This is a genomic window from Paenibacillus sp. TY11, from assembly GCF_059772165.1.
Genome location: NZ_JCBAIQ010000002.1, coordinates 343,983 through 401,653, shown reverse-complemented (window position 1 = coordinate 401,653; position 57,671 = coordinate 343,983). Strand labels below are relative to the sequence as shown.

51 protein-coding genes, 1 tRNA gene, 1 pseudogene and 1 other annotated feature (2 of these 54 cut by a window edge) are annotated in these 57,671 nt (G+C 46.0%); of the genes and pseudogenes, 47 read left to right on the top strand and 6 right to left on the bottom strand.

The window, feature by feature from the left end:
• The 17 genes from murB to AC6EJC_RS04000 form a co-directional block, all read left to right on the top strand.
• Nucleotides 1–66: the end of a UDP-N-acetylmuramate dehydrogenase gene (murB, locus tag AC6EJC_RS04080; RefSeq protein WP_444952847.1), read on the top strand. Its footprint begins 840 nt before the window's first position; only the last 66 of its 906 coding nucleotides appear in the window; its start codon lies off the left edge, out of view; it ends in the stop codon at nucleotides 64–66.
• 16 nt (nucleotides 67–82) lie between these two features.
• A complete protein-coding gene (gene murA / locus AC6EJC_RS04075; protein ID WP_498474145.1) occupies nucleotides 83–1,366 on the top strand; it encodes a UDP-N-acetylglucosamine 1-carboxyvinyltransferase in 1,284 nt (427 codons plus the stop codon).
• 55 nt (nucleotides 1,367–1,421) lie between these two features.
• A complete protein-coding gene (locus tag AC6EJC_RS04070) occupies nucleotides 1,422–2,186 on the top strand; it encodes a cell division protein FtsQ/DivIB (RefSeq protein ID WP_444952845.1) in 765 nt (254 codons plus the stop codon).
• 199 nt (nucleotides 2,187–2,385) lie between these two features.
• Nucleotides 2,386–3,657: a cell division protein FtsA gene (ftsA, locus tag AC6EJC_RS04065; RefSeq protein ID WP_444952844.1), complete on the top strand. Its 1,272-nt coding sequence runs from the start codon at nucleotides 2,386–2,388 to the stop codon at nucleotides 3,655–3,657.
• 67 nt (nucleotides 3,658–3,724) lie between these two features.
• Nucleotides 3,725–4,849 carry a cell division protein FtsZ gene (ftsZ, locus tag AC6EJC_RS04060; protein WP_444952843.1) on the top strand — a complete coding sequence of 375 codons (1,125 nt, stop codon included), beginning with the start codon at nucleotides 3,725–3,727 and terminating at the stop codon, nucleotides 4,847–4,849.
• 188 nt (nucleotides 4,850–5,037) lie between these two features.
• Nucleotides 5,038–6,024, top strand: a complete 987-nt coding sequence (spoIIGA, locus tag AC6EJC_RS04055) for a sigma-E processing peptidase SpoIIGA (RefSeq protein WP_444952842.1) — start codon at nucleotides 5,038–5,040, stop codon at nucleotides 6,022–6,024.
• 106 nt (nucleotides 6,025–6,130) lie between these two features.
• Nucleotides 6,131–6,871, top strand: a complete 741-nt coding sequence (gene sigE / locus AC6EJC_RS04050; RefSeq protein WP_013311082.1) for an RNA polymerase sporulation sigma factor SigE — start codon at nucleotides 6,131–6,133, stop codon at nucleotides 6,869–6,871.
• Between the two features lie 96 nt (nucleotides 6,872–6,967).
• Nucleotides 6,968–7,750: an RNA polymerase sporulation sigma factor SigG gene (gene sigG, locus AC6EJC_RS04045; RefSeq protein ID WP_007431182.1), complete on the top strand. Its 783-nt coding sequence runs from the start codon at nucleotides 6,968–6,970 to the stop codon at nucleotides 7,748–7,750.
• 112 nt (nucleotides 7,751–7,862) lie between these two features.
• A complete protein-coding gene (locus tag AC6EJC_RS04040) occupies nucleotides 7,863–8,207 on the top strand; it encodes a YlmC/YmxH family sporulation protein (RefSeq protein ID WP_023989440.1) in 345 nt (114 codons plus the stop codon).
• An 80-nt stretch (nucleotides 8,208–8,287) separates the two neighbouring features.
• Nucleotides 8,288–9,172 carry a peptidoglycan editing factor PgeF gene (gene pgeF, locus AC6EJC_RS04035; RefSeq protein ID WP_444952841.1) on the top strand — a complete coding sequence of 295 codons (885 nt, stop codon included), beginning with the start codon at nucleotides 8,288–8,290 and terminating at the stop codon, nucleotides 9,170–9,172.
• Between the two features lie 8 nt (nucleotides 9,173–9,180).
• Nucleotides 9,181–9,882 carry a YggS family pyridoxal phosphate-dependent enzyme gene (locus AC6EJC_RS04030; protein WP_444952840.1) on the top strand — a complete coding sequence of 234 codons (702 nt, stop codon included), beginning with the start codon at nucleotides 9,181–9,183 and terminating at the stop codon, nucleotides 9,880–9,882.
• On the top strand, nucleotides 9,873–10,325 hold the full coding sequence (locus tag AC6EJC_RS04025; RefSeq protein WP_444952839.1) for a cell division protein SepF: 453 nt from the start codon (nucleotides 9,873–9,875) through the stop codon (nucleotides 10,323–10,325). The genes AC6EJC_RS04030 and AC6EJC_RS04025 overlap by 10 nt, the downstream gene beginning before the upstream one ends.
• Before the next feature lie 7 nt (nucleotides 10,326–10,332).
• The gene (locus AC6EJC_RS04020; protein ID WP_023989436.1) at nucleotides 10,333–10,590 is read left to right on the top strand and encodes a YggT family protein; all 258 of its coding nucleotides are present in this window, start codon (nucleotides 10,333–10,335) and stop codon (nucleotides 10,588–10,590) included.
• 8 nt (nucleotides 10,591–10,598) lie between these two features.
• On the top strand, nucleotides 10,599–11,381 hold the full coding sequence (locus AC6EJC_RS04015; protein WP_444952838.1) for a YlmH family RNA-binding protein: 783 nt from the start codon (nucleotides 10,599–10,601) through the stop codon (nucleotides 11,379–11,381).
• Nucleotides 11,382–11,552: 171 nt separating this feature from the next.
• Nucleotides 11,553–12,062, top strand: a complete 510-nt coding sequence (locus AC6EJC_RS04010) for a DivIVA domain-containing protein (protein ID WP_013311075.1) — start codon at nucleotides 11,553–11,555, stop codon at nucleotides 12,060–12,062.
• Nucleotides 12,063–12,230: 168 nt separating this feature from the next.
• Nucleotides 12,231–12,510 (top strand) — a binding site (T-box leader).
• 79 nt (nucleotides 12,511–12,589) lie between these two features.
• A complete protein-coding gene (gene ileS / locus AC6EJC_RS04005; RefSeq protein WP_444952837.1) occupies nucleotides 12,590–15,679 on the top strand; it encodes an isoleucine--tRNA ligase in 3,090 nt (1,029 codons plus the stop codon).
• A gap of 140 nt (nucleotides 15,680–15,819) precedes the next feature.
• Nucleotides 15,820–16,212, top strand: a complete 393-nt coding sequence (locus tag AC6EJC_RS04000) for a DUF5665 domain-containing protein (RefSeq protein ID WP_444952836.1) — start codon at nucleotides 15,820–15,822, stop codon at nucleotides 16,210–16,212.
• Nucleotides 16,213–16,241: 29 nt separating this feature from the next.
• Here AC6EJC_RS04000 and AC6EJC_RS03995 read toward each other — a convergent pair whose 3' ends face one another.
• Nucleotides 16,242–16,976 (bottom strand): TraR/DksA C4-type zinc finger protein, encoded by a 735-nt coding sequence (locus AC6EJC_RS03995; RefSeq protein ID WP_444952835.1) that lies wholly within the window; start codon nucleotides 16,974–16,976, stop codon nucleotides 16,242–16,244.
• A gap of 237 nt (nucleotides 16,977–17,213) precedes the next feature.
• Here AC6EJC_RS03995 and lspA point away from each other — a divergent pair, with 237 nt between their 5' ends.
• From lspA to AC6EJC_RS03905, 18 genes are all read left to right on the top strand, one after another.
• Nucleotides 17,214–17,705: a signal peptidase II gene (gene lspA, locus AC6EJC_RS03990; protein ID WP_023989430.1), complete on the top strand. Its 492-nt coding sequence runs from the start codon at nucleotides 17,214–17,216 to the stop codon at nucleotides 17,703–17,705.
• A 1-nt stretch (nucleotide 17,706) separates the two neighbouring features.
• Nucleotides 17,707–18,678 carry an RluA family pseudouridine synthase gene (locus AC6EJC_RS03985; protein WP_444952834.1) on the top strand — a complete coding sequence of 324 codons (972 nt, stop codon included), beginning with the start codon at nucleotides 17,707–17,709 and terminating at the stop codon, nucleotides 18,676–18,678.
• Between the two features lie 504 nt (nucleotides 18,679–19,182).
• On the top strand, nucleotides 19,183–19,749 hold the full coding sequence (gene pyrR / locus AC6EJC_RS03980) for a bifunctional pyr operon transcriptional regulator/uracil phosphoribosyltransferase PyrR (protein ID WP_444952833.1): 567 nt from the start codon (nucleotides 19,183–19,185) through the stop codon (nucleotides 19,747–19,749).
• A complete protein-coding gene (locus AC6EJC_RS03975) occupies nucleotides 19,746–20,660 on the top strand; it encodes an aspartate carbamoyltransferase catalytic subunit (protein WP_444952832.1) in 915 nt (304 codons plus the stop codon). Before pyrR ends, AC6EJC_RS03975 begins: the two co-directional genes overlap by 4 nt.
• Before the next feature lie 58 nt (nucleotides 20,661–20,718).
• Nucleotides 20,719–22,041, top strand: coding sequence for a dihydroorotase (pyrC, locus tag AC6EJC_RS03970; protein ID WP_444952831.1), 1,323 nt, complete (start codon nucleotides 20,719–20,721; stop codon nucleotides 22,039–22,041).
• Between the two features lie 61 nt (nucleotides 22,042–22,102).
• Entirely contained in the window at nucleotides 22,103–23,239 is a 1,137-nt protein-coding gene (gene carA / locus AC6EJC_RS03965) for a glutamine-hydrolyzing carbamoyl-phosphate synthase small subunit (protein ID WP_444952830.1), read from the top strand.
• A gap of 1 nt (nucleotide 23,240) precedes the next feature.
• Nucleotides 23,241–26,456, top strand: coding sequence for a carbamoyl-phosphate synthase large subunit (carB, locus tag AC6EJC_RS03960; protein WP_444952829.1), 3,216 nt, complete (start codon nucleotides 23,241–23,243; stop codon nucleotides 26,454–26,456).
• Between the two features lie 67 nt (nucleotides 26,457–26,523).
• Nucleotides 26,524–27,318 (top strand): orotidine-5'-phosphate decarboxylase, encoded by a 795-nt coding sequence (gene pyrF / locus AC6EJC_RS03955; RefSeq protein ID WP_444952828.1) that lies wholly within the window; start codon nucleotides 26,524–26,526, stop codon nucleotides 27,316–27,318.
• Nucleotides 27,315–27,956 (top strand): orotate phosphoribosyltransferase, encoded by a 642-nt coding sequence (pyrE, locus tag AC6EJC_RS03950; protein ID WP_444952827.1) that lies wholly within the window; start codon nucleotides 27,315–27,317, stop codon nucleotides 27,954–27,956. Before pyrF ends, pyrE begins: the two co-directional genes overlap by 4 nt.
• 147 nt (nucleotides 27,957–28,103) lie before the next feature.
• Entirely contained in the window at nucleotides 28,104–28,268 is a 165-nt protein-coding gene (locus AC6EJC_RS03945) for a hypothetical protein (protein WP_014282411.1), read from the top strand.
• Nucleotides 28,269–28,392: 124 nt separating this feature from the next.
• Nucleotides 28,393–28,466, top strand: a tRNA-Ile gene (locus AC6EJC_RS03940).
• Between the two features lie 628 nt (nucleotides 28,467–29,094).
• A complete protein-coding gene (locus AC6EJC_RS03935) occupies nucleotides 29,095–29,595 on the top strand; it encodes a GNAT family N-acetyltransferase (protein ID WP_444952826.1) in 501 nt (166 codons plus the stop codon).
• Between the two features lie 46 nt (nucleotides 29,596–29,641).
• On the top strand, nucleotides 29,642–30,352 hold the full coding sequence (locus tag AC6EJC_RS03930) for an SAM-dependent methyltransferase (protein ID WP_444952825.1): 711 nt from the start codon (nucleotides 29,642–29,644) through the stop codon (nucleotides 30,350–30,352).
• A 289-nt stretch (nucleotides 30,353–30,641) separates the two neighbouring features.
• On the top strand, nucleotides 30,642–31,646 hold the full coding sequence (locus tag AC6EJC_RS03925) for a LacI family DNA-binding transcriptional regulator (protein WP_444952824.1): 1,005 nt from the start codon (nucleotides 30,642–30,644) through the stop codon (nucleotides 31,644–31,646).
• A gap of 163 nt (nucleotides 31,647–31,809) precedes the next feature.
• On the top strand, nucleotides 31,810–33,135 hold the full coding sequence (locus AC6EJC_RS03920) for an ABC transporter substrate-binding protein (RefSeq protein WP_444952823.1): 1,326 nt from the start codon (nucleotides 31,810–31,812) through the stop codon (nucleotides 33,133–33,135).
• Between the two features lie 59 nt (nucleotides 33,136–33,194).
• Nucleotides 33,195–34,079, top strand: a complete 885-nt coding sequence (locus AC6EJC_RS03915) for a carbohydrate ABC transporter permease (protein WP_444952822.1) — start codon at nucleotides 33,195–33,197, stop codon at nucleotides 34,077–34,079.
• The gene (locus AC6EJC_RS03910; RefSeq protein WP_444952821.1) at nucleotides 34,079–34,906 is read left to right on the top strand and encodes a carbohydrate ABC transporter permease; all 828 of its coding nucleotides are present in this window, start codon (nucleotides 34,079–34,081) and stop codon (nucleotides 34,904–34,906) included. Before AC6EJC_RS03915 ends, AC6EJC_RS03910 begins: the two co-directional genes overlap by 1 nt.
• An 83-nt stretch (nucleotides 34,907–34,989) precedes the next feature.
• A complete protein-coding gene (locus AC6EJC_RS03905; protein ID WP_444952820.1) occupies nucleotides 34,990–36,405 on the top strand; it encodes a glycoside hydrolase family 32 protein in 1,416 nt (471 codons plus the stop codon).
• Between the two features lie 680 nt (nucleotides 36,406–37,085).
• Here the strand turns inward: AC6EJC_RS03905 and AC6EJC_RS03900 are convergent.
• Nucleotides 37,086–37,952, bottom strand: coding sequence for a DMT family transporter (locus tag AC6EJC_RS03900; protein ID WP_444952819.1), 867 nt, complete (start codon nucleotides 37,950–37,952; stop codon nucleotides 37,086–37,088).
• 196 nt (nucleotides 37,953–38,148) lie between these two features.
• On the opposite strand from AC6EJC_RS03900, the gene AC6EJC_RS03895 reads away from it, so the two are divergent.
• Nucleotides 38,149–39,525, top strand: a complete 1,377-nt coding sequence (locus AC6EJC_RS03895; RefSeq protein ID WP_444952818.1) for an aminotransferase-like domain-containing protein — start codon at nucleotides 38,149–38,151, stop codon at nucleotides 39,523–39,525.
• Nucleotides 39,526–40,175: 650 nt separating this feature from the next.
• Nucleotides 40,176–40,810, top strand: a pseudogene (locus AC6EJC_RS03890) (transposase); the annotation flags it as partial.
• A gap of 217 nt (nucleotides 40,811–41,027) precedes the next feature.
• Here the strand turns inward: AC6EJC_RS03890 and AC6EJC_RS03885 are convergent.
• Complete coding sequence (locus AC6EJC_RS03885; RefSeq protein WP_444952817.1) at nucleotides 41,028–41,318, bottom strand: hypothetical protein; 291 nt, start codon at nucleotides 41,316–41,318, stop codon at nucleotides 41,028–41,030.
• Nucleotides 41,308–42,798, bottom strand: a complete 1,491-nt coding sequence (locus tag AC6EJC_RS03880; RefSeq protein WP_444952816.1) for a GDSL-type esterase/lipase family protein — start codon at nucleotides 42,796–42,798, stop codon at nucleotides 41,308–41,310. Before AC6EJC_RS03880 ends, AC6EJC_RS03885 begins: the two co-directional genes overlap by 11 nt.
• A 172-nt stretch (nucleotides 42,799–42,970) precedes the next feature.
• Here AC6EJC_RS03880 and AC6EJC_RS03875 point away from each other — a divergent pair, with 172 nt between their 5' ends.
• Nucleotides 42,971–45,232 (top strand): helix-turn-helix domain-containing protein, encoded by a 2,262-nt coding sequence (locus tag AC6EJC_RS03875; protein WP_444952815.1) that lies wholly within the window; start codon nucleotides 42,971–42,973, stop codon nucleotides 45,230–45,232.
• Here AC6EJC_RS03875 and AC6EJC_RS03870 read toward each other — a convergent pair.
• On the bottom strand, nucleotides 45,229–46,128 hold the full coding sequence (locus AC6EJC_RS03870) for a carbohydrate ABC transporter permease (protein WP_444952814.1): 900 nt from the start codon (nucleotides 46,126–46,128) through the stop codon (nucleotides 45,229–45,231). The genes AC6EJC_RS03875 and AC6EJC_RS03870 overlap by 4 nt on opposite strands.
• A 268-nt stretch (nucleotides 46,129–46,396) precedes the next feature.
• Here AC6EJC_RS03870 and AC6EJC_RS03865 point away from each other — a divergent pair, with 268 nt between their 5' ends.
• The 7 genes from AC6EJC_RS03865 (at nucleotide 46,397) to AC6EJC_RS03835 (ending at nucleotide 54,530) form a co-directional block, all read left to right on the top strand.
• Nucleotides 46,397–47,362, top strand: coding sequence for an ABC transporter permease (locus AC6EJC_RS03865; protein ID WP_444952813.1), 966 nt, complete (start codon nucleotides 46,397–46,399; stop codon nucleotides 47,360–47,362).
• Between the two features lie 21 nt (nucleotides 47,363–47,383).
• Complete coding sequence (locus AC6EJC_RS03860; RefSeq protein ID WP_444952812.1) at nucleotides 47,384–48,007, top strand: YesL family protein; 624 nt, start codon at nucleotides 47,384–47,386, stop codon at nucleotides 48,005–48,007.
• Nucleotides 48,008–48,035: 28 nt separating this feature from the next.
• Complete coding sequence (locus tag AC6EJC_RS03855; RefSeq protein ID WP_444952811.1) at nucleotides 48,036–49,556, top strand: extracellular solute-binding protein; 1,521 nt, start codon at nucleotides 48,036–48,038, stop codon at nucleotides 49,554–49,556.
• A gap of 132 nt (nucleotides 49,557–49,688) precedes the next feature.
• Entirely contained in the window at nucleotides 49,689–51,050 is a 1,362-nt protein-coding gene (locus tag AC6EJC_RS03850) for a glycoside hydrolase family 28 protein (protein WP_444952810.1), read from the top strand.
• A 24-nt stretch (nucleotides 51,051–51,074) separates the two neighbouring features.
• Nucleotides 51,075–51,959, top strand: coding sequence for a dienelactone hydrolase family protein (locus AC6EJC_RS03845; protein ID WP_444952809.1), 885 nt, complete (start codon nucleotides 51,075–51,077; stop codon nucleotides 51,957–51,959).
• A 25-nt stretch (nucleotides 51,960–51,984) separates the two neighbouring features.
• Entirely contained in the window at nucleotides 51,985–52,941 is a 957-nt protein-coding gene (locus tag AC6EJC_RS03840) for a pectinesterase family protein (protein ID WP_444952808.1), read from the top strand.
• A 14-nt stretch (nucleotides 52,942–52,955) separates the two neighbouring features.
• Nucleotides 52,956–54,530 (top strand): glycoside hydrolase family 43 protein, encoded by a 1,575-nt coding sequence (locus AC6EJC_RS03835; protein ID WP_444952807.1) that lies wholly within the window; start codon nucleotides 52,956–52,958, stop codon nucleotides 54,528–54,530.
• A 63-nt stretch (nucleotides 54,531–54,593) separates the two neighbouring features.
• On the opposite strand, the gene AC6EJC_RS03830 is transcribed toward AC6EJC_RS03835, so the two are convergent.
• Nucleotides 54,594–55,481 carry a LysR family transcriptional regulator gene (locus AC6EJC_RS03830; RefSeq protein WP_444952806.1) on the bottom strand — a complete coding sequence of 296 codons (888 nt, stop codon included), beginning with the start codon at nucleotides 55,479–55,481 and terminating at the stop codon, nucleotides 54,594–54,596.
• A 118-nt stretch (nucleotides 55,482–55,599) separates the two neighbouring features.
• Here AC6EJC_RS03830 and AC6EJC_RS03825 point away from each other — a divergent pair, with 118 nt between their 5' ends.
• Both AC6EJC_RS03825 and AC6EJC_RS03820 read left to right on the top strand, forming a co-directional pair.
• Complete coding sequence (locus AC6EJC_RS03825; protein ID WP_444952805.1) at nucleotides 55,600–56,625, top strand: YeiH family protein; 1,026 nt, start codon at nucleotides 55,600–55,602, stop codon at nucleotides 56,623–56,625.
• 241 nt (nucleotides 56,626–56,866) lie between these two features.
• On the top strand, nucleotides 56,867–57,671 hold the 5' portion of the coding sequence (locus AC6EJC_RS03820; protein ID WP_444952804.1) for a GH25 family lysozyme. 740 nt of this gene lie beyond the right edge of the window; only the first 805 of its 1,545 coding nucleotides appear in the window; its start codon is at nucleotides 56,867–56,869; its stop codon lies beyond the right edge, outside the window.

Genomic DNA, 57,671 nt, shown 5'->3' with positions numbered 1-57,671 from the left:
AGTACAATATCATCTCAAACCGGCATCAAGCTAGTTCCGGAGGTTTTCGTAGTGGGTGAGCGGTAAACTCGGAGGTGATACATTGGACAAATTGGTGATTGAGGGAGGCCGTCCCCTGTCAGGCACCATACGTATCCATGGGGCAAAAAATGCGGCACTACCTATTCTTGCAGCAAGCTTGCTTGCACAAGGAAAGGTAGAAATTCGGAATGTGCCTCATCTTTTAGACATTAAGGTCATGCTGCACATCCTTGAAAGACTCGGCTGTACATGCCGACATGAAGAGGAAACGGTATACGTGGATACGTCGTCCGTCCGAACGTTCCAAATTCCGGAGGATTTGATGAAGCAAATGCGCTCATCTATCTTTCTGATGGGACCGCTGCTCGCCAGATATGGAGAAGTTTCCATTTACCAGCCCGGAGGCTGCGCCATAGGCGAGCGCAAAATTGATCTTCACCTGGAGGGCTTAAAAGCTCTTGGCGCAGAGATCGAGGAGAAAGACGAGCAAATTACGTTTCGAGCCCGCAAGCTGATCGGCTCGGACATCCACATGGATTTCCCAAGCGTAGGAGCAACGGAAAATATTATGATGGCCGCCGCGTTGGCTGAAGGACGAACAACGATTACCAATGCAGCGAGGGAACCGGAGATTCAGGATCTTCAAAACTTCCTGAATGCCATGGGAGCCCGCATTATCGGTGCTGGAACGGACACGATTACAATCATGGGGGTCAGTCGCCTCAATCCGTGTACGTATGAGGTCATTCCTGACCGTATAGTAGCTGGAACGGTTATGATCGCAGCTGCAGCTACACAAGGAAGTGTGTCGCTGACACACTGCAATCCTTCCCACTTGTCTGCTCTGATTCACGTCCTCAGGCGGGCTGGTGTTCAAATTGGCATCTTGAATGATATAATGACCGTAAGTTGTATGAGCCGTCCCAAAGCGGTGGAGAGGATAGTTACCTCCCCTTACCCGTCTTTTCCGACGGATTTGCAATCTCAGGTCATGGTTCTGCTTTCTTTGGCGGACGGCTTCAGTGTCATGAAAGAGACCGTCTTCGAAAGCCGATTCAAACATGTGGATGAACTAAATGTAATGGGTGCTGATATTACGGTCGATGCGAATGCTGCTTTTATAAGAGGAGTTTCTCGTCTGTATGGGGCTACGGTAGAGGCTACCGATCTGCGGGCAGGGGCTGCGCTGGTCATAGCGGGTCTAGCCGCTCAAGGACGTACCATTGTCGAGCAGGTTCATCACATTGACAGAGGGTATGACCAGATCGAACGTCTTTTCCAAGGACTGGGTGCCCGAATGAGCCGTCAGTCTCCGGTGCCGGAGCAGCTGGATTTCGTAAATTAATGCCTTAATGTCCCTCCGTTAACGGGGGGACGAGAGGCTTTTGTGGAGAGAAGCTATGCCAAATGCTCAAATACCTGTTCTTAAAAAGAACAGAACGAAAAAAAGAACAAGCCGGAAGATTACCATTCTTCTCATTTTGTTGTTTATTGTACTGCTCGCTGTTCTCTTTTTCCGTTCTTCGTTGAGTCGGGTTTCTGAAATTCGTTTTGATGGTAATGTATTTTCGACCCGAGATCAGCTTCTTAATCGAAGCGGTCTGGCTGTCGGAGATCAGTATTTCGGAGTCAGTTCATCCGACATCTCTGAGAAGCTGCGGGAAATTCAGTCGATTCAGCAAGTCATAGTGGACAAGCAGTTTCCAGGTATTATTACTATTCATATTAAAGAGTTTGCTACGGTCGCTTACGAGTTGCAGAGTGACGGGAGCCTGCGTGCTATTCTGGCGAACGGGACAAGCGTAGGCGTGGGGAACAGCGGAATAGCCGTTGAGAAGCCTATTTTGACCAAATGGAAATCAGATGATCCGTACAAAGCGAAGCTGTGTGATGCTTTATCACGCATTCCTGGGGAATGGACAGCCGATATTTCGGAAATTATTCCCGCGCCGATTCCTTCTTTTCCGGACCGCATAAAAATGTACACACGTTCCCAGTTTGAGGTCATTACAACCGTTTCTCTGTTGGACTCTAAAATCAGCTATTTGAATCAGGTGCTAGAAACAGAAGATCCAGGTTTGATCACAATGCTGGAGGCGGATTCCTACGTTCCATTTAAACCGGATACGAGTGAAGAGAGCCAAGAAAAAGATACTACTCAGTGATCTGAAAAAATGCTAGAATTGATTTTATGGGTAATAGACTTGCCTCCTTCTTTTTTCTTCAAATTTTTATGTGACTGCAACCATAAATTGGCTTCTAAAAAATTTGTAGAAAAAAGAGGGAAAGCATGGAGTATGTTGAATATGTACAGAGTGTGTTTAAAGAACGAAATTCATTTTGGAGTCAGGAGGTGCCACAGACTTGAGCAACAATGACATCATTGTTAGTTTGGACATCGGTACATCCAAAGTTCGGGCTATTATTGGGGAAATGAATAATGGAACCTTTAATATTATTGGAGTTGGATCTGCCGACTCGGAAGGGATTCGCAAAGGTGCAATTGTAGACATTGATCAAACCGTGCAATCAATCCGTAACGCCGTGGATCACGCAGAACGCATGGTTGGTATTCAAATAACAGAAGTGTATGTGGGGATTTCAGGCAACCATATTGGCCTGCAAAATAGTCATGGCGTAGTAGCCGTGTCCAACGAGGACCGAGAAATCGGTGAGGAGGACATTGAGCGTGTACTGAAGGCGGCTGAAGTTATTGCCGTACCACCGGAAAGAGAAATTATTGACGTGGTAGCCAAGCAGTATGTCGTGGATGGCCTTGAAGGGATTCAGGATCCTCGCGGTATGATCGGAGTTCGTCTCGAAGTAGAGGCTACGATTGTTACTGGAGGCAAGACCCCGATACATAATCTGTTGCGCTGCGTTGAGAAAGCCGGCTTGAGGATTAAAGATCTGGTCTTGCTGCCTCTTGGAGCCGGACAATTGTCTCTTTCGAAGGATGAAAAGGTGATGGGTTCGGTGTTGGTGGATATTGGTGCAGGTTCTACCAATGTTGCCATTTTCCAGGAGGGAACGATTGTTGCCACATCAACACTTCCGATTGGTGGAGAATTTGTAACCAATGATATTGCCTACGGACTGAGAACCCTTACCGATCAAGCCGAAAAAGTAAAGCTTAAATACGGCTGCGCATGGTATGATGATGCGGCAGCCGATGTCGTCTTTAAAGTGACCCGTATCGGCAGTAATGTGGATAAGGAGTTTAATCAGCAGGATTTGGCTGCTATTATTGAGCCGAGAGTGCAGGAAATTTTTCAACTTATTCAGGCGGAAGTTAAACGCTTGGGTTACACAGAGCTTCCGGGAGGTTATATACTTACCGGAGGCACCGTCTCCATGCCTGGTGTACTTCAGGTGGCACAAAGCGAACTGGCCGCTTCCGTAAGGATCGCCGTACCTGATTTTATCGGTGTTAGGGATCCGGGTTACACGAGTGGAGTTGGCATCTTGCATAATGCTATTCGTTACTATCGCGGAAGATCGACTAGCGTTAGCAACAGTGGCGGAAGTACCAAGAAGCCGACTAACCGAACCAAAAGCAGCAGTCCCGTTGCGGAAGGCGAGCAAAAGCAGGGGTTGATTGAACGCTTAAAAAGTATGTTCAGTGAATTTATATAACGTTCATTGCTAATTATGCCAATCATGGACGGGCCATCCATGCACATTGAGGGGGAGATGGAATAGTATGTTGGAATTTGATTTTGAAATGGAGAGCTTGGCTCAAATTAAAGTGATCGGCGTCGGAGGCGGCGGCAGCAATGCGGTTAACCGAATGATCGAAAATGGTGTTCAGGGTGTGGAGTTCATTACTGTCAATACAGATGCCCAGGCACTTCATTTAGCGAAGTCTGAGCATAAGCTTCAAATTGGCGATAAGCTGACCCGCGGTCTGGGTGCCGGGGCTAACCCGGATGTGGGTAAAAAAGCGGCTGAGGAGTCGCGTGAGCTCATTATGAATACGCTCAAAGGTGCGGATATGGTATTCGTAACGGCGGGAATGGGTGGCGGTACAGGAACCGGGGCGGCCCCTGTCATTGCTGAAATTGCCAAGGAATGCGGCGCGCTGACTGTAGGCGTGGTAACACGACCATTCACGTTTGAAGGGCGTAAGCGCTCCAATCAAGCAGAACTTGGCATTGAGGGATTAAAAGAAAAGGTAGACACCTTGATTGTAATCCCGAATGACCGCTTGCTTGAAATTGTGGACAAGAAAACCCCGATGTTGGAAGCGTTCCGCGAAGCGGATAATGTTCTGCGCCAGGCGGTACAAGGTATTTCAGATTTGATCGCTGTACCGGGTCTGATCAACCTTGACTTTGCTGACGTAAAGACGATCATGACGGAGCGTGGCTCCGCTTTGATGGGAATTGGCGAAGCAACTGGTGAAAATCGTGCGGCTGAAGCAGCACGCAAGGCTATCATGAGCCCATTGTTGGAGACATCCATAGAAGGTGCTCGTGGTGTGATTATGAACATCACTGGCGGCAACAATCTGTCTCTGTACGAGGTTAATGAGGCGGCTGAAATTGTAACATCGGCTTCCGATCCGGAAGTTAACATGATTTTTGGTGCTATCATTGACGAAGATTTGAAAGAAGAGATCAAGGTTACCGTCATTGCGACTGGCTTTGAAGGCAAGCCAAGTCAACCGGCACCGGGACGTAAACCGGCAGCCAACCCGACGGCTTCCGAATCGGCGGAAAAAGGCTCTCCTAACTTGCGTCCATTTGGTAATACTCAAAGCAGTGATCAATTGGATATTCCTACATTCTTACGTAACCGTTCGCGCAATAATAATAACGATAACTAGTTTCAATTCAGATAGCCCGCATTCTCCCTGGAGATGCGGGCTTCTTTCTGTTTTCTGCATCCCGCACTTTCGGCACTCTTCCTCTTTCCGACAAAATTAGTCGGTCACCGTCCCCACCGTTAGACAGACTTTGAACAGCATGACTACTATACTTAAGCTTATCCTGCAAACGCTGGGCGGGTGAATCCTTGGTTGTTTATATCGACTTGATTTTTTTGGCCAATTTGTTCATTGATGCTGTGCTGCTGATGGTCACCGCCTGGATGAGAAAAATCCGTCCAGTGTGGTGGCGGTTGATGACCTCAGCCGGGATCGGGGCAATGTACGTGGTCATGATGTTTGTGCCGGAGCTGTCCTTTTTATTTACGTTTCTGATCAAACTGGCATTATCGGTCATTATGCTGCTGGTGGCTTTTGGTTTTGGCAGCATGCAAAAGTATCTTCGTACAATGGGTGCTTTTTACATGATCAATTTTGTAGCTGCAGGTGGAATTTTGGGGATGCATTATTTTCTCCAAAATACGGGGGAATTGTTTAATGGCATCTGGTATACCGCTTCAGGTGGAATGTCCTTTGAATTGAAAATCGCATTCTGGTTTATTTTATGCGCATTTGGCGGAGTGATGCTTTTCTTTCGTATTGTGCAGTCCTCAAAGCAGCGCACAGAAAGGATGAGTGGGTTTCTAGGGCAAGTGCAGGTGTGGATTGGGCAGGATCATATTGAGTGTACAGGCTTGTTGGATACGGGCAACCAACTACATGATCCTTTGACCAGAACCCCGGTGATGGTCATGGAGGCGGCCTTGTGGGAATCGTATTTGCCCGCCTCTTGGCTCCAAAAATGTTCTGAGGGTAATGCTGATCAACTGGTGATGGAGCTGGGGGATGAGTCGTTCAGCTGGCAGGATCGGGTTCGTCTCGTCCCCTATCGTGGAATTAACCGTAGTCATTCTTTTATGCTCGCCCTTAAACCAGACCGGGTAGAGGTGGTGATGAATGGGGTTCATTTTGTACATCATCGAGTGCTGATTGGCTTGGACGGGGGGACATTGTCGGCAGAGGGCAAATACCGCGCCATCATCCACCCGGATGTGACGGCACACGAAGAGGACAGTGCTGATACCAACCAGAAGCGAGAGGCACATTTTACTGAGCATTTTACAGAATCAGGATAATGGAGCAAGAACACAGAATGACGTTTGAAGGCGACGAAAAACATCCATTGGTGAAATGGACGGAGCACAGCAAGATTTGCACTATTTTCAAAAGGGGGAGAATGATATGCGGGAACAGATGAAATTAAAGATGAAAATTAGGCTAGCGTTACAATTGCAATATTATCGTATTTTATTTTTATTCGGGCTGAAAAGTGAAGAAATTTATTACATTGGCGGCAGCGAGGCGCTCCCCCCACCGCTGACGAGAGACGAAGAAGAGTATTTGCTTGGAAAACTTTCTTCTGGAGATGCAGCAGTACGGTCGATGCTAATCGAAAGAAATTTGCGGTTGGTCGTATATATTGCCCGTAAATTTGAGAATACGGGAATCAACATTGAGGATCTTGTATCGATTGGTGCTATTGGACTAATCAAAGCGGTTAACACTTTTGATCCGGAGAAGAAAATCAAACTTGCCACATATGCTTCTCGATGCATTGAAAATGAGATTTTGATGTATTTGCGTCGCAATAGCAAAACGAGAACAGAAGTTTCTTTTGATGAGCCTCTGAATATTGATTGGGATGGTAACGAGTTGCTACTTTCCGATGTGATGGGGACGGAAAATGATACCATTTACCGTAATATTGAGGAGCAGGTAGACCGTAAATTATTGCATAAAGCGCTGGATAAGTTGACGGATCGAGAGCGTTTGATTATGGAGCTGCGCTTCGGCTTACAAGACGGAGAAGAGAAGACACAGAAGGATGTTGCTGACCTGTTGGGTATCTCGCAATCGTATATTTCGCGTCTGGAAAAACGAATTATAAAGCGCTTACGAAAAGAATTCAACAAAATGGTATAATGCATGGGGATATCCGGAAGCGATGGAAACGGCGAATAAAAAAATGCCCTCAGGAGATAATGTACATTAATGTTGCTCCTTGGGAGGTAAGACACGATGACCCGAAATAAAGTGGAAATTTGCGGTGTGGATACCGCCAAACTGCCGGTATTAACCAATGCAGAAATGCGCGAGCTGTTCACATCACTTCAGCAAAATAATGAACGATCAGCCAGAGAAAAATTGGTCAACGGCAATCTCCGGCTCGTCCTGAGTGTGATTCAGCGTTTTAACAATCGGGGAGAGTTTGTGGACGATTTGTTTCAGGTAGGATGCATCGGCCTGATGAAGGCGATTGATAATTTTGACCTTTCGCAAAACGTAAAGTTCTCCACTTATGCGGTGCCAATGATTATCGGAGAGATCCGCCGTTATTTGCGGGATAACAATCCGATCCGTGTGTCCCGTTCGTTGCGGGATATTGCATATAAGGCGCTTCAGGTGCGGGACAGTCTGACGAATCTGAACTCGCGGGAACCAACGATTTTTGAAATTTCAGAGGCGCTGAATGTGCCTAAAGAAGATGTTGTGTTCGCATTGGATGCGATTCAGGATCCGGTTTCGCTGTTCGAGCCGATATATCACGACGGGGGCGACCCAATCTATGTGATGGATCAGATCAGTGATGACAGAAATAAAGACGTCTCATGGATTGAGGAAATCGCTCTGCGGGAAGCGATGCATCGCCTGGGCCAGCGTGAAAAGATGATATTGTCTATGCGTTTTTATGAAGGAAAGACGCAAATGGAGGTTGCCGACGAAATCGGTATCTCTCAAGCCCAGGTTTCGAGATTAGAGAAGTCGGCTATACAGCAAATGCAAAAACATGTAAAATCCTAATGAAATGAATGCTTGAATGATTCAGCGATAAAAACGATCCTGTACGGATCGTTTTTGCGTTTACAGGGCATTTTTTGGGCTCTTCCGCTCATATAGTAAAATAAAGGATGTGATGCGTGTGAGTGCACCGGAAACGTCAGTAAGAGCAATGAAAATTTCCGAGTTTCAAACAAAGGATGTCATTAACATTGTAGATGGGCGACGTCTGGGACAAATCAGTGATTTGGAGATTGACGTACGGCAGGGGAAAATTGAAGCCATTGTGGTTCCAGGCAGCAGCCGTTTTATGGGCTGGTTTGGAGGGGGAAGCGAGTTGGTTATTCCTTGGCGCAACATTGTGAAAATTGGTTCGGATGTTGTGCTTGTACGACTGGAAGGGTTGCATGAGCCGCCGGGTGAAGGGGAGGAAAAGTTGTATATCGAACGTCAGGAGCGGAGTGACCGACGGGGTTTCTGAGTCTGCAGTTACGTATTTTAACGTGTTGTGAAGACACGGCGGCGGCTTTTTGGTACACTGGGCAGTAGAGGTGAGAACTAATGGAACCGTTTGTGGTAAATACCGGGGCTACGGGTACTACGTCAATGGAAAATGGCGAACGTCCCGTACCGGAGTTGTTATATATTCAATCTTGGGAGCGGCAGGTTCAGGGCTTGACAGCGGGTTTTACAGGGCGTCATGGCGGTGTTAGCGAAGTGCCATACGATAGTCTGAACTGTGCGTTTCATGTAGGGGATGACCCAGAGAAAGTCATTCGCAACCGTCAGCTTATTGCTGAGCAGCTTGGTTTTGCCGCTGAAGCATGGACGTGCGGTGAGCAGGTTCATGGTAATCATGTTGCTGTCGTGAAAGCTGCTGATCGCGGGCGAGGCTTTATGGATCGTGCATCTGCTTTTCAGGACACAGATGGACTATTGACGAATATACCTGGCATTTTGCTGACATCCTTTTACGCGGACTGCGTACCATTATATTTTTGTGATCCAGTGCGCCATGTGATTGGGTTGGCGCATGCAGGCTGGAAGGGTACGGTTGCGGAGATCGCATTGAAAATGGTGCAGACCATGCAGAACGAATATGGATCTCAGCCGTCTGATTTGCTAGCAGCTATCGGTCCTTCCATTGGTTCTGAATCATATGAGGTAGATGAGCATGTGATGAGTCAAATTCGGGTTTTGGAGCATGATTGCCCGGGTAATGATAAATGGGAAGGTTCTGTTTATTTCCCTTTAACCGATGGAAAAACACTACTTGACTTGAAACAATGCAATCGACACATTATGATGAAAGCAGGAATATTGCCGAGCCATATCGAACTTACTACCTTATGCACGAGTAGCCGTAGCGATTTATTTTTTTCATATCGCAAGGAAGGCGGCGTTACAGGAAGAATGGCGAGCTGGATTGGTCTGGAAGAGAGGTGAGTCCTCCCGTGTCTTTGGAGGAACGAATTAAAGGAGTGAACGCCCGTGTAGAAGCGGCCTGTGCCCGTAGCGGACGTTCACGTGATGAAGTAAATGTGATCGCTGTCACGAAATATGTTTCGGCGGCGACAATGACATCGGTATTGGACAGTGGTTTGGAGCATGTGGGCGAAAATCGCTGGCAGGATGCTGCAGATAAATGGAGCAAGTTGGGTGACCGGGGAACGTGGCATTTTATTGGTCATCTCCAAACGAATAAGGTTAAAGATGTGATTGGAAAATTTAAATTTATACATTCGCTTGACCGCTTATCGCTCGCTCAGGAATTGGACAAGAAGGCAGCCGCTCTGGGACTGCGAGTCAAAGCTTTTGTGCAAGTCAATATTTCTGGGGAAATCTCGAAATATGGCTTATCCTCTGAGGCGGTTGCCCCCTTCTTGGAGCAAATTCGCGAGTTGGAACATGTGGACGTGATCGGCTTGATGACGATGGCTCCTCATGAGGAAGACCCGGAAAAAACCCGACCTGTGTTTTGGGGATTGCGTGAATTGCGTGATACGTTAAATGGACAAGCCTTGACCAGAGAACCCATCGTTCACTTGTCTATGGGGATGTCCAATGATTTTGAAGTGGCGGTTGAAGAAGGAGCGACCTGGCTGCGGCTTGGTTCCGTACTGGTCGGACGAGAGGAGGATTTCCATTGGGCGTAATGAATAAGTTCATGAACTTTCTGGGGCTTCAGGAAGAAGAGGAAGTTATAGAGCGAGAGGTTATGAATACGCCGGAAGATCAAGAAATTGAAACCCCAAGCTTTGATAAACGTAAGAACCAGAAGGGCACTAATGTTGTCAGCATCCATTCACAGAAAAATGTGAAAGTTGTCCTATTTGAGCCGCGTTCTTACGATGAAGCGCAGGAAATTGCCGACCACATTCGTTCCCATCGCACCGTCGTAGTCAATTTGCAACGAATTCGCAAGGATCAGGCGCTACGCATTATTGATTTTTTGAGTGGTACTGTGTATGCACTGGGTGGTGGTATTTCCAAGGTCGGTAACAATATTTTTCTGTGTACACCGGATACGGTTGAAATTCAAGGCTCCATTACGGAAATACTGGCTGACACTGAACAAGAACTTAACAGAATGAGGTGAGCTTTTCTTGATCGAGGTAATTTACTGGCTATTTCAGATTTATTCGTACATGATCATTGCATATGTTCTGCTGTCATGGCTTCCTAATGCCAGAGAGAGTGTGATCGGTGATTTACTTGCCAAGTTTGTGGAGCCGTATTTGTCTCCTTTTCGCAGGTTTATACCGCCAATCTTCGGGATGATTGATATTTCACCCATCGTTGCGCTGATTGCTCTGCGTTTTGCGTCGTACGGTTTGATTTCTTTAATCGGTAATTTCGTCTAGGAGGAGTTATGCGAACTGAGATTTATGAGCATTTTCACCCGGATGAACGGGATTATGTGGATCGCGCTTCCGAATGGATCAGTCATGCGGGAGCTTATCATGAGCAGAAGCTGACTGATTTTTTAGACCCGCGCCAACAGTACATATTGGAGACACTTGCTTCGAAGGAAGACAAGGTCACGATTAGAGTAGATGGCGGATATACGGCTTCGGAACGAAAGCGGGCGCTGATTGCGCCCGATTATTCGTATTTGGACGGTGAGGAGATGGGGATTCAGGTCCTTTCCATCACTTCTGACGATCAAAAAATAGATACCCTTGAGCACGGCGATTATTTGGGTGCCCTATTGGGGCTTGGAATCAAGCGTGGAAAAATCGGGGACATTCACGTGCTGGATGACGGGTGCCATGTATTGGTAGCTTCAGAGATCGGTGATTTTATGACGATGCATTTGCAGCAGGTACATCGTGTTCATGTATGGACAGAACTGTTGCCTGTAGCGAGTCTGCGAACGAAGGAAGTTGCATTAGAGGCGTTGGACCTAACGGTGGCTTCTTTGCGTCTGGACGGTATTGCCAGCGACGTGTACAAGCTGAGCCGCAGTAAAATATTAACACCGATTCGGGCGGGACGGTGTCGGGTAAATTGGAAGGTGGAGGAGAATCCATCCACTCCACTTAAGGCTGGGGACGTTATTTCCATGCAGGGATTTGGGCGTTTCAAAGTGCTTGAAACAGACGGAATGACAAAAAAGGGAAGATTCCGTGTCAAAATTGGTAAGTTTGTATAGCAGTAGGCAGGATTCACGAGCTTTCTGTCGAAAGAATTAAGCTAAAGCGAAGAACTGGAACGATTTTGCTCTGTACAGTATTCACAAAACGGGGTATGATGACCGATAGATGATAGTGAGCGTCGTGACGCGGAAATGTATTTTTTGTCAATCTTATAGGAGGTGGACGGCATGCCATTAACGCCATTGGATATACATAACAAGGAATTTGCCCGCCGGCTTCGCGGTTATGATGAAGATCAGGTTAATGAATTTTTGGATCAGGTGATCAAGGATTACGAGGGCGTTATTCGTGAAAATAAAGAACTGAGCACCCAGTTGTTGAACGTACAGGAGAAGCTCGATCATTTCGCGACGATTGAGGATACGTTGAGTAAGACAATTATCGTGGCGCAGGAAGCGGCTGATGAAGTTCGTAACAATGCCAAGAAAGAATCTCAACTGATCGTGAAGGAAGCGGAAAAAAATGCGGATCGTATTGTGAATGAAGCATTATCCAAATCCCGCAAAATCGCGTTGGAGGTTGAAGAACTGAAGAAGCAGGCTTCAATCTACCGAGCACGGTTTCGTACACTGGTGGAAGCACAGCTTGACTTGTTAAGCCAAGATGGCTGGGAAGCACTTGAAAACCGGGAACGTGAAGTGCTGGAGCGCGAGCGTGAAATGAAAGAAATTTACTAATTGTCATTTCTGACAAGCGTTATTAGGCGCTGTTAGGGTTGACTTTTATCTTTAAACAGGCTATAACTGTAAATAATATACTGAATTCAACGATTATCCGTCCGTCGGCTAATGGTTGTGATTCAAGGCGCGATATTGCTGATTTAATATCTCGATGAATTTAACATGTTTAATTCGTTGATGGGAACGAGTACGTCATGATTTGTCCCTCAGAGAGTTGGCCTTCCGGTGCAAGCCAACGTTCAGAACATGACCGAAGATCCTCCCGGAGAAGTGAGCTGAAGCGCTTGATTTTACGGCGTGTGTAAGCAATCACCGTTTGCCATGCGTTATAATGGCGCCCTGCTGTAGTTGAGTGGGGCTCAGAGTGCCGTGACGAGACCGTTTTTTTTAGAATGGTCTGTTTACGGAATCAGGGTGGTAACGCGAGCACAGTCTCGTCCCTTTACAGGGACGGGGCTTTTTTTGTTGCTTTTTTTAGGAAACGCTAGCGAAATCTATGATGAGCAGAGAGGGAGTATGACATTATGAACAGAGTGGATGTTAAAGAAAAAGCAAGGGCTCGTGACCTGCGTATCCTGAGCAAATGGAAACAGGAGGACACATTCCGTAAATCCATCACAAATCGTGAGGGAAAGCCAAATTTTGTGTTTTATGAGGGCCCACCAACAGCTAACGGTAAACCGCATATCGGCCACGTGCTGGGTCGTGTAATTAAGGATTTCGTCGGCCGTTATCAGACAATGAAGGGATACCGCGTCGTACGTAAGGCGGGTTGGGACACGCATGGCTTGCCGGTAGAATTGGGTGTGCAAAAGCAACTGGGGATCTCCCACAAACCTGAAATTGAAGAATACGGCGTTGAGAAGTTTATTAAAAAATGTAAGGCGAGCGTGTTTGAGTACGAGCAACAATGGCGTGATCTAACCGAAGCGATCGGATACTGGACAGACCTCGATAACCCGTACATTACACTGGATAATAAATATATCGAGAGCGTATGGAACATTTTGGCGACGATTCATGAAAAAGATCTGCTGTATCGTGGTCATCGTGTGAGTCCGTATTGCCCGGATTGTCAGACAACACTAAGTTCCCATGAAGTAGCGCAGGGCTACAAAGATGTGAAGGATCTGAGTGCCACGGCCAAATTCAAGCTGCATAGCAGTGGTGAATATGTACTGGCTTGGACGACAACACCTTGGACCTTGCCGAGTCACGTGGCGCTCGCCGTCAACCCTGAACTGGAATATGCACGTGTGAAGCAGGAAGACGGTGTATACATCGTTGCTAAAAATCTTGTTGAGGACGTAATTAAAGGCGATCATGAAGTGATTGGCACGTTATCCGGTTCGGAACTGGTTGGCCAAACCTATACTCCGCCATTTACGTATTTCCAGGTTGAGAAGGGTAATCAGATTCTGGGTGCGAAGTTCGTAACAGACTCCAGCGGTACAGGTATCGTTCATATGGCTCCGGCGCATGGTGAGGATGATTACCGGGTATGTCGTGAAAATGGTGTTGAGTTCATCAACGTGGTGGATCTTCAAGGTAACTATGTAGAGGAAATCACTGATTTTGCAGGCCGTTTTGTAAAAGACTGTGATGTAGACATTGTTAAAATGCTGTCCGAAAAAGGCTTGCTGTACAGCAAGGAAAAATACGAGCATAGCTATCCGTTCTGCTGGCGCTGCGATACTCCATTATTGTACTATGCTATGGACAGCTGGTTTATCAAAACAACTGCGATCAAGGATCAATTGATTGCCAACAACAGCGAAGTCGAATGGTACCCGGGGCATATACGTGAAGGACGTTTTGGCAAGTTTTTGGAGGAACTGGTGGATTGGAACATCAGTCGTGATCGCTATTGGGGTACACCGCTAAACATCTGGGTTTGTGAAGAAACTGGAGAACAGTTCGCTCCACATAGTATTGCTGAATTGAGGGAACGTGCGATTGGCGATGTACCAGCGGACATCGAGCTGCACAAACCATATGTAGATGATATTAAGGTTCGTAGTCAATGCGGTAAATACGAAATGACTCGTACACCGGAAGTAATCGACGTATGGTTCGATAGTGGCTCCATGCCGTTTGCACAGCATCATTATCCTTTTGAAAATAATGAAACGTTCGAGCAGCAATTTCCGGCAGATATGATCTGTGAAGGGATTGACCAGACTCGTGGCTGGTTCTATAGCTTGCTTGCGGTTTCGACTATGCTGACTGGCAAAGCTCCTTATAAAGCTGTCATGGCGACAGGCCATGTACTGGATGAGCAGGGGCAGAAAATGTCCAAATCCAAGGGTAATGTTATTGATCCGTGGGAAGTGATTGACGAGTACGGTACAGATGCTTTCCGCTGGGCATTACTGTCAGATAGTGCACCATGGAATAGCAAACGTTTTTCCAAAGGCATTGTAGGTGAGGCTAAATCGAAGCTGGTGGATACGCTTGTCAATACACACGCTTTTCTGACCTTGTATGCGGATATCGACGGATTTGATCCGGCACAGCATCCGTTCAAACCATCGGCTCATAAGTTGGATCGTTGGATTTTGTCCCGTCTGAACAGCCTGATTTTGGTAGTGGACAAAGCGCTGGCTGTAAATGACTTCCTGAACTCATCCAAAGCGATTGAGTCGTTTGTGGATGAGCTGAGCAACTGGTATATCCGTCGTTCACGCGACCGATTCTGGGGCAATGGTCTTACAGAAGATAAGCTGGATGCATACCGTACACTGACCGAAGTGGTGTTAACGACTGCCAAACTACTTGCGCCGTTTACACCACTGCTTGCAGAGGATATTTACCTCAACCTGAGCAACGGGGAAAGTGTTCATCTGGATGATTATCCGACTGCCAATGAGTCCTTGATCGATTTGGAACTGGAACGAGATATGGAAACGGCACGCCGTGTCGTCGAATTGGCGCGTAACGTCCGCAACGAGACGGGTCTGAAAACGCGTCAACCGTTGTCCGAATTGATTCTGTCCATGGATCAGGACTTTGAACTGAGTGGTTATGAGGAAATCATCAAAGATGAGATTAACGTGAAGCATATTCATGTTGAGACGGACGATAGCGGCTTTGTAGATTTTACACTGAAACTGAATTTGAAAGTAGCAGGCAAGAAATACGGCAAAAATGTCGGTTTCCTACAAAACTTTTTCAAGGGAATGTCTGCTGAGGATACCCGTTCTGTTGTAGAAAAAGGAGTGTTAAACGTCGCTTCTCCAGAAGGTGAAGAACTGCAAGTTACGGCCGAAGAATTGCTGGTGGAGAAAAAAGCGAAAGAAGGCTTCGCTTCTGCTTCCGGTTATGGCTTAACGGTAGCGTTGAACACAGACATTACGCCAGAGCTGGAGCAAGAGGGCTGGGTACGTGAAGTGGTTCGCGCGGTACAGGACTATCGTAAAAAACTGGATCTGCCGATTGAAAAGTATGTGGCATTGACGTTGGATGTAGATAACGAGTTACGTCAGGCAATCGTAAGTTTCGACTCTGTGTTGCGTGAGAACGTATTGGTAACCACCGTGACTTTTGGTCAAGTTGAACCGGCAGAACATGTGGAAGTGAACGGTAAAGCCATTGGCGTTCATATTGGGGAATAATTACAAGTCCCCTGTCCCATAATACAATAACAGGCAGCATATAAAAACGAGCCTAAGCATCGAAAACGGGTTTTCTCCGTTACGTGCTTCGGCTCGTTTGCTGCGTTCAGGGCAGCCATGGGAAAAGGAGGATTGTGCATATGACGGCACGATCAAGGCGTAGACAGGGGAGGAGTCTCCGAGGGATGAACGGAGAAGAGGCTGCCATAGCCTTAGATAAAAGCAAAATAGGTAATCAGGCAGAGCAGCTAAGCCGTGTGGAAAAGATGGTACGCACTGTTTCAGAGCAGATGGAACGCACACGGATTGCTGATTATGCATTGCTGCTGAATAAGCCTTGGCGATTACTCTGGCTAAATCTAATATCAGGTGTTTCCCGTGGAATCGGCGTCGCGCTAGGTTTTACTTTTTTTGCCGCTACCATTATTTATGTGCTGCAAGTGCTCGGAGCGTTGAATTTGCCGATTATCGGTGATTATATTGCTGATATTGTCCGGATCGTACAGCGACAATTGGAGCTGAATACCTACTAGCCACGGGTCTTTCACTGTTAAGACTGGGTTTACGATTCGTCTTCGTGCGTATCCGGCTCCAGCAGACCTTCACCCTCACCATCTTCCAAATAACGCTGATAAATGGAACTGCGGACAACAGATACATTTTTTCCATAGATGTCAGTAGCGATAAAGCTTTCGTAGGGTTCTACGAAGCCCATATTATCATCGCCTGCTTCAATTTCCATATCGTCGTAGCGGTGAATTTCGCGACTTTCAGCCATAGCTGGAGTGTTAGATGTTCCCCAGCTCTCAACGATTTGCCAGGCATCTTCACCATCAAAGCCATTTTGATCATCACGCTCATCAAGACTTGTTCTGCCAAATGCAGGAGCCAGAAATTCTTCTTCGACCGGGCGTCGATTAGACACTTCCGTTTCAGGGCTATACTCTTTGCAGTAGATGGTATACGGAACAGCCAGCAGTCGTTCATAAGGGATAGGTTTACCACTGGTTACACAAATACCATAAGTACCCTTATCCATCGCCAGTAAGGCTGATTCAATACGTTCTAATTGAAATTCGTCGTGCTCCAGTAAGGAAATATCCTTGGCTCGCTCGTACGTTTCGGTAGCCAGATCGCCCGGATGATTATCAATAGGGGAAAGCTCGCCGGTTTGGTCGCGTTGAGAATCGCCGAGTCCGTAATGTTCGTTGCCTTGCAAACGATGCTCAATCTCCTTTTTGCGTTCCAGCAATTCGTTACGCAATCCCTGTAATTGTTGCTCCGTCAAATGGGACATGGAATCCTCTCCTTATTTCTAGGTTTAACATGCGTATACGTTGTTTCGGGTATGCTCCTTATAGTTTGCACCGGGAAGGCCTCTTTTACATAGGAAATTCTGATCAAATGCGACGGAGCTGATTTCGTTCATAAACTGTACCCGATGCTGGTGGGTTTCGTGGACGATCTAAGAAGGCTTATGCTACAATAAATGGGTTCGACAACGGATATAAGCAGATCGGAGTGACGATGGACTGTGATTTATTTTGGTATTGCGCTAATTATTTTTTTGATTGATCAGGGAGTCAAATATTTGGTGGCTACGCGGATGGAATTGTACGAGCAAATACCAGTCATCGGCAATTTCTTTTTAATCACCTCCCATCGTAATCGTGGAGCCGCTTTTGGGATTTTGGAAGGCCAACGTTGGCTTTTTATCGTGATTACAATTGTAGTGGTGATCGGTATCGTATGGTACTTGCGAAAAACAGTCAAGGCTGGGCAAAAACTACTTCCTGTTGCGCTAAGTTTGGTGCTTGGGGGAGCGGTCGGTAACTTTTTGGATCGGGCTATTTCAGGGGAAGTGGTTGATTTTGCGCAATTCAATTTTGGAAGCTATACATTCCCGATTTTTAATGTGGCAGATTCGGCGATTGTCATCGGTGTAGCACTGATTATTTTGGATACATTATTGGAATCGCGTCGGGAAAAAGGGAATGGCAATGATAGCATTGAAGGGAAGTCATAGCATGAACGAAGTGAATGAAAACGGCGAAGCCGCAGGTCTGTCTTATGAGGACGAACTGGAGGGTGAATTCCTGGAATGGACAGCGGATTCCGGGGATGCCAAAACGCGTATAGACAAATATATCGCCGAAGAAATGAAGGAAGTGTCTCGTTCTCAGATACAGCTGTGGATCGGGAATGGTCGCGTGCTGGTGAACGGTACGGCGATCAAGGCGAACTACAAGCTGGTTGAAGGAGATCGTATTGTATTATCGGTACCGGAGCCAGAAAGTGTAGATATTATACCGGAAAATATTCCGTTGGATGTCGTTTATGAGGACTCGGACGTTATTGTCATTAACAAGCAGCGTGGTTTGGTCGTGCATCCTGCACCGGGACATTCCTCGGGAACACTGGTCAACGCACTGATGTACCACTGTCATGATCTTTCCGGCATTAACGGTGAATTACGTCCTGGTATTGTTCACCGTATTGATAAGGATACATCAGGACTGCTGATGGCGGCTAAAAATGATCAGGCTCACGCATCACTTGCAGCGCAGCTTAAGGACCATAGTGTGACTCGGAAATATATAGCGTTAGTCCACGGTCATTTGAGCCACGATCAGGGAACCGTAGATGCTCCGATCGGCCGTGATTCGGGTGACCGTAAATTGTTCACGGTGACGGAACGCAACAGCAAGCATGCAGTTACTCATTTTCTTGTGATTGAACGTTTGGGCGATTATACGCTGCTGGAACTTCAATTGGAGACAGGACGCACGCATCAAATTCGTGTCCACATGAAATTTATTGGGCACCCATTGGTTGGTGACCCTATGTATGGGCGCAGCAAAGGGGTTCGTATGGATGGTCAGGCGCTGCATGCGGCGGTACTGGGCTTTAAGCATCCATCCACTGGAGAGTACATGGAATTCAACAGACCGATCCCTCCTGATATGGAGGACGTGTTGGCATCGTTGCGTAGTCGCTAAAACAATGATGATCTGCATTCCTATTCACAAACCTGAATAAATTATTAAGTAAAACCGCCTAAATGGCGGTTTTTTTATTGTGGGACAAGGAATGGGGAAAAACAACTATGGATAATTATACAATGAAGTTGTATAATTATTAGAGTGCTTCCGGTGGTTCCGGTTGAACGGGTGTTGACACGCGATTTTCAATCTGTCATACTTCTTGTAGTTGCGATGAACTTTGTCCAAGAGATGGCTTACCATCTCACACTATGAGAAGCAGGACAGAGGAAATCCTGAATAGCACCTTTAAATCAGTCCCGTGAGGCTGGCAAGGTAACGTGAATGGATCACTGATCAGTGCATCCGCTGCGGCGGTATGTCTTCAGTGTGTCCGAGAGATCGGAGAACAGTAGAAGACTGTTCATACGAGACTCCTTGCCAAACTTGGGCAAGGAGTCTTTTTTGTATCCGAACACGGGACCAGGTCTGAAGGGAACATCACCTGAGGAGGCTGGAAGCATGAGTAATGAAACACATGTACTGATGGATGAAATTGCGATTCGTCGGGCATTGACGCGGATTGCGCATGAAATTTTGGAGAAAAACAAAGGTATTGACGATTGTGTGCTAGTAGGTATTCGAACACGCGGAGTTCATCTGGCGCAGCGTCTGGCTGAAAAAATTGCTGAGATTGAAGGCGCACCAATTCCATGGGGAGAGCTGGATGTCACAGCCTACCGGGATGATCGGAGCAGCGTTGCCGAGGCAAAAGGAAATGGAAAAGAGCTTTTGATGAATCCTGCTGACGTATCGGTTCATGATAAGAAAGTCATTCTCTTTGACGATGTGCTGTACACAGGCCGCACCATCCGCGCGGCGATGGATGCATTGATGCACTGCGGACGACCGCAAATGATTCAGCTGGCAGTGCTAGCGGATCGTGGACACCGTGAGCTTCCGATTCGTCCAGATTACATCGGCAAGAACATCCCGACCTCCAAATCTGAGGAAATCGTAGTTGCGCTTCAGGAGACGGACGGTAAGGACGAAGTGACGATCATTCAGAACCGGGGGGAACAGGTATGATCACAACAGCCAGTCAACTTAAAGAACGTAGCCTGCTCGGGTTAAAGGAACTTAGCCGAAATGAAATCGAGTCCATTCTGGATCGCGCACATTATTGGGAATCTCAGCCGGAAAAGCTGGTTCCAGTACTGCAATCACGCTTTGCAGCCAACATGTTTTTTGAAAACAGCACTCGCACCCGCTTTTCTTTTGAAATGGCAGAGAAACGGCTGGGAGCTCAGGTTTTGAACTTTTCCGCTGCGGCTTCCAGTGTAGAAAAAGGGGAGTCCATTTACGATACAGTACGTACGCTCGAATCCATGGGCATTGATGCTGGAGTCATCCGGTTAAAGCCAGCCGGAGTGCTGCAAGAGCTCGCTGAGAAGGTCAGTGTCCCACTAGTTAATGCGGGGGACGGCAACAATGAGCATCCAACGCAGGCTCTGCTGGACCTATACACCATGCGCAAAACTTTCGGTGAGCTTAAAGGCTTGAGAGTATCCATCATAGGAGACATTCTGCACAGCCGTGTAGCTCGCTCGAATCTGTGGGCCTTGCAAAAATTCGGAGCCAAGGTTAGCTTCTGCGCACCGGATAATATGCAGGCACCTGATCTTGCCGCGTACGCGCCTTATGTATCGATGCAAGAGGCATTGCAGGCGGACGTGGTCATGATGCTTCGGGTACAGCTGGAACGGCATGCCGAAGGGATGTTGCGCTCAGCGGATGAGTACCGGGAGCAGTACGGTTTGACAGAGGAAAGAGCAGCGAACTTGAAGCCTGGAACGATTATCATGCATCCGGCTCCAGTGAATCGGAATGTGGAAATCGATAGTACAGTTGTAGAAAGCGAACAATCGCGAATTTTTCCGCAAATGGCAAACGGGGTTCCGATTCGCATGGCGGTTATGGAACGGGCAATGAAGCTGTAGAAGCTGTCAGCAGATCGTAGGAAAAAGTTGCAGAAAACTGAGCGGAGGAATATTTCAGATGAAACAATTAATTATGAATGCAAGCGTATTGAACGAGCAGGGCGAGGTTGAGTTGAAATCCATCCTAATCGCCGACGGAAAAATTTTGGCTATCGCAAATGCGGATGCTGGAGTTAGCCTACTTATGGAAGAAGGGGCATCGGGTCAGGAACGCGAAGTCGAAAAAATCGACGCCCAGGGAAAGCTGGTCATCCCCGGTTTAATCGACATGCATGTGCATCTGAGAGAACCTGGCTTTGAATATAAAGAAACGATTGAAACGGGCAGCCGCGCAGCGGTTAAAGGTGGATTTACCACGATTGCCTGTATGCCAAACACACGCCCGGTGACGGACAATGTAGACACGGTTCAGCTGGTACTGAAAAAGGGGCAGGAAGCGGGGCTTGCCAAGGTTCTTCCTTACGCAGCCATTACGAAAAACGAACTGGGACGTGAGTTGACAGATTTTGAAGCGCTCAAAGCAGCAGGTGCAATCGGCTTTACTGACGACGGCGTCGGGGTGCAGAGTGCACAAATGATGAAGGATGCCATGTCACGGGCCAAAGCGCTGGATATGCCGGTTATTGCGCACTGCGAAGATAACACGCTTGTTGAAGGAGCAGCGGTGACAGACGGCGAATTTGCCAAGCGTCACGGGCTCAAAGGCATACCGAACGAATCCGAGGCGATCCACGTCGGACGTGACATTCTACTATCCGAGGCAACCGGGGCACACTATCATGTATGCCATGTCAGCACGGAGCAATCAGTGCGTTTGATTCGCCATGCGAAATCTTTTGGCATTAAGGTAACTGCTGAGGTATGCCCGCATCACTTGGTATTGTCAGATGAGGACATTCCTGGGCTGGATGCGAACTGGAAAATGAATCCTCCGCTACGCTCCCCACGTGATGTGCAGGCATGCATCGAGGGACTGGAGGACGGTACGATTGACATCATCGTAACTGACCATGCAGCACACAGCGAGGAAGAGAAGGCAAAAGGTATGGAACTGGCGCCATTCGGAATCGTTGGATTTGAGACGGCCTTCCCGCTGTTGTACACGAAATTCGTAGCTACCGGACAATGGACGCTGGACTTTCTGGTGCGCCGTATGACGGCTGATCCAGCGCGTGTCTTCCGCCTTGACACGGGACGCTTGGAAGAAGGAGCTCCCGCCGACCTGACCATGATTGATCTGGAGCAGGAGCAGGCAGTTGATCCGCAAACGTTTGCCAGCAAAGGACGCAACACTCCTTTTACAGGCTGGAAGCTCAAAGGCTGGCCCGTGAAAACTTGGGTAGACGGCAAACTGGTATGGTCTGCTGACGAAGCAAAGTAAATACAAACCACTTTAAAAATAGAACCTTATAGCAGGAAACAATATAGAGGAGTGAGACGGGATGCAGGCAAGATTGTTACTTCAGGACGGCACGCTGTTTACAGGTACATCATTTGGTGCAGAAGGTGAAAAAACAGGCGAGGTCGTTTTCAACACAGGGATTACAGGCTATCAAGAGGTGCTGACTGATCCCTCTTATTGCGGACAAATCGTAACGATGACTTACCCGCTGATTGGCAATTACGGAATTACTCGTGATGACTTTGAATCGGTACGGCCTTATGTTCACGGCTTTGCTGTTCGACATTACGAGCCGGCGCCAAGTAACTGGCGTGCTCAATACAGCGTGGGCGATTTGCTGAAGGAATATGGCATCATTGGCATTAGCGACATCGACACCCGCATGCTTACCCGGATTATTCGCCATCACGGCACGATGAAGGGCATTTTAACGACTGGTTCCCAACCGCTGGAAGAACTAAAAGAAATGATGTCTGACATGACCATTGAAGAACTGCGCAATCAGGTTCCTTTGACTTCCACACCTCATCCGTTCAGCAGTCCTGGCAACGGAGAGCGGATCGTATTGATTGACTATGGTGCCAAAAGCGGCATCTTGCGCGAACTGAATAAACGGGACTGCGACGTGGTTGTCGTTCCACATGATACGACGGCTGAGGAAATTCGCCGCTTGGACCCGGACGGTATCCAGCTGTCCAATGGCCCTGGAGATCCGAAAGACGTACCACATGCCGTTCGCACGGTGGCTGAACTGCTAGGGGAATACCCGATTTTCGGAATTTGCTTGGGACACCAGTTGTTTGCTTTAGCTTCGGGAGCGGATACGGAGAAGTTGAAATTCGGACATCGCGGTGGTAACCATCCGGTGAAAGAACTGGAGAGCGGACGCTGCTTCATCACATCACAAAATCACGGCTACACGGTGAATGAGGATTCAATCCAAGGTACCGAGCTTGAAGTGACGCATATTAATAACAACGATAAAACGATTGAAGGTCTTAAACATACCAAGTATCCCGCGTTTTCGGTGCAATATCATCCGGAGGCTGCACCAGGACCTTATGATAATGGCTACTTGTTTGACCGCTTTCTGGATATGATCCGTGAGCACAAAAGAAATCATCCAAAGCAACCGCGTCAGGCTGCTATCGCCGCCGCAGTGAGAGGAGAGCGCTAATATGCCGAAAAATACAGAACTTAAAAAAATACTCGTGATCGGTTCCGGTCCTATCGTCATTGGTCAGGCAGCGGAATTCGATTATGCTGGTACACAAGCTTGTCAAGCGCTCAAAGAAGAAGGCGTCGAGGTAGTACTGATCAACAGTAATCCGGCAACCATCATGACAGACACCAATATGGCAGACAAAGTATACATCGAGCCTATCACACTTGATTTTGTAACACAGATTATCCGTCAAGAGCGTCCGGATGGTTTGCTTCCTACGCTGGGAGGACAGACAGGTCTGAATATGGCAGTGGAACTGGCTCGCGCCGGAGTGCTGGAGCGTGAAAACGTCAAGCTGCTGGGAACTCAACTGAATTCGATAGAAAAAGCCGAAGACCGTGATTTGTTCCGCGATTTGATGCGCGAGTTGGAACAGCCTGTACCGGAAAGTGTAATTGTAACAACATTGGAAGAATCAGTGGATTTTGCTAACGAAATCGGTTATCCAATTATCGTTCGCCCAGCTTATACGCTAGGGGGGACGGGCGGTGGTATCTGCGCCACTGAAGAAGAACTGCGTGAAACCGTCAGCTCCGGCTTGCGATACAGTCCAATCGGACAATGTTTGGTGGAAAAAAGTATCGCAGGTATGAAGGAAGTCGAGTATGAGGTCATGCGTGACGGCAATGATAACTGCATCGTTGTCTGCAATATGGAGAACTTTGATCCGGTTGGCGTGCATACTGGTGACAGCATCGTCGTAGCGCCGAGTCAGACGCTGTCAGATCGCGAGTACCAGATGCTGCGCTCCGCTTCCCTGAAAATTATCCGCGCCCTCAATATCGAAGGCGGCTGTAATGTACAGTTTGCGCTTGATCCGCACAGCTATCAATACTATGTTATTGAGGTAAATCCGCGGGTGAGTCGTTCCTCAGCGCTGGCTTCGAAGGCAACCGGATATCCAATTGCCAAAATGGCTGCCAAAATCGCGCTGGGCTATACACTGGATGAAATCGTGAACCCGGTAACAGGACAAACGTATGCCTGCTTTGAGCCGACACTGGATTACATCGTGAGCAAAATACCACGCTGGCCATTTGACAAATTCATTTCTGCCAACCGCAAGCTGGGCACGCAAATGAAAGCAACGGGTGAAGTCATGGCCATCGGACGTACATTCGAAGAGTCCATCCATAAAGCGGTACGGTCGTTGGAAATCGGTGTACACCGTCTACATCTTAAGGGAGCCGAACAGCTGTCTGATGATGTGCTCAAGGATCGCCTGATTAAAGCAGACGATGAGCGGTTGTTCTTGGTAGCCGAGGCGTTCCGTCGTGGCTGGCAGCAGCAGGAGATTCAGGACTTAACGAAAATTGACTGGTGGTTTCTCGACAAGGTAGAGGGGATCGTCAAGTTCGAAGCCAAAATCGCTGAAGAGTCTGAGCTGACCTACGAGACACTCTACCAGGCCAAACGTAAAGGCTTTACCGACCGCTCTATCGCTGAGATTCGCAGTATGGGCCAAAACGACAGTATGACAACCGAGCGTGAGGTACGTGAATTCCGTCTAGCTCAAAACTTGCGTCCGGTCTACAAAATGGTAGATACGTGCGCAGCCGAGTTTGAAGCCACAACTCCGTACTACTACTCCTCTTACGAGGTGGAAAATGAAGTGATTCCATCTAGCAAAGAGAAAGTTATCGTACTCGGCTCCGGACCGATTCGGATCGGGCAAGGGATTGAATTTGATTACTCCACCGTACATGCGGTATGGGCTATTCAAAAAGCGGGCTACGAAGCAGTGATTATCAATAACAACCCGGAGACGGTATCTACGGACTTTAACACATCCGACCGCCTCTACTTTGAACCGCTCTTCTTCGAAGATGTAATGAATGTCATCGAGCAGGAAAAACCGATTGGGGTTATCGTCCAGTTCGGTGGTCAAACGGCCATTAATCTCGCAGCTCCGCTGAGTGCGGCAGGCGTGAATATTTTGGGCACGAGTCTGGAAAGTATCGATGAAGCGGAAGACCGGAAAAAGTTCGAACAACTTTTGTCTCGTCTGGCTATCGCACAGCCTAAAGGCAACACGGTCACATCGGTAGATGAAGCAGTAGGAACTGCACAGGCGCTAGGCTATCCGGTCCTGGTACGTCCATCCTACGTTCTGGGCGGGCGCGCTATGGAAATCGTGTACTCAGATACGGAATTGCTGCGGTACATGGAAGAAGCGGTTAAAATCAACCCAGAGCATCCGGTGCTCATCGACCGTTATATGCTGGGTAAAGAAGTTGAGGTCGACGCCATCTGCGACGGCGAGACAGTATTGGTACCAGGCATTATGGAGCATGTAGAACGGGCGGGAGTTCACTCAGGTGACTCTATCGCGGTATATCCACCACAGCACTTGTCTGCCAAGTTGAAACAAAAAATTGTGGAAATTACAATCAGCATCGCTAAGGAATTGAAAACGATCGGTCTGGTAAATATCCAGTTTGTTATTCATCAAGATGAGGTTTACGTGATCGAGGTTAACCCTCGCTCCTCGCGGACGGTCCCTTTCTTGAGTAAAGTAACAAATATCCCGATGGCGAATCTGGCCACGCAGGCTATTTTGGGCGGTAAGCTTAAAGATGCAGGTTATTCAGAAGGTCTTTGGCCTGAAAGTAATTATGTCTCGGTTAAGGTTCCGGTATTCTCCTTTGCCAAACTGCGCCGTGTAGAGCCGACACTGGGCCCGGAAATGAAATCGACAGGTGAAGTCATGGGACGCGATATTCAGTATGCCAAAGCCCTGTACAAAGGACTTGTGGGGGCTGGCATGAAAATTCCATCCACTGGAGCGATCATCATTACAGTGGCAGATAAGGACAAAGAAGAAGCTGTCGAGTTGATGCAGGGCTTTTACAGACTGGGCTATAAAATTATTGCAACAGGTGGAACAGCGGCTGCTATGGAGCAAGCCAACATTCCAGTGAACACGATCAACAAGCTGAGCGAAGGGAACCCGAATATCCTGGATATGATCCGTACGGGTGAAGCCAACTTTGTCTTCAATACGCTGACCAAAGGCAAAACGCCAGAGCGTGATGGATTCCGTATCCGCCGCGAAGCGGTTGAGAATGGTATCGTCTGCATGACCTCACTGGATACAGTACGCGCTTTGCTAAGAATGCTGGAAACGATCAATTTCACATCCGAATCCATGCCGGTCCTGAGCAACTAATGCGTTACGAATAGATGTGAGGAAATAAGTAATACAGGAAAGGGCATTCATCAGCTTCGGCTGACGGATGTCCTTTATCACGGGCAAATGTACCCGAATTGACGTGAAAAGGGGATGTAGAACGGTGAACGAAGCATTTCGACAGATGGCAGGAAGGCTGATGGTCGCATTAGATTACCCGGATGCGCAGCAGGCGGAGCAGTTAATTCGGCAGCTAGAGGGGATTCCCTGTTATATAAAAGTAGGTATGCAGCTGTTTTATAGCGCAGGGCCGGCTTTTGTAGAACAGCTAAAGTCGAGAGGATACTCCGTATTTCTGGATTTGAAAATGCATGATATCCCTAATACGGTGCGGGGCGGTGCGGAGAGTATTACCCGCTTAGGTGTGGATATGTTCAACGTACATGCCGCTGGTGGCCGCAGTATGATGTCCGCCGCCAAGGCTGGGGCCGAAGCTGCTGTTTCTGCAGACAGCTCGCTTGCCATGCCGCTCATTATTGCAGTCACACAGCTGACCAGCACGGATCAGACGACCATGAACACGGAATTAGGCATTCCGGGTACGGTACAGGATGTCGTCGTTCGCTACGCACAACTAACCCGTGAGGCGGGATTGAACGGGGTAGTGGCGTCCCCTTTGGAAGTGCCTGCGATCCGCGCTGTATGCGGGTCGGACTTTAAGACCATAACCCCTGGGATACGTCCGGCAGGCAGCGCTACAGGCGATCAGTCGCGTGTGCTTACACCTGGGCAAGCCATTGCCCAAGGCAGCAGTTACATTGTCGTTGGACGGCCTATCACCGCAGCACCAGACCCACGCGCCGCAGCGGAACACATTATTGAGGAGATGACACAAGTATGACCACATTAAAGAATATACCCGAGCAAATCGCATCCCATTTGTTACGTATTCAGGCAGTGGCGCTGCGCCCGCAGCAGCCTTTTACATGGACATCCGGCATTAAATCACCTATCTACTGTGACAATCGCCTGACCATGTCCTACCCGGAGGTACGTGAACTGATCGCAGACTCGTTTGCGGCTCTCATCCGCGAGCAATACCCCGAAACCGAGGTCATTGCTGGCACAGCTACAGCAGGGATTCCTCATGCTGCTTGGGTGGCGCAAAAGCTAAATCTGCCGATGGCCTATATAAGGGACAAAGCCAAAGGACATGGGAAAGAGAACCAAATCGAAGGCCGAATCAGTGCAGGACAAAAGGTTATGGTTATCGAGGATCTCATCTCTACCGGGGGCAGTTCCATTAAAGCAGCACAGGCTGTAGAGCAAGCAGGCGCTCAGCCGTTAGCGGTACTGGCTATTTTCAGCTACCAGCTAGATAAAGCGACTCAAGCCTTTGAAGAAGCAGGTGTGGAGCTGCAAAGCTTGTCCAATTATACAGCCCTGATGAATGTTGCCTTGCGTGAAGGAACCATTCAGGAAGAAGAGATGGAACTGCTGCGTTCCTGGCGTCAGGACCCAGCTTCCTTTGGCAAATAAGATAAGCTATAGGGGCCAACAGAGCTAATGATTAGAGCGATTCGTACTCGATGCTAACCATTGTAGATTGTTATGGCTCAGGCCGTGTAAATCGAATTCGATCCGGTTACACTAACTCCTACCATCATGTGAAAAGAGGGAGCTCGGATGTATTGGATTTACTATGGCAGACTGTACACGACTAAATTTCAGGCAGGATGTCTGGCAAAAAGGTTGGAGCACGACGGCTGGATGTATGGCTACAATGATCCCCGCGCAGTGGAGGTGTACCGCTCGCGCAAAGGTCGTTATGGTGTCCGATTTATTCCGTAAGTCCACGAAAATAAATTTTAAAAAGAAAATTTTCGAAAGACTATTGACGAAACACAAGAAAATGTTGTATATTAATTAACGTTGCTGTTATGAATATGTAACGTGAATATACATGTTTTTTTGAGGGCCCTTAGCTCAGTTGGTTAGAGCGGTCGGCTCATAACCGATTGGTCGGGGGTTCGAGTCCCTCAGGGCCCATTTCCTCAAAAACTCTTGCGTAGCAAGGGTTTTTTTGTTGTTTACATCTCTTTTCAGCTCTATGAGGAAGTGAGGGGCTTAAAACTTAAAACATATGCTCATATTTTTGGGACTTGTCTCGTATGATCCAAATGAATCCCGGTTACTACACTAACAGGCAGGATAGTTCGAATAAATTTGTTTCTTTATAACCTGAAATCGAGGTGTATCAAGTAAACCAAAGACATGGTAAAGGATTGGCAGATAAAATTTTCCCAGTTATAATAATGGATAATTCACTAAGGAGAGATTTTTTTGTCTGGAGCTGTTCTTAACTAATCCAATTCCATAAAAGAGGTTTTCATACTTGCACTACCCGTCTGCCCAATTTGGTAAATACGGGTAGGGTTTTGAAAGCTTCGGAATTAGTTGAGATCAACGGATATAACCAGATCCTTAGGGATGCCTGTTATAACGAGTCCACATCCGTGCTGGTTCAGCACGGTTATTTTTTTGTGGGCGCATACAACAGGCTATATAAGGGCAGGGATGACGTATGTTCATTCCTGCCCTTTTCTTATTATCTGCAAAGGGGGGATGGAAGATAGACCTGCGTATGCTATTCCTCAACAAGAAAGGTGGACAATATATGAAACTTCAAACGAATCGGCTCATTTTAAAAACACTTGATCTAAATTTAATCGAGGCAGCAGCTCGGCGTGATACTCGTGCTATTGAAACATTGGGTTACAAAACCAACGGTGAATGGCCGGGTCCTGATTTTTTTGAAGCTTTACCTTATTTTCGAGAACTTTTGATCAAAAATAATGGTACTAAAGGATTTGACTCCTGGATCATTGTGGCGATGGATACCCGAGAAATTATTGGGGGGATTGGTTTTTTAGGGGATCCTGATCGGGACGGTATGATTGAAATCGGTTTTGCAACGAATGAAAGTCATCGCCGCAAAGGTTATTGCTTTGAAGCTGCTCAAAAATTAATAGAATGGGCCTTAAATCACGATGAAGTCCAACGCATAACAGCGAGATGTGAACCTGACAATATCAGCTCTAAGAATGTGTTGTTGAAGTTAGGATTCCAAATTGTTCACAAAGATGAAGAATTGCTTTATTGGAAATATTACGTTTAAATGTAAGGTTAAATAAACAACGGAGGAAAGTAGGGGGGCTATGGACATGATCGGTCGAGATCTAGATGATGTAGATTTCATTAGAGCACATTTAATGGGGCCTAGTTCGATTGTTATGATCGAGGAGCTAACGAAAAATTTGCCTTTGCAAAATGGAATGCGAGTGCTGGATTTGGGCTGCGGGACCGGGCTTACTTCTATCTTTCTGGCGCAAAAGTTTGGCGTAACGGTGTTTGCTACCGATTTATGGATTAGTGCAACCGAAAACTATCGAAGATTTAGAGATTTCGGTCTGGAAAGCCGAATTATTCCTATTCATGCAGATGCCTGTAGCTTGCCTTTTGCAAACAAATACTTCGATGCCGTCATTAGCGTAGATGCGTATCAATATTTTGGAGCAAATGAACAATACTTAGACTGTCATTTAACACCGCTAGTCAAGAAAGGAGGTATATTCGCTATAGCGATGCCAGGGGTGAAGAAGGAGTTTGATGGGGCTGTACCTGTGGAATTGCAGCCGTTCTTGTCACCTAGTGAGTTCGATATCCATTGGCATACTTGCGAATGGTGGGGGAAATTATGGGGACAGTCGCCAAATGTTTATGTTGAATCGGTAAGAGAAATGAATTGCTTCTCGAAAGCTTGGTATGAATGGCTTCAGTGTGACAACGATTATGCACGTGACAATATTGCACTGCTGAATGCTGATGACGGGAAGTATATGAACTTAATATCTCTTATTGCCTCTCTGAAATAGAGACATTGAAGAACGGCCCAACCACTATTTATTAGTATGATAATAAATACAGAAGCCTATTTTAGCAGTCGACGAAGCATTCGGCAGGCCATCGTGGTCTGCCAACTTACAGACGAAATCATTCCATAATTGAACTAATGGGCAAGCTAGTTGTGATAAAGGACTTGAGTAACAAAATCACGAATTCTAATAGGAATCACTGTTTGAGGTGAAATATGTATGACTATTTATGAGACCATCCGTTATGTAAGGTTGTCGGAATGGTGAGGAGAAGGTATAGTTTGTATGTATGTATTTTGTGCGGGAAGAGGTTAATATGGCGACAATTCACGATGTGGCATTAAAAGCGGGCGTGTCGGTCACTACAGTATCCCGTGTAATGAATAACCGGGGATATATCAGCGAAACTACACGCAAAAAAGTGTTCGACACGATGGAGGAGCTTAATTATCAGCCGAATGAAATAGCAAGATCTCTGCTACGCAAGAAGTCCAATATTATTGGCCTTATTATACCCAATGTCTCGCATCCTTTCTTCAGTGAGCTTGCCAATCAGGTCGAGTATTATGCCTATCAGCATGACTGCAAGGTCCTGCTGTGCAACTCGCATATGGATCCTGTGAAGGAAAAAGTGTATATCGAAATGCTGAAGCGGAACCGGGTAGATGGCATCATTATGGGTAGCCATACATTGGAAGTAGAAGAGTACCGGCATTTGAATTCACCGATTGTAACGTTTGACAGGAAGATTGACCCGTATATTCCGTACATATCTTCGGACAATTATCGCGGAGGCGAGCTGGCCACGGAGCTGCTCATTCGCAAGGGCTGCCGGAAAATTGCGCATATATGCGGAAATCTTGAGCTGAATATGCTGTCTAATGAACGGACCGAAGCATTCCGGGATGTCGTGGGCAGGCATAGTGTCCAGCATGTGATCGTTCAAACGAACTTGAATGTGTTCGACCAGAAGGAGTACGAGCGGATCATCTCGAAGCTTGTTCATGAACATCCGGATGTCGATGGGGTGTTCGCAACGAGCGATATTATTGCCGCTTTCGCGTTGAAAGAATATATCCGCGCCGGAAGGCATGTGCCGGAGAATGTGCGTATTGTAGGCTTCGATGATGTAAGCGCAGCTTCCTGGCTGACGCCGGAACTTACATCGGTAAGACAGCCGATTGCAGACATCGGCAGACTGGCGGTCGAGCTGATTCGCAAGCAGGCGGAGGGGGAGCAGGTACAACCTGCCAATCTGCTGCCTGTTGAACTGATTGAGCGTGCAACGACTTGAATGAAATCCGTTCCTCTAACAAGGGGGACGGATTTTTTATAGTACATGTTAAAGGTTTAATAAGTCAAACGATTGACATAAGTCAAATCTTTGACATATAATCCGTTTGTAAGCGTTTTATTCAAATGTTCAGAGCCATTATAGAAATAAGGGGATGACAACAATGAGGAAATTCAAAAGAGTTCAATGGATGGTAATGCTGCTTCTTTTGGTTATGGTGGTGTCCGCATGTGGCGGCTCCGGAGGAGAAGGTAATTCGACTTCTGGAGGGGGATCAGCGGATTCGGAAAATGTGAAAATTACGTTTTTGAACTCCAAAGGTGAAATCCTTCCACAGTTGGAGGATGCCGCCAAAGCGTTCCAGGAAGACAATCCGGGCATTACGGTTGAAATTCAGCCGGTTCCGACCGGAGGATCGCCTTTTGAGCGTGCCTCCGCATTGTATGCATCCGGTAATCCGCCGACCATGATCATGCTGGATACAGGCGATGTCGAGAAATTCAAGGACCGTATCCTCGATCTGAACGGAGAAAAGTGGAACGAGGACACTGTTGAAAATGCTACCACAGCTACGACATTTGACGGTAAAAATTACGCGTTTCCGCTGGCTGTTGAAGGCTACGGATTCATTTACAACAAAGCCGTTGTTGATAAAGCAGTAGGCGGAAGCTTTGATCCCGCCACAATTAAAACCCGAAATGACCTTGAAAAACTGTTTCAGCAAATCGAGACATCCGGAAAGAAAGCACTGGTAATTTCACCAATGGACTGGTCCCTGGGCGCTCATTATTTGCCTCTTGCTTATGCAGGCCAGAACAAAGACATGGCTGAAGTGGACAAATTCATGGCGTCACTGAAAGCGGGCCAGACTGACTTGGCTAACAATCCGGTATTTAACGGACTTATGGATACATTCGACCTCATGATGAAATACAATATCGACCAGGCTTCCCCGCTGGCAGGAGCTTATGAACGCGGACCGGAGCTGCTCGGCAAAGGTGAAGTCGGCATTTGGTTCATGGGCAACTGGGCATGGCCGCAAATCAGCAGTTTTGATACCGCTAACAAAAAATATGGTTTCCTGCCTGTACCGATCAGCAATAATGCCAATGACTACGGCAATCAGGAAATTTCGTCCGCCGTATCCAAACGCATTGTCATTGACAAGGAGAAGACTACTCCGGAACAGCAAGAGGCGGCGAAGAAGTTCCTGAACTGGATCGTCTATGAGAAGAAAGGCCAGGATTTCCTCGTGAACAAAGCAAACATTATCCCGGCGTTCAAAAATATTACACTGCCTGCGGCCGATCCGCTTGGTAAGTCCATCCAGGATTATATCGCAAAAGGCAAGTCAGAGCAGTCGATGAGCACGCTGCCTGCCGACCACTGGTCCAAGACAGGATCTTCCATGCAAAAATATCTGGCGAAACAGGGCGACCGCGCAACACTGGTCAAAGAAATCGAAGACTACTGGAAAACCGCGAAATAAGGTTATTTTCAAATCACCCGGAATAGAGAGAGAAATCCGGAATAAAGAGAGGGATCATCATGATTGCGGAAAAAGGAGTATGGAACCGGTTGCGGTCACGGCTGCTGTTTACCGGACCAACCTTGTTTGCCTTCATAACGGTAATGATCATTCCATTTTTGTACGGCATCTATCTGACGTTCACAAACTGGGATGGTATTTCCACGACACTATCGCTGGTTGGCGTCCAAAACTACCTGGCTGTTTTTCGGGATATTGAGTTTTGGAAATCGTTCGGCTTGACGCTCGAGTATGTGTTTTATACCGTTGTTCTTATCAATGTTATCGCTTTTATGCTTGCGTATGTGCTGATAAAAGGTTTAAAGGGACAGAGTATTTTCCGGGCGGGATTTTTCCTGCCCAACCTTGTCGGCGGCATTGTACTCGGTTTTATCTGGCAGTTCATCTTCAACAACGTGCTTGTCTATTTGGGACAACATGCCGGCATTCAGTCGTTCAGCACGACTTGGCTGGCTGATCCCGACAAAGCGTTCTGGGCACTTGTGATTGTAACCGTGTGGCAGAACGCGGGTTACATGATGGTCATTTACATCGCGGGATTGACCGGTGTGCCGAATGATATTATGGAGGCCGCAAGCATTGATGGGGCGAACAGTTGGATCAGACTGCGGAAAATGGTGCTGCCCTTGATGGTTCCTTCTTTCATCGTATGTATATTTTTGTCCCTGCAGCGCGGATTTATGGTCTATGACGTGAATCTCGCGCTCACGAAAGGCGGGCCGTTCAGCAGTACTCAAATGGTGTCGATGCATGTGTATGAAAAGGCATTCCTTTCCCGTGATTATGGTGTGGGGCAGGCGGAAGCATTCGTGCTTTTCCTGATGGTTGCTCTCATCACCCTGCTCCAGGTTTATTTTAGTAAGAAATTGGAGGTGGAGGCGTAATGACAAGCAAAAAAGCCGCTTCCTCCGTGATCAAATTCATTGTGCTGACAGTCGTGCTCATATTGTTCATCGTACCGTTCGTTTTTCTGCTGATCAATTCGTTCAAGGAAAACATAGCCATCACCTCGAACCCGTTATCGCTTCCAGAGAGCTTCAATATGGTCAATTATATGAATGCGTTCGATAAAATGAATTACATCGATGCCTTCGCCAACTCATTGGTCATAACGGTGTTAAGTGTCTTGTTTATCTCACTATTCGCGGCGATGACGGCTCATTATTTTGTCAGAAACAACACCAAGTTCAATCAATATACGTTTATGCTGATGGTTGCTTCCATGATCATTCCGTTCCAGGCCATCATGATTCCATTGGTGAAAATTTACGGCTCACTTGATCTGCTGAACAGCAAGTGGTCGCTGATTTACATGTACATCGGTTTTGGCAGCTCGCTGGCCGTCTTCATTTATCATGGATTCGTGAAGAGCATTCCGAAGGAACTGGAGGAAGCGGCGCTGATTGACGGCTGCACGCGAATTCAGACATTCTACCGAATTGTGTTTCCGGTACTGATGCCCACGACAGCCACCATTTCCATTCTCAATGTGCTGTGGGTCTGGAATGATTTTCTGCTGCCTTCCCTCATTCTGGTCGACCCGGAGCAAAGGACACTTCCGTTGTCCACGTACAACTTTTACGGAACCTATACAGTGGATTACGGTCCGTTAATGGCAAGTTTGGTACTAACGATATTTCCGATCATTATCATCTATCTGTTCGCACAGAAATATATTATTCAGGGTGTTATGCAAGGTTCGATTAAATAACTGCAGAGGGAGGATGCCTTATCATACAGAGTAGAGCGTATACGAGAGAGAGTGCAGATCAATTTATTTCCCAATCGAAGCATATGCTTCGGCCGGATTATCGGCTGAACTACCACTTAATGGCTGAATTCGGCTGGATGAACGATCCGAATGGTTTCATTCAATATAACGGGCAGTATCACTTGTTCTATCAACATTACCCGTATAAACCGGTATGGGGGCCGATGCACTGGGGACACGCAGTCAGCCGTGATCTTATGAAGTGGGATTATCTGCCGGTCGCTTTGGCTCCGGATGGTGAGTTCGACCGGGACGGCTGCTTCTCTGGCAGTGCAGTTGAGCAGGACGGAAAGCTTGTTCTGATGTATACTGGACATGTTGTAACCGGGCCCGACAAGGATCAAGATTACAAGCAGTCGCAGGGAATCGCAGTATCGGAAGATGGGGTAACGTTCGAAAAGTGGGAGGGCAACCCGGTCATCGGTTATGACGCCATACCGGACACGGTCAGCCGCAAAGACTTCCGTGACCCTAAGGTGTTCAGGCACGAAGATCAATATTACGCCGTTCTCGGTTCTAATGATGCCAAAGGGAACGGGCTTGCACTACTCTACCGTTCTGAAGACCTGAGAAGCTGGACGTATGTCAATGTACTGGCCGTGAGTGACGGACGCTTCGGCGATAATTGGGAGTGCCCGGATCTGTTTCCGCTTGGCGGCCGGCACGTATTTATGCTGTCCCCGCAGCGGATGCCTGCCCAGGGGGAAGCTTACCGCAATCTGCATTCCACCATGTACGGTATTGGTGATTTCAATTCCGCGGCCGGAACATTTACGGCAGAGCGGTATGCTCAGGTGGATCACGGATTCGATTTCTATGCCCCGCAGTCAACCTTGGATGATAAAGGGCGGCGTATCGTCATCGGATGGATGGACATGTGGGAGTCGGAGATGCCGACCCAGCAGGGACACCATTGGGCTGGTGCGATGAGTCTTCCGCGGGAAGCGGTTATCGACCGCGGCAGGCTGCTGTTCCGTCCGCTTGAAGAAGTAAAGAATTACCGATCCAATCTGTTCGAGCAGCGGGATATCTTACTGACAGGCGAGCAGATTATAGAGACGGGCGGAGATAGCTACGAACTGAAGGCCGTATTTGAGTTCGAAGCCGGTAACACCGATGAATTCGGCTTGAAACTGCGGGTGGGCAGCGAAGAGGAGACTGTACTGTCGTACCGTCCCGATGACGGTCTGTTCCGTTTCAACCGTGAGCGTGCAGGTATCGGACCGGGCGGAGAGAGAAGAGTGCCCGTGGGCTTACACGAGGGCCGTCTGGAGCTTCGGGTTTTTGTCGATAAAAGCTCGGTGGAAATATTCATCGGCGACGGTGAATACGTCCTCACAGGAAGGGTGTATCCCGGACTGGAATCAACGGGCATTCGCGCCTTTGTGAGCGGAAAGTGTACGATTGCCTCATTTCAGAAGTGGGATATCTCCACATAGAATTGCATGACAAACAGGAACCCGACCGTTGATGGTCAGGGCTCCTGTTTTTTTGTCAGGATTTTGAAAAATCATCTGTATGAAAGAACAGGCTGACTGCTACAAATCTTCCTCATCCCCGAAAATTTCATGACCTGAGACAAAAAGGGAGTTAAAAATCAAAACTTTTTGAAGTGATTTGATGAAAAAACGTACTATTAATATTGCTGTCGCTATCGTCTTCGTCCTAGCATGAGGTATTTGGCAGGGTCTTTTTTTATATTTATTGATTAAAAAAAGCCAACTCTTGTTCCGGTATAATCAGGACAAGAGTTCGTAATAGGAGGGATCAAATGTTATCTGATCTTGAAAAATACTATAAAAAATTATAGTTAAACAAACCGCTTTACTGACAAAATAAAATAAGGTTAACCCTTGTTTTAGATCATCGAGAGGGCTTCTTTGATATTCTTAGTATTAAACTTGTTGTCTTCGGACAATAAAGTTGTCGATTCCGTTTTCTTTCAATAATTGACTATTGGCTCGAATCCTCCAAATACAAGCACGACATAGCGTTACAGGTCCTACTCTTTTAATGGTCATACCGACTATTACGATGGCATTAAAAAATATACCGGATTAGTATAACGCTTTTTAAATTCACTTAGGATAGCTCTGCGAATCGGAGCTGATGTTGAAAACTATTTTGATGCAAATCGCCGTGCGATCGCCACGCACAGTACAACACCGATATTTACTATAAAGATAGGCCAACCAATTGACTCGTGCAGAACGAGAGCCGAAAGTAGCAGGCCGAAGAAAGGCTGGAGGAGTTGTAACTGCCCGACCGCTGCTATACCTCCCTGGGCAAGACCACGATACCAGAACACAAAGCCGATGAGCATGCTGAACAGGGAGACATAAGCAAGGCTCAAGAGTGCGGAGCCATTGATACCCGCCCACGAAACCGGCATGTAATAAAAAGAGAGCAGTGACATAACGGGAAGCGACAGAACGAGTGCCCAAGAGATCACCTGCCAGCCCCCTAGCCTCCGTGAGAGTCGTCCCCCTTCCGCATAACCGTAACCGCACACGATGATAGAAGCCAGCATTAACGCATCACCGACCGGCGAAGATGTAGCCCCTTGTGTTAGGGCGAATCCTGCTACAAGGGAGCTGCCTAGAGCTGATAAGATCCAAAAGGTTGGTCGCGGGCGTTCACCGCCCCGCAGTACTCCGAAGATCGCCGTCGAAAGCGGCAGAAGCCCAATGTAGATAATTGCATGCGCGGATGTGACATACTGAAGCGCCAAAGCTGTCAGCAGTGGGAAACCTACTACCACGCAGAGTGATACTAACAATAGTGGAACGATGTCGCTTCGGACAGGCCGTTGTTGCCGGAAGATGAGGAGAAGCAGTCCCGCTAACACCCCAGCAATTGCGGCACGGCATACGGTGAGGAATAACGGATCAAAATCCATTACAGCCAACCGTGTTGCGGGTAGCGAGCCGCTGAAGATGAGCACGCCCAGGAAACCATTGATCCAGCCGCTTGTCGTTTTGTTCATTACAATCACCTCAAAAAAATTTATACAAAAATGCACTCGACACTTTGAGATATCAAGGTACGAAAATATTTATAAAATACACTTCTGTATGATTATTTGTATTATAGTAGATACAAAATACTATGTATATTGACCATTTATCCATCTGTAAGGGTACAGATAGTAGAACAAATTATTTCAAGTTGGAGGCATATTTATGACAAATAAAAAGGAATCCATTCAGCAAATCATCCGTTCGGACATCGTAAATGGTCTCATCAAACCCGGTCAGAAGCTGCCGTCCATCCGTAAGCAGAGCCAACGATTCGGTTGCAGCCTCAACACAATTATTGGTGTATATCAGGAACTCGAAAGTCAATATCTCATTTATTCACGTCCGAAGAGTGGTTATTTTGTCGTAGCCAAAGAAGCGCTTCTTCCCCTGCTGCAAACAAAACGAATCGATTTTGCATCAGCGGCTCCTGATCCCGCGTCGATACCGCAAATCGACTTTCGTCAATGCTTGAACAAAGCGATGGAATTATTTGAGACGTCCATATTCACTTATCCCGATCCACAGGGTTTGCTTTCTCTTCGCCAGGAGATCGTGAAGCTTTTTCAGCAGCAACAGGTTTTCCCTTCGGCTCAGCAAGTTTTTATATTTTCAGGCGCTCAGCAAGCTCTTCATCTTCTAGCTGGGATGCCTTTCCCAAACGGAAAAAACAACATTCTGGTCGAGCAACCAACATATTGGGGAATGCTTGCTGCACTTAAGACACAAAGACAAACCGTAATTGGTATCGAAAGAACACCTGACGGGATTGATTGGGTAACTTTGGAGCGCCATTTTCAAAGTAATAATATAAAGTTTTTTTATACAATCCCGCGTTTCCATAATCCGTTAGGCACTTCTTACACAGCGGAAGACAAGCAGCGACTAGTAGAACTCGCCAAAGCCAATGACGTTTACATCGTTGAGGATGATTATCTTGCTGATTTGGAAACAAACATTAAAGCGGATCCTATTCACGCTTATAATGGAGCCAGTCATGTCATTTATCTCAGAAGTTTTTCCAAAGTGATGCTGCCCGGATTAAGGCTTGCCGCGGCCGCAGTACCAACTTCGTTTATTCCTTTGCTCCAATGGCATAAACATGCAGCGGATCTGAGCACCTCGGTGCTTTCTCAAGGTGTACTCGAGATTTATATGAAGTCCGGGATGTTTGCTCATCATGCGAAGCAAATGAAATCCATGTACAATCACCGCATTAAACATCTAGGGGAAATTTCACAGCGATTATTGCCCAAAGAGTGTTTATATACCACCGGTACTTGTGGAGGACTTTTCGCTTCAATACACCTTCCAGACTCCATTGATACTGAAGATTTGGTCAAGCGATTGGAGAACCGTGGCGTTGATGTACTAGCTACCGAGAAGCAGTTCCTCTCATCTTTTCCCAAGCTTAATTTACTGCGCCTTAGCATCATTCGAACCGATGAGCAAGCTATTGAAGAGGGCATCCGCATCATTGCCGAAGAACTGGAGCGTGCCCAATATACAAACAACTTCCCTAAGCCGTTCTTTCGGTTATGAATAGAAAAAACACACGATCAGATGTATTAAGGGATATGGAGAAACGAAGAAATTATCAAGGTATAAAAAGCTTGAAATAAGCCGCCACCCGATCGGCAATAGATCTGCAAGAATCAGTCGAAAAAATGAATGAATGAAAGCGATGCGTGTTGGGGAATGGCAAACTTCGACTTCCTCGTAAACAATTTTCAGTACAACGTAAGCGATCAAAGCCGAATATAACTGATCAAAAACAGTCATTATACAGAAAGAACTTGAATGTTTTTTTACCAAATGCTGTTAAAAAACATTCCACTGTCAGTAATGAGTCTCTAAGAATCGCAGCCGTCATGTTAAGTTGGGGAATTTACGGGGCTGCAGTTGATTGGTACAAAATAGCACTGTGCCACCAGAAGAATATATAAAATTGGCTATACCTTATGTTACGCAAGGAATGAGCTTCTTTGTTTCAGGAAATGTGTAGACTGATCAATCCACAAAGATCCATTATATTCTAAATAATTTGAAACACCCTGCCGTAATGGCTGGCCACTGAAAAAGTTCTTAGTATGAAGAAAAGGTACAATCTTCTCAAGTTTTATTGAGGAGATTGTACCTTTTCTCTATATAATTAAGGTATTAAACCAAGTAGGTGAATGAGATGATTCAAAATTGCCATGACCGAGGAACGAATCATAACGGCAGCCGTTGTCACGACGGGTGAAAAGAATGACGGCAAGCAACTGCAATTGCTGATTGAAAAAAGTAAAGCAACGGGTATGGAAATCAAATCGGTCATCGGAGATACAGCTTACTCTGAAAAAGACAACATCGTTTACGCTAAAAGCAATGAAATTGAACTTATCGCCAAACTCAATCCACTCATTACACAAGGGGCACGTAAGAAAGAAAATGAATTTCAATTCAATAAAGATGCAGGTATGTACATGTGTAAGGCCGGCCATAGGCGATTCAGAGAGCACGGACAGGAAAAAAGAGCGTTAACAATAACCAAAAGAATACCTACTACTTCGATGTAGAAGTATGTAAGAGGTGTCCGTTTAAAGAAGGATGCTACATCGAAGGAGCAAAAAGCAAGTCCTACTCAGTGAGTATTAAATCTGGCGAACACACGGAACAAATGTCGTTCCAGGAAAGCGAGTACTTCGAAGCGAAGAACAGTGAACTCAAACACAGACACGGGTATGATGTAGCGTCATCTTCGGGTCTTATGGGCATGCAGTTACAAGGTGCAATGGCGATCTTTACTGTAAACTTGAAGAGAATATTGAAGCTGATGAAGTAAGAAACAAGGCATAAAGACCTGAAGTTATAACAAAAAGACGGCCTTCATTCCCTATTACTAGGAAATTGAGGACGTCTTTTGTTTCAGGCATTTAACTACTCCGTCAAACTACGAGTTTTTCAGTGGCCTGCCGTAATGGCAGGGTGTTTTTTAGAACAATTCATCATTTCCATGCTAATCGTTGGCTCCACATTTAGAGGATACTCTTATTCCAATCTTAGAGCACCTTAACAGTGTATACCATTCTTAATTTACCGTTACCGCCATAAATTTCGATTCTTGCGGTTGTTACAGTGGTGGTTTGTACCACGCCTGAAGCGGAGACTGTTACATTTCCACTTGCCACTTTATAAGTATCGTCTGGGTAATTAGACAACGCATAAGAGTAATTTCTCGGCGGCTTTGCAGTTCTGTAATACACCCCGTTAACTTCTACAATAGGCGTAATTTCTGGAGAAGGGCCGTTTTTCTTGCTTGTATCTTTTGGTTCTTGATGTTTAGTTGACAAGGTGATGAATGAGCCTCTCACCGCTATCTTGATTTCTTTCTAACATTCGTTGTTTTAATGCAGACAGTTCCGTACATTGACGAATTGCTTCCGCTACAAGCTGGGCGATCTGTCTTGCTCCTTCGTCGGAAAAATGGGTATTATCCGTTACGCCGGCTGGGTAATTAGGGTGCGTTTTTTCAGGCAAATGCATAAATAGCTGCTGGGACTCTTTTTCACCCATTGAACGATAAAGCTGCTGCGAAGCTTCAAAAATATCGAGTAGGGGTGTCTTGGTTTCCTCGGCTACTTGTCTCATGGCTGCGGGATAGGCTCCTACAGCCAGCGGATCAGGTTCACCGTCTGCGGTAAAGCGGCGGCGGCTTACAGAGGTCAATAGCACTGGAATTCCACCACGTTCCTGAGCGGACTGAATGCATTGAATTAAGTTTTGACGATACTCCCCATCAGGATCGGTATAGCGGGTGGGGTCTTCTTTTTTCTCATCGTTGTGTCCAAATTGAATAAACAGATAATCGCCAGCTTGAATATCTTTTTCAATATCAGCTAACCGGCCTTCTGCTATAAAAGATTTGGTGCTTCGCCCATTGACCGCGCGATTGTCCACATGAACAGATGGGTCCATATAGCTTTGCAAGTGTTCGCCCCAGCCTGTCATCGGTTTTTCGGTAGCCCCTTTTTGAGCTGCAGTAGAGTCCCCCGCGATAAACAGTCGCATCTGCTGTCTTGCCTGAGCATATCCATGTTTTTGAAGCCAAGTTTCCGCCAGATCGAGCCATTGTCGGCATTCACGGTTTTCCTCTGACAGTCCCAAGCCGTGTCTACCTTCCTCGAATACATGCAGTTCAAACGGAATACCTTCTCTGGATAATGAGGAAGCGAGCAACAGGCTATTTTCTACCGGAACAGCAGCATCATTGGCCGTGGTCCAAATGAAGGTTGGAGGCGTCTGTGAGGTTACTTGCTGATCGGATGAAAAGCCTTGAAGCTGCTCAAGTGTCGGCTGTTCACCTAAAAAATGTGTACGGCTTCCGATATGCGCATAAGGATCATGAAACGAAATTACAGGGTATCCTAACAGCAGAAGATCTGGTTTTTCTGTCCCTATGGTGGCGACGATGGAGGCCAAGTGCCCGCCTGCTGAAAAACCGATGAGCCCCACTTGTTCAGGAATGACTGGCCAGTCTTTCGGTGTTTGGCGAACCCATTGAAGGGCATATTCTACATCCTCCAGCAAGGAGGTGATCTCAAAATCGCCGACTTGATACTCCAATACACCCGCATGAATACCTAGATCATTCAACCACCGGGCTACAGGCTCTCCTTCATGTGAGGCCAAATGCTCGTAGCCACTGCCAGGTAATACCAATATAAAAGGACGAGCTTCACGGACCGCTACGGGATAGAGTGAGAGAAAGGAAGTGTCTGACGGAAATTCTTCTTTTACAATCTGTTCTTTAGGGCTAACAACGTGTAACATAAGTAACCTCCAAATTTCTTTTTAACTGCCGTAAATAAAACAAAACAAAATCGACTTAAATTGGAATGATACGGATGTAAAAAATAAATGCACACGTGAAAAAAATGATTTAAACCTTGCTATGAAAGCGCTATAATTTTGGTGTGATGCCAAGAGCCAAAGGGGGAGCGCAATGAAAAAAGGAAGAATGTTCTACACTATTTTTATTACGATTCTGGTTTTGGGAATAGGGTTGGTGGCCAGCTTCGGCAGCTACATCTATTTTACAACAATTAGCTCCGTTGTGGAGAGAGTTTCCAATACCAAGCAAAGCTATATGGCTCAGATCAGAAATAGCCTGGAGCAGAAAATTCAGACGATTGAATATGCTTTTAATACGTATAGCACGACCAGTTCCTTTAATGAAGTTGTGAAAAATCCCATTACAGAAAAAGATTTTGTAGCGTATCGGAATGTGAATACCCAGCTCAATTATATTGCTACGATGGGATTAGAGGGAGCGGAATATTCACTAATCAGTCTGAATCAGAATTGGAGAATCTCCAATGGAAGCCTGTCTTATTTGACGAAAGCAGAAAAGGAGAATCTGGTTAATACCTATATCGCCCATCAGGATCAGGGACTATTCTGGGTTAAAACAGATAAAGGAATTCGTTTTGTTAATACCTTGCCTGTATTCTCCCAAAAGAAGCAAGCCATTGCTCTGTCGGATATTTCGTTGCAAACGTTAAATCATACGATTCAAACCGAGGATCATACGGCTGTTTTTATTTTGAATAATCAAGGCGATTTAATGTACGAAACCCAACCTGTTGAACAATTATTGTCCACCCAGCAGCTTCAGCACATTTCAGAAGCTACGGTTAAACCAAACAACACAGGTATGTTGACTCTGGAGAAAACGAATCATCAGCCTGCACGGCAAGTCATTTATGCCAAATCTGCTTACAACAATTGGACTTACTTAACGGTATTAGATAAAAAAGAGATTGCGGATGCCTTTCAAACGACCAAATTTGGGATCATCATGATGGGACTTGTATTAACACTCTTAATAGTGGTGGTGGCGTACATCATTTCCATTTATTTTACAAAGCCATTTCAGCAAATAAAACGCAGCTTGCCTAAAAATCCTAATTTGGCTTTCAAAAATGAACCTTCTAAAAATGAAATTGAGTGGATTATTAATTCCATCGACAACATTGTAACCGAGAAGGAAAGCTTGGAAAGTCTCATTCAGTCCGAAATGCCACAGTTGGAAACCCAATTAATTCTCAACCTGTTCCGCAAACGTATTTCTGCAGAGGAATTGGCACGAAAAATGCCACGCTTGGGCTATCCGCAGATCGAGAATCAAATGTATATTACCTTGTTGGTCCAACTGGATAATCTGGGAGATCGAGAACCCTCGGATAAAGATGTTTTACTGCTGGCTATTAACAAAATCGTAGAAGAAACGATTCCAGAGCAGCAGCGAATGCTCCCCATCATTTTGAACGATAACACCCAGGCCACCATATTAATTTTGACAGATAAGAGCGAACAGGAAATAAGAAAGCAAGTACTGGATGATGCGACCCTTTTGGTTCGAAACGTAAAAGAGTATTTGAATGTATCCATCAGCATCGGCATTAGTACAGCGTACGATAACTTATTAGAAAGTAAAGAAGCCTGTGAGATGAGCAAGCAAGCTTTGCATCACCGTTTAAATTTAGGCAAAGAGTCAATTATTTTTTATGAAGATATTTCCATGGTCATTTCAGGTCCGGTGCTGCTTCATTATCCTACAGAATTGGAATCGAAACTGTTTGACGCCATCCGAATAGGGGACGAAGAGCAGGTATATCATACCGTGCACTCTTTATTGGCGGAAATGATGACAAAAAACAATCATTCCATGAACTTTGAAGTGCTGTTGGTACGGTTTGTGAATAACCTCATCCAGTTGGAGCAGCTGTTAGGGATTGAAGTGCTGCTGACGCAAGACAATCATGCCTTGTATCATCGTTTGCTGGATATCCGTAACCCGGAAGAGATAGAACGTATGCTGGTAGAGCAAGTTATTTTCCCCATGGTAAAAAGCATGAAGGAGAAGACCAACCAGCAATTCCGCTGTCTCTCGGAGAAAATTGCCGCTATTATCCGTGCTGAATATGACCAGGAATTATCATTAGAACTCATTGGAGATCGACTTCATTACAATCCGAATTATTTAAGCAGTATTTTCAAAAAAGAATACGGAACGACGTTTAGTGAATATCTGATGGGCTATCGGCTGCAAATGGGCAAGAAGTGGCTCATTGAGACCGATATGACGATTAAAGAAATCGCCGAGCGACTGCAATATCATAATTCGCAAAACTTCATCCGCTCTTTTCGGAAAAAAGAACAGGTTACACCGGGAGCTTACCGAAAGATGAAGCAAGCCAATTAACCTTTAACCGCCCCTAACAAAGCTCCTTTGACAAAGTGCTTTTGCACAAATGGATACACGATTAACATCGGAACGGTCGCAATGACAATGACCGCCATTTTAATCGTCTGCGCAGGTGGGATGACATCTACCGCGGTTCCTTCTGCCTGCATACCACTGGAGACGATAACAATTTGGCGAAGTAAGACTTGAATCGGCCATTTGGCAGAGTCATTGATATAGAGAATCGCGTGCATATACGTATTCCAGTAGGCTACTGCGTAGAACAGGGAGATGGTTGCAATAGAAGGCAGGGCTAACGGCAGCATAATTTTAAAGAAGATACCAAAATCGTTACACCCGTCCATCTTGGCCGATTCCTCCAAATCATCCGGCAACGCCTGAAAAAAGTTACGCATGATAATCAGGTTAAATGCGTTAATGGCCACGGGAAGAATCAAGGACCAATACGAATTGATGAGCCCCATGCTTTTTACAACCAGGAATGTCGGAATCATCCCCCCACTAAACAACATAGAAAACACAACAATGAAGTTAATCGTATTGCGGCCAAGCAGATATCTTCGGGATAATCCATAGGCCATAAAAGCGGTAAATATCATACTTACAACTGTACCCACGATCGTTACTCCGACCGAAACCCCAAGTCCTCTAAAAATCGTGGGAGTTGACAGGATATAGCGATAAGCATCCAAGGAAAAAGTAACAGGGAATAGAATGAATTTCTTGGCTACTACTTCCTGGGTTGAGGCAAAAGAGCTGGCGATGATATTCAAAAAAGGTAAGAGACAAGTGAGGGCAATGAGAATCAATAGTGTACTGTTTACAATGTTGAAAATACGACTGCCCAGCGATTCTTTTTTTCGTAATTTTTGTTTTTGTAATAGTTGTGCCAATGTGGTTGACCTCCTCGTAATCGTTTACATGTAAACCTTATCAAGAGGAAAGAATTCCGTATATAATCAAATCTTGAGGTGTTCTCTAAGCATGAAAAAAGAAGGCAATCATTAGGTTGTGTAGTAATCATTAGCTAAGGTGAAAAGGCAGAAAAGTAGGCTGTTTATCTAGTTTTGTAAACGCTATCATTTGATGATTATATGCGGAATGCCGAAAATCACGTACTCTTGAAAACGTATACAGGAACGTTTGAAGGAGGTCGAACTAATGAAAGTTTCAAGTGTCCCCGCACCCAACATGAAGATGAAAAAGAAAAAGAACAAAAGAACGACGGAAAGCCTTTTACGAATGCAAAAACACAAGTTGCTCTATCTGATGGTTTTACCCGGGCTGGTGTACTTCATTATTTTTAAGTATTTCCCTATGGGGGGATTGGTGATTGCGTTTCAGGATTATCAAGCTTTTCAGGGAATCACGGGCAGTCCATGGGTAGGAATGAAGCATTTTATTCGTTTGTTTACCGAGCCTACGTTTTTTATGTTGCTTCGCAATACGCTGGTTTTGTTTGCGTTGAACATTGTAATCTTTTTTCCATTGCCCATCATTTTGGCGCTCATGCTGAACGAGGTCAGGAAGATGCTTTTTAAAAACATTATTCAAACCATTATCTACATTCCGCACTTTATGTCATGGGTTATCATTGTTTCGATTTCTTATGTATTCCTAACCGTAGACGGCGGTGTGCTGAATGAAATGATTGCCGCGCTGGGCGGTGAGAAGATCAGCTTCTTAACTTCTCCGCAATGGCTGCGAACGGTCTACATCGGGCAAGTGATTTGGAAGGAACTCGGCTGGTCTACCATCATTTATCTATCTGCAATTACAGTGGTAGATACGCAATTGTATGAGGCCGCAGAGATGGACGGCGCTGGACGCTTGAGAAAGACATGGCACGTTACCTTGCCTGCGATCCGCCCGGTCATTATTACGTTGTTAATTTTGAAAATCGGTAGCACGCTGGATTTGGGCTTTGAGCATATGTATCTGCTATTGAACTCATTAAACCGCGAGGTTGCCGAAATCTTTGACACCTACATTTATACTGCGGGCTTGAAGAATGGACAATTAAGTTTCAGTACGACGGTAGGACTTTTTAAAGGTGTGGTAGGTTTAATCCTGATTATGGGCTCCAATCGACTGGCCAAGAAATTTGGTGAAGACGGCGTTTACTAATGACGACGGGAAGGATGCAAAATGGTACGGTTTGTAGAAAACATGAACAAATGGTGCATGCGCCTGCTACGCCTGGTCTACCTTAACTTGCTTTGGACGGTTGCGACGATCCTGGGCTTGTGTTTTATAGGCGTTGGGCCTGCAACCGTCGCTATGCTTAGTATTTTAAGGCAGTGGATTCGGGGCAATGAGGAAGTCGCCATTTTCTCGACGTTTGTACGTTACTTTAGAGAAAGCTTTAAAGAAGCAGCAATCATTGGCGGGCTCTACAGCCTTGTGGGTTACGTGCTCTACGTGGATATAGTCAATGTTTCGTCCTGGTATGTTCGTGTGGTGACGCTTATTGGAACCTTTTTGTATCTCATATCTTTGGCATACATTTTTCCGTTGCTGGCTCACTATGATTGGAAAGGCATCAAACTGAAGATCAAAATTTCGATCGTGATTGGATTTTCGTATTTACAATATACGCTTGTTCTTTTTGTAGCCATTGTCGTGCTTTTTGCATTGATTCTAGGCTTGTACCCAGGAATTCTGACTTTTGCCGGAGCGAGTATTATCGGTTATCTCGTGATGTGGATGACGCATCAGGTATTCAGCAAAATAGAGCGAGAGGTTCTGGTGAAAGAGGAAGATATGGCATGAATATACAAACAGAAAAGGAGCAAACACGATGAAAAAAGGAATCACGATGAAAAAGGGAGTATCGGGCCTTCTTGCCGTACTTATGGTCATGAGTGTTTTTTTAGCTGCTTGCGGTGATAAGGGGGCAGAGGATCAAAGTAGCCAAACCTATGATCCGAAATCCAAACTGGAATTTACCTGGTTAAACGTATTGCATACAGCTTCGCCGCCCACAGAAACGATCAAAAGTAAAATCGAAGAATACACCAATTCCAAAATCACCTTTAACTGGGTGCCTGATGCTTCCAAAGAAGAGAGAATCACCACGGCACTAGCTTCGGGTGAATTGGCTGATATGGTGACTCTGACGATGATGACAAATTCTTCAGTTCGTAGTTCATTGAAATCAGGACTATTCTGGGATGTAGGAAAATATTTGGATGAGTATGAAAATTTAAAAAAGATTCCACCTGAAGTTCGAGAAGCCGCTTCCATTGAAGGGGTGCTGTATGGTGTTCCGTTCCAGAAGAATCTGGCTCGCGCGGGTTTGGTCATTCGTCAGGATTGGCTGGATCGCTTAGGTCTTAAGGTGCCGACCACACTGGATGAGTTGTATGAAGTTGCGAGAGCGTTTACAGAAGATGATCCGGATGGGAATGGCAAAAATGATACGACTGGGTTTGTTGACAGATCGGATCTGCGCTACAGCAGCTTCAAAACTTTAAGCTCCTACTTTGGTACACCTAATGGCTGGAAAGTAGATGAAAGCGGAAAGTTTACGCCGGAATTTGATACTCCTCAATATATGGAGACCTTAAAGTATTCCCAAAAGCTATACAAAAACGGATATCTCTCTAAAGACTTTGCTGTAACCGCTAAAACGGACCAGCAACAACAATTTGCTCAAGGTAAAGCAGGTATTTATACAGGCATGATCGATATCTCTAACCTCAGAACCTTGTCCCAGGGCTTACAAAAAGGGTTGAAGCTGGTACCAGTTAATAAGATTTCGAATGGAGATGGCAAATACCACGTATGGTCTGAGGGAAGCGGGGTAGGAGGTTTGCTGGCATTTCCTAAATCTGAAGTGAAGACGGAAGCTGAGTTGAAAAGACTGCTGCAATTTGTAGATGATTTAATTGACAAAGATGTATATATGTATATGACCGGTGGTATTGAAGGCACTCATTATAAAATCGAAAAAGATGGAGCCTTCAAAATTATGAATACAGATTTGTGGCAAGCGGATGTTCAGCCGTTTTCAAGCTCCAGACCAAGTGAAGTGACCTATAATTTAAAAGATGCCAATCCGGAAAAGGAACTGGCTAATCAATTAGTTCAGGAAAATAGTAAATTTGCTGTTCTGGACCCGACGGTTCCTCTGGATTCAGTCACAGCTAATGAACAAGGAACAGAGCTGGAGAAAATCATTACTGACGCATCCTTCAAATTTATTATGGGTGAGCTCGATGAAGCCGGATTCAAAACAGCCGTAGAAAACTGGAAAAACTCCGGTGGAGCACGGATTACCGCTGAGTATGAGGAAGCCTATAAGAAAACGAAAAAATAATAGCTGAGCATTGCTGTTGCCCCCAGATTCCTTGAGTGATTTCTTGGATGTTGAAAATCCGGGGGCAGCTTATGCTTTTCCTATACAAATTTTATCTTACATTCTCAAAATATAAAGACAGGAGAGAACGAAATGCAATTGTATAACATTGTAGATTATGGAGCAGTTCAGGATGGTACGACGTTGGCAACAGGGGCGATTGCGGCTGCCATTGAAGCAGCCAGCAATGCTGGAGGAGGAACCGTTTTTGTTCCGTCTGGGACGTATTTGACAGGTGCTATCTTTCTGAAAAGCAATATTGAGCTGCATGTAAGCCCCGGCGCAATTCTTTCCTTTAGTACGGATCTGGCTGACTATCCTGTAGTAGAATCCAGATGGGAAGGCGTTCAGCGGGAAGTACATGCGTCGTGCATTTATGGGCAGAACCTTGTGAATATTTCAGTTACAGGTAGCGGAACGCTGGACGGAAATGGTCAACCATGGTGGGAAAAGCATCGGAATCATCCTGAGGAGTTACAGTATCCGAGACCCAAATTAATCAGCTTTGACCGTTGTCAGCGGGTCACTATTAAAGACGTTATGTTAAAAAATTCCCCAAGTTGGACTGTAAACCCCATCGCTTGCTATAACGTTACGATTGACAATTTGTCCATTCTTAACCCGGCGGACTCCCCCAATACGGATGGCATTAATCCCGAATCCTGTTCCAATGTTCGTATTAGCAACTGCAATATAGATGTGGGCGATGATTGTATTGCGATCAAAGCAGGAACCGAAGATACACAGGAGCGGATTCCTTGTGAAAATATTACGATTACCAACTGTACGATGGTGCATGGACATGGCGCTGTCGTACTGGGAAGCGAAATGAGCGGAGATATTCGTAATGTTACGATCAGCAATTGTGTGTTCAAGCAAACGGATCGGGGCATACGTCTGAAATCCAGACGGGGACGCGGCGGAATCATCGAGGATATTCGCGTTAGCAACATCGTGATGGAGGAGGTCATTTGTCCATTTATTCTGAACCTGTATTATTTCTGTGGACCTCGGGGCAAAGACAAATATGTATGGGACAAAAATCCCTATCCGATTACCGATGAAACCCCGTGCTTTAGACGAATCCATTTTTCCGATATTACGGCACGACAGGTTCATGCGGCTGCTGGATTCTTATACGGACTTGCAGAACAATATATTGCTGAAATTACATTTTCCAATATTGATATTTCTATGGCTAAAAATGCGATTCCCGGCCGTCCGGCCATGATGACAGGAATTGAAGATATGAATAACCGTGGTTTTTATCTAGGTAACGTGAGGGATATTCGTTTTCAACAGGTGACGATTGAGAATCATGAAGGTCCTGCCTTTTATATTGAAAATGGGGAAGACGTTGAAATCAATCGTTGCCATTCGAAGAACACAGCTCAGCCCGAAAAGTTGATAGAACAAGTAACGATACAACCTTCTGAACAAAATGTGATGAAGTAGGAGGGGCGTGAAAGGAGATAAAACGTGGATAAGTTGCAAGCATTGTTGGGAGACCTTCCGGCAGATCGCCCTGTAACGGCAACTCTGCTGAATCAAGAAGAGCGAGAGGGATATCGACTGGAGTGTCTCCTGCTGGACTTGAACGGAATCGAGTCTGTACCCGCTTATGTAGCTACACCCTTAGAAGGGAACGGCCCGTTCCCATTGGTCGTTTTTAACCATTCGCACGGGGGCAATTATACGAATGGACGCAAGGAGCTGATCCATAGCAGTGCTTACTTGCAGCAGCCCTCGTTTGCTACAACCCTGACAGACATGGGGTATTGCGTGTGTTGTATTGACATGTGGGGCTTCAGTGAACGTGGGGGCAAAACCGAGAGCGAGCTGGTAAAGGAAATGCTCTGGCAGGGCCAGGTGCTGTGGGGCATGATGCTTTATGATAACCGTCGTTTGGTGGATTATATGTGCCAGCGTGAAGACATTGATGCTTCCCGTATCGCAACAATCGGCATGTCGATGGGTGGACTCATGGCTTGGTGGATGGCTGCGTTGGATGAACGGATACAGGTCACGGTTGATATTTGTGGACAGGTAGATGCCCATACGCTGATCGCCAAAAGGGGATTGGATCATCATGGCTTCTATTCCTATGTCCCAGGCTTGCTGAAGCATTTTACCACCCTGGATATTCAAAAGCGGATCGTACCTCGCCCACGGATGAGTATAACAGGCCAGAATGATCGGATGTGTCCTATTGAAGGAGTCGAGCATTTGGCAAAAGGGCTGTTGGAAGCTTATCAGGAAGCAGGTCATCCTGAGCATTGGCAGCCTGTGATTGCGGGCGGTGGGCATATGGAGACCTTGGAAATGCGAACGGCGTGGCAGTCATTTTTAGCCGAACACCTGTAAATCAAATGAAAGGATCGGGGTAACCATGCTAGTTGGGAAAGAATCCTTTTGTGATTTCCATACGATCCAGGAGGCGATTGCTGTATTAGAGCAGTCGTCTTCCAACGAAATGGAAACGCTAACTATTTTATCGGGTACTTATGAGGAAGAGGTACGAATTTACCGTTCATATCTTCATATCATAGGCATCGGACAGGTAGAGATTCGAATGGATCGGTACGCTAAGGAGCTGGATGAAGCGGGCGAGGAAATAGGAACCTTTGCGACACCCACTTTATTTGTAGGCGGTAGCCATCTAATTTTGGAAAATCTCACGATTTCCAACACGGCAGGACAGGGAGAAGCCATTGGGCAGGCCGTTGCGGTATACGCCCATTGTGATAAAACCATCTTTAGAAACTGCACCTTTAAAGGGCATCAGGACACGTTATTTACAGGCCCTCTGCCTCCTGCGCCGAAGGAGCGGTTAAAGTTTGGTGGAATCCATTTGAAAGAGCATCATGAGCACTATCGTCAGCTCTATCAGCATTGCTATATTGAGGGTACAGTAGATTTCATTTTTGGCGGGGCTACCGCTTATTTTGAAGATTGCGAGATTCGCAGTTTACGTCATCATGAAAACCAAACAAGCTACGTCACAGCCGCCTCGACGCCGCAAGGACAAGCGTATGGCTATGTATTCAATTATTGCTACTTAACCGCAGAGCCTGATATTACCACGGTTTTTTTGGGGCGTCCGTGGCGGGAGTATGCCAAGACCGTATTTGTCGATTGTAAAATGGGCGATCATATTGATCCACGTGGCTGGGACAATTGGGGTAATACCGCGAACGAGAAAACCGTCTGTTATCAGGAGTATGGCGGACCCGATAAAGTTGCTTCGTTGCGTAAGCAGCGTGTTCCGTGGGCGGATTGTTTTGAAGCGAGAACAGGAGCATGGAGCAAGGAGCAGGTTTTTGACGGAGTCACATTTTGGAAGTAAGGAGAAGTGGTTTCATGATGATCCAAAATCCCATATTAAAAGGCTTTAATCCCGATCCGTGTATTACACGAGTCGAGGATACTTACTATATTGTGGTGTCATCGTTTGAGTGGCTACCTGGAGTACGGGTGTATCAGTCCAAAGATTTGGCCCATTGGGAGCATTGCACGGATATTTTGACGGATCAGGTAGATTTAAGAGGAAACCCGAAAAATTGCAGCATTTGGGCTCCGCAGCTTAGCTATGCGGATCACCTTTTTTATCTGCTCTATACGGATGTGAAAAGCACCAAACGTCCGTTCAAGGACGTTCATAATTTTGTGATGACGGCGCCTACGATTCAAGGACCGTGGTCGGAACCGGTTTATCTCAACAGCAGTGGATTTGATCCTTCTTTATTTCATGATGAGGACGGACGCAAATGGCTGTTGAACGCGTTGTGGGATTACCGCATGTTGGAAAGCAATAAATCTTCGGGTATAGTCATGCAGGAATATGACAGCAGCCAACAACGGCTCATTGGCGAGCCTGTTAAAATTTTTGATTGTACTCCTTTGAAGAAAACAGAAGCGCCTCACATCTATAAGCAAAACGGATATTATTATCTTGTTACAGCGGAAGGCGGAACGGGTACGGGGCATGCAGTTACCGTAGCACGCTCGAAGCAGATATCCGGGCCATATGAAGTAGACCCGCATAACCCGATGCTTACGTCACGTGATCAACTTGATTTCCCGTTACAATGTGCAGGACATGGCAGTCTTGTACAAACACTGGACGGCGAATGGTACATGGCTCATTTATGCACACGTCCGGTGGAGGGGAAATATGCCATTTTAGGGCGGGAAACAGCCTTGCAGCAAGTGTACTGGAATGATGAAGGCTGGCTGCGATTAACCGCTGGGGGCCATACACCTCAACTGGAGGTACCTGCACCTAAAGGGACGTCCTTAGCCAAGCAAGAGCAAGGCTATATTTTTGAAGATTTTTTCGACGGACCTGCTCTAAATAAAACGTGGAATACATTGCGTATACTGGCAGACGATAGCTGGTGTTCATTAAGCAAGCGTCCCGGCTACCTTCGGATTCTGGCTGGAGAATCGATACAAAGTCTGTTCCAACATCATGTGCTTGCCATTCGGCAAACGGATCACCATTTCCGGGTAGAAACAGCACTGGAATATCAGCCTGTAAGTTATTTGCAAATGGCGGGGCTTCTACTATATCTCAATGAAGAAGATTATTTATACGCCTATGTTAGCTATGAAGAGGGACAAGGAAAAGTGCTGCGTATGATGCGCTGTGAGGCCAATACATTTACCTTAGTTCCCCAAGCGATTACGCTTCAGGACGATCTTCCTATACATTTGGCTGTAGAAGTCCATGCATCCCACGGGCAATTTTATTATCGGATTGGGAACGAACCTGCCTGGGCGCGACTTTTTGAAATGCAAAATATCAGCTTTTTATCCGGTGGTTTTACAGGGAATTTTGTAGGTATTGCCGCTCATGACATGCAACAATTTCAAGGAAGCTACGCTGATTTTTCCCATTTCTTATATCATGGTAAGGATCATCTCTCCTCATAAAAATCATTATAGTGATTATGTTGCAAGCACCTTAATCGGTGCTTTTTTCGTTGCTTCTGCACTTTACCTTTTCACGTTATAACCTCGCAAAATCTCCAAAAAAGCGGTGGTTGCTTTCGTCTCAAATACCGTAGAAGGGGTCAGAAAAGAAAATTTCCGAATGACCGGGAGATTACAGATATCCAATATTTTTAATGTCCCCAGAGCAAGTTCCTTCTGAATGACCCATTGGGACAGCAAAGAAATCCCCAAGCCTGCTTCTACAGACTCTTTGATAATCTGTGTGCTGCCAAAATCCATCATATGAGTAGGGGAAAATCGAAGCCGTGCAAACATCTTCTCAGCTGCCTCCCGGGTTCCAGAGCCTTCTTCCCGCAGAATCCAGATGTCCTCTTGCAGCTCACTTAAATCCACTTGAGGTTTACCAGCCAAACGGTGGTTTTGCGGAACGACGATATACATTTCATCATCAGCAAATGATTCAAGGTGTAAATGGTCATGCTGAAATTCTCCTTCAATAATTCCTACATCCAGTTGATTATGCATCACGAGTTTTTCAATTTCCTGAGTGTTGCCGATGGTAATGGAGGGCTGAATGAGTGGATACTGGATTCTCATTTGCGCAATCACATGCGGTAGAACATATTCGCCATACGTGTAGCTTGCACCAATAGACAGGTTTCCTTTTGCCGTATGCAACAGCTCGTCCACCAAATACTGCATGCGTGTATTGAGACGGATAATCTCCTGGGCATGATGATACACAATTTCACCTGCTTTGGTTAAGCGCACATATTTATTACTTCGCTCCAGTAGTCGGGCTCCTACGCTACGTTCCAGCGTTTGAATATATTGACTTACTGCTGGCTGGGTCATGTGCAACACCTCAGCAGCTCGTGTGAAGTTTTGTTTCTCCGCGACCATAACAAATACGATTAAAGATTGGTCCAAAGCCCATTCCTCCAAATTCATCATATCCATTTACTTATTATGATTATTATAACGATTTATTTTTCTTATGACAAAATATATATTAAGCTGGATGTATGTAGAATTGGAGGGATTCACCATGAATAGTCATACACAGCACACCAAATTATTTTCGAACAGAGGGCGATTATTCCAGCTTATATTTGGCATTGTGCTAACGATAATATTTGCTTTGGCAGGCTACGGCCTGAACGAATTGCCAGGATTTCATTATGTAGGTCCATTGGCTTGTGCCATGTTTCTCGCTATTATGTACCGACAGTTGTGGGGATACCCTGAAGCTGTGCGCTCGGGGGTTGAGTTTTCAGCAAAGAAAATACTACGTGGAGCTATTGTGTTATATGGGCTGAAGCTGAATATGGATGTTGTCATTCATCATGGGCTGGGTTTGATTTTGCGTGATGTGGGCACCGTTGTATTTTCCATTTTTTTTACGGTTTGGCTGGCAAAACGTTTCAGGGCAGATGCTTCGCTTTCGCTTCTTCTCGGTATTGGAACAGGAGTTTGCGGTGCAGCAGCGATTGCGGCTGTTTCTCCCTTGTTGAAATCTAAAGATGAGGATACAGCCATAGGAGTAGGACTCGTTGCCTTGGTTGGAACGGTATTTGCCATTTTGTTTACAGTGCTTCGACCGTGGCTTCCTTTGACGGATATGCAATATGGAATCTGGTCGGGCATCAGTTTACATGAAATTGCACATGTGGCCTTAGCTGCAGCGCCTGCCGGACAGGATGCACTTGCAATGGGCTTATTAGCCAAACTGGGGCGTGTTTTTTTACTAATACCGCTCAGCTTTATTTTAATGTATTGGATGAAACGAACCGGAAAAATTCGTACAGATGCTAAAGTGGAGTTCCCATGGTTCCTCATCGGCTTTATGGCTACAAGTATTTTGGGTAGCTATGTTTTTGGAATATATATTGTAATTCCATCTAGTCTGATGAACGGACTTTCCCAAGTTACCACCTTTATGTTAACGATGGCTATGGTAGGCATGGGGCTGAATGTGAGCTTTAAGGCTTTGCGGGAGAAAGCAATGCTTCCCTTACTGGTACTGTCTGTTACTTCGATCATTCTTGTAGGGTTAACATTTTTAACAGTATGAACATGAAGTGTTCGTTTGTGATGAGATTGCTAGTAAACTAGAATAGTAAAAATGGAAAAAGGCTCTGCTTGCTGTATAGCTGGCAGAGTTTTTTAGTGCTTTTGTATGATAAGACTGAAATATATGCTGAACTAATCGTAACTTTTACAACATTATTCGCGTCTATCAAAATGGAGGGTCCTGAGAATCATAGAGTGCAAGATTTTCATAAACGAAAATTTAGAGAATGGTAGGGTACATAATGAAGAAAATTTGTTTATTTATTTTTTTGTCTCTGTTTCTACTAGCATTTCCAGGAAAAAGTCACGCTGCATCTTCAAGTTCACATCTTCAGTTGGACGGTAAAGATATAAGTGTTGGCAAGGGTGTTCAGATTCAAGAAGTAAAGGGCAATGTGCTGGTTCCACTCCGTCTCATTGTAGAGGAATTGGGTTATAGCGTGAATTGGGAGTCCAAGTCAGGGACAATAACTATACATAAGCAAAATCTTAACCTCAGTCTTCAGGTCAACAATCCCATTGCCTCTGTCAATGATCATCAAATGGGATTGGCTGTAGCTCCTATGCTTAAAGGGGGGACGACTTATGTTCCGCTTCGCTTTGTATCTGAACAGACAGGGATTGATGTGACCTGGAACAATGAGCTTAAAACAGTGTTTCTGACGACTCCACCTACTTCAAGCGGGAATAGCAAGTCCTCCCACGACAATTCTGCTACTCAAGCTGCAAGTGATGCAAAAGAGAGTGCGCGTACGGCTATAAACCAAATTAGCTTCACCAATCACCAATTGACTATAACGGTGAATGGAAAAGTAAGCCCAAAAGTAACTACTTTGACTCATGCAGATCGTATTGTTGTTGACATACCTGGTTCACAGTTTTCCGAGGAATTTCTAGCATCGCAATCATTTGACAATGGTGGACAAGGAACTTTTCCAGTGACAGATGATCCAGATGTTTCCCAAGTAAGATATTCCATGTTTAGTACAAACCCCGCGTCGGTACGTATTGTAGTTGATCTTAATAACAGCACACCCTTTCATGTAC

What these genes read in the sequence shown, in the direction of transcription:
- AC6EJC_RS04070 (WP_444952845.1), top strand. Translation starts at nt 1,422, where the DNA reads ATGCCAAATGCTCAAATACCTGTTCTTAAAAAGAACAGAACGAAAAAA.
- ftsZ (WP_444952843.1), top strand. Translation starts at nt 3,725, where the DNA reads ATGTTGGAATTTGATTTTGAAATGGAGAGCTTGGCTCAAATTAAAGTG.
- sigE (WP_013311082.1), top strand. Translation starts at nt 6,131, where the DNA reads ATGCGGGAACAGATGAAATTAAAGATGAAAATTAGGCTAGCGTTACAA.
- sigG (WP_007431182.1), top strand. Translation starts at nt 6,968, where the DNA reads ATGACCCGAAATAAAGTGGAAATTTGCGGTGTGGATACCGCCAAACTG.
- AC6EJC_RS04040 (WP_023989440.1), top strand. Translation starts at nt 7,863, where the DNA reads ATGCGTGTGAGTGCACCGGAAACGTCAGTAAGAGCAATGAAAATTTCC.
- pgeF (WP_444952841.1), top strand. Translation starts at nt 8,288, where the DNA reads ATGGAACCGTTTGTGGTAAATACCGGGGCTACGGGTACTACGTCAATG.
- AC6EJC_RS04015 (WP_444952838.1), top strand. Translation starts at nt 10,599, where the DNA reads ATGCGAACTGAGATTTATGAGCATTTTCACCCGGATGAACGGGATTAT.
- AC6EJC_RS04010 (WP_013311075.1), top strand. Translation starts at nt 11,553, where the DNA reads ATGCCATTAACGCCATTGGATATACATAACAAGGAATTTGCCCGCCGG.
- ileS (WP_444952837.1), top strand. Translation starts at nt 12,590, where the DNA reads ATGAACAGAGTGGATGTTAAAGAAAAAGCAAGGGCTCGTGACCTGCGT.
- AC6EJC_RS04000 (WP_444952836.1), top strand. Translation starts at nt 15,820, where the DNA reads ATGACGGCACGATCAAGGCGTAGACAGGGGAGGAGTCTCCGAGGGATG.
- AC6EJC_RS03995 (WP_444952835.1), bottom strand. Translation starts at nt 16,976, where the DNA reads ATGTCCCATTTGACGGAGCAACAATTACAGGGATTGCGTAACGAATTG.
- AC6EJC_RS03985 (WP_444952834.1), top strand. Translation starts at nt 17,707, where the DNA reads ATGAACGAAGTGAATGAAAACGGCGAAGCCGCAGGTCTGTCTTATGAG.
- pyrR (WP_444952833.1), top strand. Translation starts at nt 19,183, where the DNA reads ATGAGTAATGAAACACATGTACTGATGGATGAAATTGCGATTCGTCGG.
- AC6EJC_RS03975 (WP_444952832.1), top strand. Translation starts at nt 19,746, where the DNA reads ATGATCACAACAGCCAGTCAACTTAAAGAACGTAGCCTGCTCGGGTTA.
- pyrC (WP_444952831.1), top strand. Translation starts at nt 20,719, where the DNA reads ATGAAACAATTAATTATGAATGCAAGCGTATTGAACGAGCAGGGCGAG.
- carA (WP_444952830.1), top strand. Translation starts at nt 22,103, where the DNA reads ATGCAGGCAAGATTGTTACTTCAGGACGGCACGCTGTTTACAGGTACA.
- carB (WP_444952829.1), top strand. Translation starts at nt 23,241, where the DNA reads ATGCCGAAAAATACAGAACTTAAAAAAATACTCGTGATCGGTTCCGGT.
- pyrF (WP_444952828.1), top strand. Translation starts at nt 26,524, where the DNA reads ATGTCCTTTATCACGGGCAAATGTACCCGAATTGACGTGAAAAGGGGA.
- pyrE (WP_444952827.1), top strand. Translation starts at nt 27,315, where the DNA reads ATGACCACATTAAAGAATATACCCGAGCAAATCGCATCCCATTTGTTA.
- AC6EJC_RS03945 (WP_014282411.1), top strand. Translation starts at nt 28,104, where the DNA reads ATGTATTGGATTTACTATGGCAGACTGTACACGACTAAATTTCAGGCA.
- AC6EJC_RS03935 (WP_444952826.1), top strand. Translation starts at nt 29,095, where the DNA reads ATGAAACTTCAAACGAATCGGCTCATTTTAAAAACACTTGATCTAAAT.
- AC6EJC_RS03930 (WP_444952825.1), top strand. Translation starts at nt 29,642, where the DNA reads ATGATCGGTCGAGATCTAGATGATGTAGATTTCATTAGAGCACATTTA.
- AC6EJC_RS03925 (WP_444952824.1), top strand. Translation starts at nt 30,642, where the DNA reads ATGTATTTTGTGCGGGAAGAGGTTAATATGGCGACAATTCACGATGTG.
- AC6EJC_RS03920 (WP_444952823.1), top strand. Translation starts at nt 31,810, where the DNA reads ATGAGGAAATTCAAAAGAGTTCAATGGATGGTAATGCTGCTTCTTTTG.
- AC6EJC_RS03915 (WP_444952822.1), top strand. Translation starts at nt 33,195, where the DNA reads ATGATTGCGGAAAAAGGAGTATGGAACCGGTTGCGGTCACGGCTGCTG.
- AC6EJC_RS03910 (WP_444952821.1), top strand. Translation starts at nt 34,079, where the DNA reads ATGACAAGCAAAAAAGCCGCTTCCTCCGTGATCAAATTCATTGTGCTG.
- AC6EJC_RS03905 (WP_444952820.1), top strand. Translation starts at nt 34,990, where the DNA reads ATGCTTCGGCCGGATTATCGGCTGAACTACCACTTAATGGCTGAATTC.
- AC6EJC_RS03900 (WP_444952819.1), bottom strand. Translation starts at nt 37,952, where the DNA reads ATGAACAAAACGACAAGCGGCTGGATCAATGGTTTCCTGGGCGTGCTC.
- AC6EJC_RS03895 (WP_444952818.1), top strand. Translation starts at nt 38,149, where the DNA reads ATGACAAATAAAAAGGAATCCATTCAGCAAATCATCCGTTCGGACATC.
- AC6EJC_RS03880 (WP_444952816.1), bottom strand. Translation starts at nt 42,798, where the DNA reads ATGTTACACGTTGTTAGCCCTAAAGAACAGATTGTAAAAGAAGAATTT.
- AC6EJC_RS03875 (WP_444952815.1), top strand. Translation starts at nt 42,971, where the DNA reads ATGAAAAAAGGAAGAATGTTCTACACTATTTTTATTACGATTCTGGTT.
- AC6EJC_RS03865 (WP_444952813.1), top strand. Translation starts at nt 46,397, where the DNA reads ATGAAAGTTTCAAGTGTCCCCGCACCCAACATGAAGATGAAAAAGAAA.
- AC6EJC_RS03860 (WP_444952812.1), top strand. Translation starts at nt 47,384, where the DNA reads ATGGTACGGTTTGTAGAAAACATGAACAAATGGTGCATGCGCCTGCTA.
- AC6EJC_RS03855 (WP_444952811.1), top strand. Translation starts at nt 48,036, where the DNA reads ATGAAAAAAGGAATCACGATGAAAAAGGGAGTATCGGGCCTTCTTGCC.
- AC6EJC_RS03850 (WP_444952810.1), top strand. Translation starts at nt 49,689, where the DNA reads ATGCAATTGTATAACATTGTAGATTATGGAGCAGTTCAGGATGGTACG.
- AC6EJC_RS03840 (WP_444952808.1), top strand. Translation starts at nt 51,985, where the DNA reads ATGCTAGTTGGGAAAGAATCCTTTTGTGATTTCCATACGATCCAGGAG.
- AC6EJC_RS03835 (WP_444952807.1), top strand. Translation starts at nt 52,956, where the DNA reads ATGATGATCCAAAATCCCATATTAAAAGGCTTTAATCCCGATCCGTGT.
- AC6EJC_RS03825 (WP_444952805.1), top strand. Translation starts at nt 55,600, where the DNA reads ATGAATAGTCATACACAGCACACCAAATTATTTTCGAACAGAGGGCGA.